53 protein-coding genes and 3 tRNA genes (1 of these 56 running past the window's edge) are annotated in these 57,671 nt (G+C 67.6%); 14 read left to right on the top strand and 42 right to left on the bottom strand.

Annotation, left to right across the window (positions count from 1 at the left end; genetic code table 11):
- Positions 1-433, bottom strand: partial view of a M28 family metallopeptidase gene (locus tag C5H89_RS01605; protein ID WP_104105363.1) — the 5' end (the start) only. Its footprint begins 1,139 nt before the window's first position; the window shows 433 of its 1,572 coding nt (coding positions 1-433); it begins with the start codon at positions 431-433; its stop codon lies off the left edge, out of view.
- Positions 434-644: 211 nt separating this feature from the next.
- On the opposite strand from C5H89_RS01605, the gene C5H89_RS01600 reads away from it, so the two are divergent.
- The gene (locus C5H89_RS01600) at positions 645-1,925 is read left to right on the top strand and encodes a solute carrier family 23 protein (RefSeq protein ID WP_104105362.1); all 1,281 of its coding nucleotides are present in this window, start codon (positions 645-647) and stop codon (positions 1,923-1,925) included.
- Here C5H89_RS01600 and C5H89_RS01595 read toward each other — a convergent pair.
- From C5H89_RS01595 to C5H89_RS01585, 3 genes are all read right to left on the bottom strand, one after another.
- Positions 1,901-2,851, bottom strand: a complete 951-nt coding sequence (locus C5H89_RS01595) for a hypothetical protein (RefSeq protein ID WP_104105361.1) — start codon at positions 2,849-2,851, stop codon at positions 1,901-1,903. The genes C5H89_RS01600 and C5H89_RS01595 overlap by 25 nt on opposite strands.
- Before the next feature lie 90 nt (positions 2,852-2,941).
- Positions 2,942-3,823, bottom strand: coding sequence for an NAD(P)H-hydrate dehydratase (locus C5H89_RS01590; protein WP_104105391.1), 882 nt, complete (start codon positions 3,821-3,823; stop codon positions 2,942-2,944).
- Positions 3,810-4,559 (bottom strand): histidine phosphatase family protein, encoded by a 750-nt coding sequence (locus C5H89_RS01585; RefSeq protein WP_205304808.1) that lies wholly within the window; start codon positions 4,557-4,559, stop codon positions 3,810-3,812. The genes C5H89_RS01590 and C5H89_RS01585 overlap by 14 nt, the downstream gene beginning before the upstream one ends.
- Before the next feature lie 223 nt (positions 4,560-4,782).
- On the opposite strand from C5H89_RS01585, the gene C5H89_RS01580 reads away from it, so the two are divergent.
- Entirely contained in the window at positions 4,783-6,171 is a 1,389-nt protein-coding gene (locus tag C5H89_RS01580) for a dicarboxylate/amino acid:cation symporter (RefSeq protein ID WP_104105360.1), read from the top strand.
- Here C5H89_RS01580 and C5H89_RS01575 read toward each other — a convergent pair.
- A complete protein-coding gene (locus C5H89_RS01575) occupies positions 6,168-7,403 on the bottom strand; it encodes an acyl-CoA desaturase (protein ID WP_104105359.1) in 1,236 nt (411 codons plus the stop codon). The genes C5H89_RS01580 and C5H89_RS01575 overlap by 4 nt on opposite strands.
- A gap of 35 nt (positions 7,404-7,438) precedes the next feature.
- Positions 7,439-7,957, bottom strand: a complete 519-nt coding sequence (locus tag C5H89_RS01570; RefSeq protein ID WP_104105358.1) for a hypothetical protein — start codon at positions 7,955-7,957, stop codon at positions 7,439-7,441.
- Between the two features lie 172 nt (positions 7,958-8,129).
- On the opposite strand from C5H89_RS01570, the gene C5H89_RS01565 reads away from it, so the two are divergent.
- Positions 8,130-9,020: an SDR family oxidoreductase gene (locus tag C5H89_RS01565; protein ID WP_104105357.1), complete on the top strand. Its 891-nt coding sequence runs from the start codon at positions 8,130-8,132 to the stop codon at positions 9,018-9,020.
- A gap of 3 nt (positions 9,021-9,023) precedes the next feature.
- Positions 9,024-9,584: a carboxymuconolactone decarboxylase family protein gene (locus C5H89_RS01560; RefSeq protein WP_104105356.1), complete on the top strand. Its 561-nt coding sequence runs from the start codon at positions 9,024-9,026 to the stop codon at positions 9,582-9,584.
- 37 nt (positions 9,585-9,621) lie between these two features.
- On the opposite strand, the gene C5H89_RS01555 is transcribed toward C5H89_RS01560, so the two are convergent.
- Together C5H89_RS01555 and C5H89_RS01550 are read right to left on the bottom strand one after the other, a co-directional pair.
- A complete protein-coding gene (locus C5H89_RS01555; RefSeq protein WP_104105355.1) occupies positions 9,622-11,883 on the bottom strand; it encodes a hypothetical protein in 2,262 nt (753 codons plus the stop codon).
- Positions 11,884-12,002: 119 nt separating this feature from the next.
- Entirely contained in the window at positions 12,003-13,013 is a 1,011-nt protein-coding gene (locus C5H89_RS01550; protein ID WP_162799162.1) for a hypothetical protein, read from the bottom strand.
- A 474-nt stretch (positions 13,014-13,487) separates the two neighbouring features.
- Between C5H89_RS01550 and C5H89_RS01545 the strand changes: the two genes are divergently transcribed.
- Positions 13,488-15,041, top strand: a complete 1,554-nt coding sequence (locus C5H89_RS01545; RefSeq protein WP_162799161.1) for an amidase family protein — start codon at positions 13,488-13,490, stop codon at positions 15,039-15,041.
- A gap of 32 nt (positions 15,042-15,073) precedes the next feature.
- Positions 15,074-15,865: a hypothetical protein gene (locus C5H89_RS01540; RefSeq protein WP_104105352.1), complete on the top strand. Its 792-nt coding sequence runs from the start codon at positions 15,074-15,076 to the stop codon at positions 15,863-15,865.
- Positions 15,866-15,937: 72 nt separating this feature from the next.
- Here C5H89_RS01540 and C5H89_RS01535 read toward each other — a convergent pair whose 3' ends face one another.
- The 15 genes from C5H89_RS01535 to C5H89_RS01455 all read right to left on the bottom strand — a co-directional run bounded on the left by C5H89_RS01535 (position 15,938) and on the right by C5H89_RS01455 (position 30,842).
- Positions 15,938-16,597, bottom strand: a complete 660-nt coding sequence (locus tag C5H89_RS01535; protein ID WP_104105351.1) for a maleylpyruvate isomerase family mycothiol-dependent enzyme — start codon at positions 16,595-16,597, stop codon at positions 15,938-15,940.
- A gap of 466 nt (positions 16,598-17,063) precedes the next feature.
- The gene (locus C5H89_RS01530) at positions 17,064-17,378 is read right to left on the bottom strand and encodes a hypothetical protein (RefSeq protein ID WP_104105350.1); all 315 of its coding nucleotides are present in this window, start codon (positions 17,376-17,378) and stop codon (positions 17,064-17,066) included.
- 1,206 nt (positions 17,379-18,584) lie between these two features.
- A complete protein-coding gene (locus tag C5H89_RS18660; RefSeq protein WP_162799159.1) occupies positions 18,585-19,220 on the bottom strand; it encodes a HEAT repeat domain-containing protein in 636 nt (211 codons plus the stop codon).
- Positions 19,221-19,246: 26 nt separating this feature from the next.
- Entirely contained in the window at positions 19,247-19,753 is a 507-nt protein-coding gene (locus tag C5H89_RS01505; protein ID WP_162799158.1) for a putative toxin, read from the bottom strand.
- A 51-nt stretch (positions 19,754-19,804) separates the two neighbouring features.
- Entirely contained in the window at positions 19,805-20,038 is a 234-nt protein-coding gene (locus tag C5H89_RS01500; protein ID WP_104105344.1) for a hypothetical protein, read from the bottom strand.
- A gap of 172 nt (positions 20,039-20,210) precedes the next feature.
- A complete protein-coding gene (locus C5H89_RS18775; RefSeq protein WP_162799157.1) occupies positions 20,211-20,732 on the bottom strand; it encodes a hypothetical protein in 522 nt (173 codons plus the stop codon).
- A gap of 4 nt (positions 20,733-20,736) precedes the next feature.
- Positions 20,737-21,084, bottom strand: coding sequence for a hypothetical protein (locus tag C5H89_RS01490; RefSeq protein ID WP_104105342.1), 348 nt, complete (start codon positions 21,082-21,084; stop codon positions 20,737-20,739).
- 117 nt (positions 21,085-21,201) lie between these two features.
- On the bottom strand, positions 21,202-21,681 hold the full coding sequence (locus C5H89_RS18770) for a hypothetical protein (protein ID WP_162799156.1): 480 nt from the start codon (positions 21,679-21,681) through the stop codon (positions 21,202-21,204).
- A complete protein-coding gene (locus C5H89_RS01485; RefSeq protein WP_162799155.1) occupies positions 21,678-22,211 on the bottom strand; it encodes a hypothetical protein in 534 nt (177 codons plus the stop codon). The genes C5H89_RS18770 and C5H89_RS01485 overlap by 4 nt, the downstream gene beginning before the upstream one ends.
- A 623-nt stretch (positions 22,212-22,834) precedes the next feature.
- On the bottom strand, positions 22,835-23,176 hold the full coding sequence (locus C5H89_RS01480; RefSeq protein ID WP_162799154.1) for a hypothetical protein: 342 nt from the start codon (positions 23,174-23,176) through the stop codon (positions 22,835-22,837).
- An 8-nt stretch (positions 23,177-23,184) separates the two neighbouring features.
- Positions 23,185-23,856, bottom strand: a complete 672-nt coding sequence (locus C5H89_RS18765) for a hypothetical protein (protein ID WP_162799153.1) — start codon at positions 23,854-23,856, stop codon at positions 23,185-23,187.
- 26 nt (positions 23,857-23,882) lie between these two features.
- A complete protein-coding gene (locus tag C5H89_RS01470) occupies positions 23,883-24,170 on the bottom strand; it encodes a hypothetical protein (RefSeq protein WP_104105338.1) in 288 nt (95 codons plus the stop codon).
- Positions 24,170-24,886 (bottom strand): hypothetical protein, encoded by a 717-nt coding sequence (locus tag C5H89_RS01465; RefSeq protein ID WP_104105337.1) that lies wholly within the window; start codon positions 24,884-24,886, stop codon positions 24,170-24,172. The genes C5H89_RS01470 and C5H89_RS01465 overlap by 1 nt, the downstream gene beginning before the upstream one ends.
- Positions 24,883-25,269 carry a hypothetical protein gene (locus C5H89_RS01460; protein ID WP_162799152.1) on the bottom strand — a complete coding sequence of 129 codons (387 nt, stop codon included), beginning with the start codon at positions 25,267-25,269 and terminating at the stop codon, positions 24,883-24,885. The genes C5H89_RS01465 and C5H89_RS01460 overlap by 4 nt, the downstream gene beginning before the upstream one ends.
- Positions 25,266-30,842, bottom strand: coding sequence for an RHS repeat protein (locus C5H89_RS01455; RefSeq protein ID WP_162799151.1), 5,577 nt, complete (start codon positions 30,840-30,842; stop codon positions 25,266-25,268). Before C5H89_RS01455 ends, C5H89_RS01460 begins: the two co-directional genes overlap by 4 nt.
- Positions 30,843-30,888: 46 nt before the next feature.
- Between C5H89_RS01455 and C5H89_RS19435 the strand changes: the two genes are divergently transcribed.
- On the top strand, positions 30,889-31,023 hold the full coding sequence (locus tag C5H89_RS19435; RefSeq protein WP_275887090.1) for a hypothetical protein: 135 nt from the start codon (positions 30,889-30,891) through the stop codon (positions 31,021-31,023).
- Between the two features lie 575 nt (positions 31,024-31,598).
- On the opposite strand, the gene C5H89_RS18755 is transcribed toward C5H89_RS19435, so the two are convergent.
- A complete protein-coding gene (locus C5H89_RS18755; RefSeq protein ID WP_162799150.1) occupies positions 31,599-31,757 on the bottom strand; it encodes a hypothetical protein in 159 nt (52 codons plus the stop codon).
- Between the two features lie 158 nt (positions 31,758-31,915).
- Between C5H89_RS18755 and C5H89_RS01450 the strand changes: the two genes are divergently transcribed.
- Positions 31,916-31,989, top strand: a tRNA-Arg gene (locus tag C5H89_RS01450).
- A 72-nt stretch (positions 31,990-32,061) separates the two neighbouring features.
- On the opposite strand, the gene C5H89_RS01445 is transcribed toward C5H89_RS01450, so the two are convergent.
- The 6 genes from C5H89_RS01445 to C5H89_RS01420 all read right to left on the bottom strand — a co-directional run bounded on the left by C5H89_RS01445 (position 32,062) and on the right by C5H89_RS01420 (position 36,075).
- Positions 32,062-32,709 (bottom strand): fasciclin domain-containing protein, encoded by a 648-nt coding sequence (locus C5H89_RS01445; protein WP_104105334.1) that lies wholly within the window; start codon positions 32,707-32,709, stop codon positions 32,062-32,064.
- Positions 32,710-32,818: 109 nt separating this feature from the next.
- Positions 32,819-33,391 (bottom strand): sugar O-acetyltransferase, encoded by a 573-nt coding sequence (locus tag C5H89_RS01440; protein ID WP_104105333.1) that lies wholly within the window; start codon positions 33,389-33,391, stop codon positions 32,819-32,821.
- A 47-nt stretch (positions 33,392-33,438) separates the two neighbouring features.
- Positions 33,439-34,479: an adenosine deaminase gene (locus tag C5H89_RS01435; RefSeq protein WP_205304807.1), complete on the bottom strand. Its 1,041-nt coding sequence runs from the start codon at positions 34,477-34,479 to the stop codon at positions 33,439-33,441.
- Positions 34,480-34,497: 18 nt separating this feature from the next.
- Positions 34,498-34,752, bottom strand: a complete 255-nt coding sequence (locus C5H89_RS01430) for a hypothetical protein (RefSeq protein WP_101523893.1) — start codon at positions 34,750-34,752, stop codon at positions 34,498-34,500.
- Positions 34,752-35,549, bottom strand: a complete 798-nt coding sequence (locus tag C5H89_RS01425; protein WP_104105332.1) for a thioredoxin domain-containing protein — start codon at positions 35,547-35,549, stop codon at positions 34,752-34,754. The genes C5H89_RS01430 and C5H89_RS01425 overlap by 1 nt, the downstream gene beginning before the upstream one ends.
- The gene (locus C5H89_RS01420) at positions 35,503-36,075 is read right to left on the bottom strand and encodes a MauE/DoxX family redox-associated membrane protein (protein ID WP_240181638.1); all 573 of its coding nucleotides are present in this window, start codon (positions 36,073-36,075) and stop codon (positions 35,503-35,505) included. The genes C5H89_RS01425 and C5H89_RS01420 overlap by 47 nt, the downstream gene beginning before the upstream one ends.
- A 103-nt stretch (positions 36,076-36,178) precedes the next feature.
- Here C5H89_RS01420 and orn point away from each other — a divergent pair, with 103 nt between their 5' ends.
- On the top strand, positions 36,179-36,832 hold the full coding sequence (orn, locus tag C5H89_RS01415; RefSeq protein WP_104105331.1) for an oligoribonuclease: 654 nt from the start codon (positions 36,179-36,181) through the stop codon (positions 36,830-36,832).
- A gap of 44 nt (positions 36,833-36,876) precedes the next feature.
- Positions 36,877-36,952: transfer RNA gene (locus C5H89_RS01410), tRNA-His, on the top strand.
- A 57-nt stretch (positions 36,953-37,009) separates the two neighbouring features.
- On the opposite strand, the gene C5H89_RS01405 is transcribed toward C5H89_RS01410, so the two are convergent.
- Complete coding sequence (locus C5H89_RS01405) at positions 37,010-39,118, bottom strand: ATP-binding protein (RefSeq protein WP_162799149.1); 2,109 nt, start codon at positions 39,116-39,118, stop codon at positions 37,010-37,012.
- Between the two features lie 131 nt (positions 39,119-39,249).
- On the opposite strand from C5H89_RS01405, the gene C5H89_RS01400 reads away from it, so the two are divergent.
- The 3 genes from C5H89_RS01400 (at position 39,250) to C5H89_RS01390 (ending at position 42,206) form a co-directional block, all read left to right on the top strand.
- Entirely contained in the window at positions 39,250-40,818 is a 1,569-nt protein-coding gene (locus tag C5H89_RS01400) for an NAD(P)/FAD-dependent oxidoreductase (RefSeq protein ID WP_104105329.1), read from the top strand.
- A 28-nt stretch (positions 40,819-40,846) separates the two neighbouring features.
- Complete coding sequence (locus tag C5H89_RS01395; RefSeq protein WP_104105328.1) at positions 40,847-42,073, top strand: sugar phosphate nucleotidyltransferase; 1,227 nt, start codon at positions 40,847-40,849, stop codon at positions 42,071-42,073.
- A gap of 60 nt (positions 42,074-42,133) precedes the next feature.
- Positions 42,134-42,206: transfer RNA gene (locus tag C5H89_RS01390), tRNA-Lys, on the top strand.
- Positions 42,207-42,341: 135 nt separating this feature from the next.
- On the opposite strand, the gene C5H89_RS01385 is transcribed toward C5H89_RS01390, so the two are convergent.
- From C5H89_RS01385 to C5H89_RS18745, 4 genes are all read right to left on the bottom strand, one after another.
- On the bottom strand, positions 42,342-42,497 hold the full coding sequence (locus C5H89_RS01385; protein ID WP_205304806.1) for a hypothetical protein: 156 nt from the start codon (positions 42,495-42,497) through the stop codon (positions 42,342-42,344).
- An 861-nt stretch (positions 42,498-43,358) separates the two neighbouring features.
- The gene (locus C5H89_RS01375) at positions 43,359-44,342 is read right to left on the bottom strand and encodes a DNA adenine methylase (RefSeq protein ID WP_240181637.1); all 984 of its coding nucleotides are present in this window, start codon (positions 44,340-44,342) and stop codon (positions 43,359-43,361) included.
- A gap of 245 nt (positions 44,343-44,587) precedes the next feature.
- Positions 44,588-45,550, bottom strand: a complete 963-nt coding sequence (locus C5H89_RS18750) for a hypothetical protein (RefSeq protein ID WP_162799148.1) — start codon at positions 45,548-45,550, stop codon at positions 44,588-44,590.
- Between the two features lie 68 nt (positions 45,551-45,618).
- Complete coding sequence (locus C5H89_RS18745) at positions 45,619-47,481, bottom strand: hypothetical protein (RefSeq protein WP_162799147.1); 1,863 nt, start codon at positions 47,479-47,481, stop codon at positions 45,619-45,621.
- 509 nt (positions 47,482-47,990) lie between these two features.
- On the opposite strand from C5H89_RS18745, the gene C5H89_RS19265 reads away from it, so the two are divergent.
- Positions 47,991-48,533 carry a hypothetical protein gene (locus tag C5H89_RS19265; protein WP_240181636.1) on the top strand — a complete coding sequence of 181 codons (543 nt, stop codon included), beginning with the start codon at positions 47,991-47,993 and terminating at the stop codon, positions 48,531-48,533.
- Positions 48,534-48,844: 311 nt separating this feature from the next.
- On the opposite strand, the gene C5H89_RS18740 is transcribed toward C5H89_RS19265, so the two are convergent.
- The 7 genes from C5H89_RS18740 to C5H89_RS01340 form a co-directional block, all read right to left on the bottom strand.
- On the bottom strand, positions 48,845-49,357 hold the full coding sequence (locus tag C5H89_RS18740) for a hypothetical protein (RefSeq protein WP_162799145.1): 513 nt from the start codon (positions 49,355-49,357) through the stop codon (positions 48,845-48,847).
- A gap of 581 nt (positions 49,358-49,938) precedes the next feature.
- Positions 49,939-50,241, bottom strand: coding sequence for a hypothetical protein (locus tag C5H89_RS01365; RefSeq protein ID WP_162799144.1), 303 nt, complete (start codon positions 50,239-50,241; stop codon positions 49,939-49,941).
- A gap of 151 nt (positions 50,242-50,392) precedes the next feature.
- On the bottom strand, positions 50,393-52,099 hold the full coding sequence (locus C5H89_RS01360) for a M23 family metallopeptidase (RefSeq protein WP_104105324.1): 1,707 nt from the start codon (positions 52,097-52,099) through the stop codon (positions 50,393-50,395).
- Positions 52,100-52,111: 12 nt separating this feature from the next.
- Positions 52,112-53,935, bottom strand: coding sequence for a hypothetical protein (locus tag C5H89_RS01355; protein WP_104105323.1), 1,824 nt, complete (start codon positions 53,933-53,935; stop codon positions 52,112-52,114).
- Between the two features lie 18 nt (positions 53,936-53,953).
- The gene (locus C5H89_RS01350; protein WP_104105322.1) at positions 53,954-56,479 is read right to left on the bottom strand and encodes an ATP-binding protein; all 2,526 of its coding nucleotides are present in this window, start codon (positions 56,477-56,479) and stop codon (positions 53,954-53,956) included.
- On the bottom strand, positions 56,460-56,834 hold the full coding sequence (locus C5H89_RS01345; RefSeq protein WP_104105321.1) for a hypothetical protein: 375 nt from the start codon (positions 56,832-56,834) through the stop codon (positions 56,460-56,462). The genes C5H89_RS01350 and C5H89_RS01345 overlap by 20 nt, the downstream gene beginning before the upstream one ends.
- A gap of 4 nt (positions 56,835-56,838) precedes the next feature.
- Positions 56,839-57,096: a hypothetical protein gene (locus C5H89_RS01340; protein WP_162799143.1), complete on the bottom strand. Its 258-nt coding sequence runs from the start codon at positions 57,094-57,096 to the stop codon at positions 56,839-56,841.
- Between the last annotated feature and the right edge of the window lie 575 nt (positions 57,097-57,671).

The following is a 57,671-nucleotide window of genomic DNA, read 5'->3' as shown; positions in this document are numbered from 1 at the left end:
CGGGGTCCACGACGAACAGCGTGCCCGTCGCCTCGCCCTCCGGGGTGCCGGTGTCGAACTGGTTGCGGATGAAGTCGCGCCCCTCGATCCAGGTGGTTGGTGAGGGCGAGGTCCGCTCCAGCTCGGAGAACTCCTCGGCGTACTGGAAGGGGAACGCCTGGACGCTCGGGTCGTAGCCGGCTCCTTCGAGCTGCTCCACGACGTAGTCCACGCTGGCCGCGTAGCCGGGACGTCCCGCGGCCCGGTCCCCGTACTGGTCGGCGATGCCTTGCAGGGCCCGCAGGTGCTCCAGCGCGCCCTCGGCGGTGACCGCCTTGGTCAGCTTGCGGACCGAGTTGTTGTTGGGATCGGCGTACGACGGGGTCCCTGCGGCGGTGCTCACGAGCGCCACCGCGAGGGTGGTGGCGGCGAGGGCCCGAGCTCTCCTGGACATGCGCTCTCCTTCGTGCAGCGGCGGCGAGGTGGCCGTCCGAGCACGCTAGATGTGAGGCGAAACAACTGACTAGCCCTGGCAATCCGGCGCGCGCCGAAAGATCATCGATTTTGGTGCGGGGGAGGCGACTGCCGCCCGAGCCCCAGGCCCGGTTAGCATCCCCCCGTCGCCCCGGCGAGGGCGGCCCCTATGCGAGCACTGAGGAGCACACGTGTCCTGGACCCTGCACGGCGACGGTCGCACTGCCTCCCCCGAGGCGATCGTCCGGCCCGAGGAACGCCTCTCCTGGCCCCGCACCATCGGATTCGGTGGCCAGCACGTGGTGGCGATGTTCGGCGCGACCTTCCTGGTGCCGCTCATCACCGGTTTCCCGCCCACCACCACCCTGTTCTTCTCCGGTGTCGGCACCATGCTCTTCCTGCTGCTCACCCGCAACCGGGTGCCCAGCTACCTCGGATCCTCCTTCGCCTTCATCGCCCCGATCCAGGCGTCGATGGGTGATCAGGGCATGGGGGCGGCACTGTTCGGCATCATGGTCACCGGCGCCCTGCTGGCTGCCGTGGGGTTGTTGGTCACCGTCGTCGGCAGCGCTTGGATCGACGCGTTGATGCCCCCGGTGGTGACGGGGGCGATCGTGGCCCTGATCGGGTTCAACCTCGGCGGTGCGGCCACCGCCAATTTCCAGGACGACCCCCTCCTGGCCGTCGTCACCCTGCTGACCATCGTGGTGGTCTCGGTGGCGTTCCGCGGACTTGCTGCGCGCCTGTCGATCCTGATCGGGGTCGCGGTGGGCTACGCCACGGCGCTGCTGACCGGAGAGCTGGACCTGGATCCGGTGCGCGAGGCCGCGTGGTTCGGGTGGCCGGACTTCGCCAGCCCGGACGTCACCTGGTCGGTGGTCCCGATGTTCCTGCCGGTGGTGCTCGTGCTGGTCGCCGAGAACGTCGGCCACGTGCGCAGCGTCGCCCACCTCGTCGGCGACGAGACCATCAACGACCGGACCGGCGCCGCCCTGTTGGCGGACGGGCTGGCGACCACGCTGGCCGGCGCCGGCGGCGGCTCGGCCACCACGACGTACGGCGAGAACATCGGGGTGATGACCGCGACCCGGGTCTTCTCCACCGCGGCCTACTGGGTGGCGGCTGTGTTCGCGGTGGCGCTCAGCCTCTCGCCCAAGTTCGGCGCCGTGCTCAACACCGTCCCCGCCGGCGTCCTCGGCGGTGTCACGGTCGCGCTCTACGGGCTCATCGGCCTGATCGGCGTGAAGATCTGGATCGACAACCAGGTCGACTTCTCCCTGCCCTCCAACCAGTACCCGGCAGCCGTGGCGCTCATCTTCGGCATCGGCGACCTCACCCTGAACGCCGGGGACATGACCTTCACCGGCATCGCGCTCGGCACCATCGCCGCAGTCGTGCTGCACCACGGCATGCGGGCGATCGAGCGGGCCCGCAAGACCGCGCCCGCTCAGCGCCCCGGGCGCAAGCGGTAGGTCCCGGGACCGACGCGCTGCACGTCGTCGAAGGCCGCGATGCCGCGCCCGCGCACGTCGGCGCACATGTGGCTGGTCAACATGGTGCGCACGGTCGCCGCGGCGAAGCGGCTCCCCCGGGCACTCATGTCCGCGACCACCTCATCGACGCCGAAGGTGTCCTGCTCGGAGGCGGCGAGGATGCGCCGTACCGCGTCCAGTATGTCGGCCCGCGCCGTGCCTCTGGGGGACTCGGACGGCTCGTCGGGTCGCCGTGGTCCGACCTCGCCCAGCTCGGGATCGCCGCCGGGCGGCGGAGCGCCGGGCGTCTCCACCTCGAGGGCGAACAGCGCCAGCTCTCCGTGCACGGCGAGCACGTCGGTGCAGGTGGCGACCACGGGCAGCTGCCACGGGGCGCGGCCGACAGCCCGCTGGGCGGCGGCCGGCAGCCACTCCAGCGCACCGCGCTCCACCACCAGTCGGCGGCCCACCTCGCTGGGCCAGACCAGGGAGTGCCGGTCGGCGGCGCTGGCCAGGTGGCTCATGGTGCGGGCACTGATCACCTGCACCACCCACCGGCGACGGGCCGGCACGCAGCCCAGCCGCATCACGTCGCCCAGCAGCTCTCCCATCGGCCCCGCGGCCGCCCGCGAGTCGGTGCGGGCAGCCGAGTGCCGCAGCTGCACGACGACTCCGGAGAGCCCGTCGACGACCAGGTCGGCCATCCCGTGGCGCAGGACGGGCTCGGGGACGCCCGCGGTGACCCGGGACGGGTCGACGCCTGCGTCCTCGAGCGCCACGACGGCGCTGAGCCGCATCGCGTCCTCGGTGAGCAGGTGACCTCGTCCGGCCCGCCAGTGCGCGGACAGGGCGGTGGCCACCTCGGCCCACACGGGTGACCAGAGCTCCGGGGTGTCCCTCGCGAGCTGGGTCGCGGTCCTCGCCACCGGGTCTCCTTCGCACTCGCCCTCGTGGACCCGTAACGATTCCACGGATGCGCCTCCGGCGCGGCCGGATCACCAAGGTCCGGCGGCGCCTCAGCCCAGCTCGGAGAGCACTCGGGGCACTTCGCCCAACAGCTCTCCCGCCAGGTAGCCCACCTGTCCCACCGTGGCAGCGAGCCGCTCGCCGGTGCGGGCGTGCAGGTAGGCGCCCCACACGGCGGCCTGCGCGGGGTCGGCCCCCCTGGCCAGCAGCCCGGTGACGATTCCGGCCTGCACGTCGCCGGAGCCGGAGACGCCCAGGCCCGGCCCGCCGCCCTCGATCAGCCAGGCCCGGCCGTCCGGGGCGACCACGTGCTTGCGCTCCCCGCCGAACAGCACCACGACCCGGGACCGGTGGGCCACCGCCGTCGCCGCGGCCCACGGGTCCTGTTCCACCTCGTCGACCTCGCAGCCGGCGACATGGGCCATCTCGGTCGGGTTGAGCGTGGCCACCACGCGGCCCTCGAGGCGGTGCAGCCCCTCGGGGTGGTGCGTCAGGTACGCCGACCCCAGGGCATCGATGGTGACCGGCAGGTCCAGGCCGGGCACGAGTGCCTCGATCAGCTCGGTGGCGAGGTCGGGATCGCCGCACCCGCTGCCCAGGAGCAGCGCGTCCGCGGCTTGGGCCCACTCCCCCAGGGACTCGGCTCCGGAGACCGCGATCTCCCCCGCCCCGGTCTGCGGCAGGGCCCGCACCGCGGCCTCGGGGACGGCGACGCCCAGGGCCGGGCAGGTCTCGGCGACAGTGGCCAGCACCAGCTTGCCCGCACCCGCCCGCAGCGCGGCGGTGCCGGCCAGCAGCACCGCCCCCGGAGTGGCCGCGCTGCCCCCGGCGACCAGGACCTGTCCGCGGGCCTGCTTGCTGTCCCCTGGCGCCGGCAGGGGCCAGTCCCGCAGCGCTGCCGGCGTGACGACGACCGGGTCAGGCCTGCTCATCGCCACGCCCTCCTTGGGAGGGTTCCCGGGTCACCGCGGCCTCGGCCTTGTCGACGGCCGCGGTGTCGGCGAAGTCGACGAGCTCGAGGTGGTCTCCGCTGCGCCGGTAGGTGGTCACCGAGGCGTTGGGGATCTGGATCTTCCGGTCGAGCTCGAGGAGGTCCTGCTCAGCAACCTCCTCCAGCACGTAGCGGAAGCTCATGATCACTGCCTGGTGGGAGAACAACCAGACCCGGGCGCCGTCGTACCCCTCGCGCAGGTCGGTGAGCAGGCTGCGGATGCGCAGCACCACGTCGGCCCAGCTCTCACCGCTGGGCGGCTGGTAGTAGAACTTCCCGAGCTTCTCGCGACGCTCGGCCTCCTCGGGATGACGGGCCCTGATACCCACCCCGGTCATCCCGTCGAAGATCCCCAGGTCCCGCTCGCGCAGCCGCTCGTCGAGGACCAGGTCCGGCCCGAGACCGTCCAGTGCCAGCCGTGCGGTCTCGGCAGCCCGGCGGTACGGCGAGGCGATCACCACGTCGGGCCGCTCGGCCCCGCCCTCGCGGAGCCACGCGTTGACGGCCCTGGCCTGGGCGTGGCCGGTGTCGGAGAGCTCGACGTCGGCGTCGCGGGCGTCCAGGTCGAGGTACTCCGCCCCGGACTCGCGAGCCTGGAGGTCTGCATGGTTGCCCACGCTCTCGCCGTGACGCACCAGCACCAGCTCGGAGGGTCCACTGCCCCAGCGCGGCCTCACAGCTCGTGCCTCGTCGTGACGTGCTGGTTCATCAGGTCCTCCTCGTCGTTGTCTGCCGGGTGTACCCCGCCGAGGCGCCCGCGATGCGCCCACGGACCGGGGCCAGATCGGGAATGAACCGGCACGTCGGTGAGGTTCTGACACTCCCCTCGTCCCCGACCCCGGAGCCGACGGTGTGGCCACCCGCCTGCCGCCCGGCCGCAGCGAAAGGCAGCACCTCCCCATGAGCTCCCCCACCGCCTCGACGCCCGCCCGGCGTCGCTGGCTCCCCTCGTTCGGCGTCCAGGTCCTGATCGGGCTGGTCCTCGGCGTCGTGCTCGGGCTGGTCGCCCGGTCCATGGGCGCGGACGGCGTCGACGCCGCCACCGGCGAGCCGGACCCCAACTGGCTGACCGAGACGCTCACCCAGATCGGCAGCATCTTCGTCACCTTGCTGCGCACCATCGTCCCGCCGCTGGTCTTCCTGGCCATCGTGGCCTCGATCGCCAACCTGCGCGACGTCACCGGAGCGGCTCGGCTGGCGTGGAAGACGCTGGCCTGGTTCGCGGCCACCGCGCTGATCGCGGTGGGCATCGGCATCGCCCTCGGGCTGATCATCCAGCCCGGGAACAACACCAGCGTCTCCGCCGAGGCCGCCGCCGCGCCGTCGAGCAGCGGGTCCTGGCTGGACTTCCTGACCGGCCTGGTGCCGGCCAACGCCCTCGGCCTGGAGGCCAGCGCGGGCTCCGACGGCTCCGTGGGGCTGTCGTTCAACGTGCTCCAGATCCTGGTGGTCGCCATCGCCGTCGGTGTCGCCACCCTCAAGGTGGGTGAGGCCGCCGAGCCGTTCCTGGCCATCGTCCGCTCCGCCCTGCTGGTGGTCCAGAAGGTGCTGTGGTGGGTGATCCTGCTGGCTCCGATCGCCACGGTCGGACTGCTGGGCAAGGCGGTGGCCACCTACGGCTGGGCCGCCCTGGGCTCCCTGGGCAGCTTCACCGTCGCCATCTACCTCGGCCTCGCCCTGGTCCTGTTCGTGGTCTACCCGGTGCTGCTGCGCACCAACGGCCTGTCGGTCAAGCAGTTCTTCTCCGGCGCCTGGCCCGCGATCTCGCTGGCCTTCGTCTCCCGTTCCTCCGTCGGCACCATGCCGGTGACCCAGCGAGTGACCGAGCGCAACCTCGGGGTGCCCAAGGCCTACGCGTCGTTCGCGGTGCCGCTGGGGGCGACCACCAAGATGGACGGCTGCGCCTCGATCTACCCCGCAGTCTCGGCGATCTTCGTGGCGCAGTTCTTCGGGCTGGACCTCGCCCTGACCGACTACGCGCTGATCGCGTTCGTGGCGGTCATCGGCTCCGCGGCCACCGCGGGCGTGACCGGCGCGACCGTGATGCTGACCCTGACCCTCTCCACCCTCGGTCTGCCCCTGGAGGGCGTCGGCCTGCTGCTGGCGATCGACCCGATCCTGGACATGGGCCGCACGGCCACCAACGTGGCCGGCCAGGCGCTGGTGCCGGCGCTGGTCGCCAAGCGCGAGGGGATCCTGGACCTGGCTGCCTACAACGCCCCGCGCGGCGCCAAGCCGTGGCAGGACGAGGACCCCGCCGAGGTGCTCGACGCCGGAGTTCGTGCCTAGGAGACGAGCGGCTCCGCGGTGGCGCCCAGCACCGGCCCGGAGTCCGTGCTCTCGTTCCTGCTGGCGGGCGTCTGAGCCCGGCGCCGACCGAACAGCTTGGCCACCTGTGAGGGGGCGTTGCGCACGGTCGTCTCCTCCAGCCATCCGTTGGGCAGCGAGAGGCGCAGCACCTTGTGCCAGGCGCTGCCGACCTGGCGCACCAGGGGACGGGAGTTGTAGGAGAGCCCGTAGCGCTGGAAGAGGTCGCGCACCTGCGGCGCGATCTCGGCGTAGCGGTTGCTGGGCAGGTCCGGGAACAGGTGGTGCTCGATCTGGTGAGACAGGTTGCCGCACATCACGTGGGTCAGCGGAGACCCCGAGATGTTGGCGGAACCCAGCATCTGCCGCAGGTACCACTCACCGCGAGTCTCGTCCTGGTCCAGCGCGGGCTGCTCGAAGGTCTCGACCCCCTCGGGGAAGTGGCCGCACATGATGACCGAGTGGCTCCACACGTTGCGGACCAACCCGGCGGTGGCGTTGGCCGTGAGGGTGGACCTCCAGGACGGCCCCGAGAGCGCAGGGAAGACCACGTAGTCCTTCGCCGCCTGCCGACCGATCTGCTTCAGCGTCTCCTGCACCCGGCCGCGCAGCTCGGGCGTGAAGCCCCGCTTCTGGCGGAGGTGCTCACCGAACTCCACGTCGTACATCGCGATGCCGTACTCGAAGATCAGGGCGTTGGCCAGGTTCCACAGCGGCTGGATCAGGAAGCGGGGCTGCCACTCCTGGTCCTCGTCGACACGCATGATGCCGTAGCCGAGGTCGTTGTCCTTGCCGACGATGTTGGTGAACCGGTGGTGCTGGACGTTGTGCGCCTCCTTCCACTGCGAGGGCGGGGACGCGTGGTCCCACTGCCAGGTGGAGGAGTGGATCTTGGGGTCCCGCATCCAGTCCCACTGACCGTGCAGGACGTTGTGGCCGATCTCCATGTTGTCCAGGATCTTGGACAAGGACAGACAGGCGGTGCCCAGCAGCCAGGCGGACCGGCGCTTGCTGCCCGCGAGCAGCACCAGGCGGCCGGCGAGCTCGAGCTTGCGGCGTACGTCGATCACGCGCCGGATGTAGGCCGCGTCGGACTCGCCCCGGCTCTCCAGCACCGACTCGCGGAGCTCGTCGAGCTCTCGGCCGATGGCCTCGATGTCGTCCGCGGTCAGATGTGCGATCTGGCTGGCGGGCTTCTTCTCGATGACGGTCACGGTATGGCTGTGCCCCCTTTCAGGCCACGGCAAGCCTACTGCGAACTACTAAACGGATTCGGCACCCAGGACCGGTCCTCCCGCGACTCGAGGCGGACGACCACCTCGACCAGTCCGCTGTCCGGCAGGACGTGCTGGGTGACCGTGACCCGGTAGCCGTCCGCCTGGCCGTGGGCGCCGCAGTTGCGCGGGTTCAGGCCTCCCACGAGCCTCACCGCACCACTGCCGGGACAGTTCTCGTCCAGGCTCATGTCCCATCCGGCCCTGTCCAGGAGCGCGTCCAGGTCCAGGGGCGCCACCGGCCCGGGCACCGTCCAGCGCGTCCAGGCACTGGGACAGCCGCCTTCGCTCAGGCACACCTTGCGGGCCGGCTGGCGGGACTGCGCGACCACGGTCCACTCGCGCGGCGCCTCGAACCGGTCCATGGCCTGGTCGAACCGGCTGGTCTCGCGATCGTTGGAGACCCACACCCACACGCAGGCAACCGCCACGGCGAGGAGCAGCCCGAGCATCAGCCGTCGCCCCCGCGGGGCGAACAGCGTCTCGTCCGTCATCAGCGCGTCCCTCCGAACACCCCCGTGCCGACCCGTCCTCCGACGCTAGTGGCCCCCGCTCGGTGTGAGAGAAAAGTTCACCAGTTGCGGGTACGCCGAGGACCAGACCAGCCACCCTGGACCCGTCCGCGCGCCGGGACCGCAGTGCTGTCGGCTCTGCCAGACTCCGACGATGGGACTCAGAACACGCCGCCTGCGTGACCTCGACAACCGCAAGGTGTTCATCACCGGCGCCGCCAGCGGCATCGGGCGGGCCACGGCCCAGGCTGCGGCCGCCCAGGGTGCGGTGCTCCACCTGACCGACGTGGATGCCGCTGGTCTGCACCGGACCGCCGAGGAGATCCGCGCCGCCGGCGGCACGGTCGCGTACGCCGCCCCCGCGGACATCGCCGACTATGACGCCGTGCGCGGACTGGCGGACGAGGTGACCGCGACCTGCGGCGCCATGGACGTGGTGATGAACATCGCCGGCATCTCGACCTGGGGCACCGTGCAGAGCCTGGAGCACCAGCACTGGCGGCGCCTGGTCGAGGTCAACCTGATGGGTCCGGTCCACGTCATCGAGACCCTGGTGCCGCCGATGATCGAGGCCGGTCGCGGCGGGCACCTGGTCAACGTGTCCTCGGCCGCGGGGATCATCGGGATGCCCTGGCACGCGGCGTACAGCGCGAGCAAGTTCGGGCTGCGGGGCGTCTCGGAGGTGCTGCGCTTCGACCTGGCCCGGCACGGCATCGGCGTCAGCCTGGTCTGCCCCGGCGGGGTGGCGACGCCGCTCACCGAGACCGTCACCATCGCCGGGGTGGACAAGGCGAGCGAGAGGTTCGAGCGGCTGCACCACAGGTTCCGGGCCCGGGCCGTCACCGCCGAGCAGGCCGCGGAGTCGATCCTGACCGGCGTACGTCGCAACCGCTACTGGGTCTACACCTCCCCCGACATCCGGCTCATCCACCTGCTGCAGCGCCTCTTCCCGCCCGGCTACCTGCTGGCGATGAAGGCGATGAACGCCGGGGCCAACCGGGCGCTGCCCGAGGTCGGCCGCGCCCGTCGTCCGCGGGAGGCGTGAGCGATGCCCCCGAGCAGCCCCAACGACCGTACGTCGCGCGTCGCCCCGGGCGGTTGGCGCGAGGTCGGACCGGTGGTCACCGGGTTCGCCCGGATAGCGGGCCGGGTCGCCGGCACCGAGCCGCCGGCACTCTTCCTCACCCTCGGTCGCAACCGACGGCTCTTCTGGGGATGGCTGCACTTCGCGGGTCGGCTGATGCCCGGCGGTCGTCTACCGCGCCGCGAGACCGAGCTGGTGATCCTCCGGGTGGCGACCCTGACCGGCTGCGACTACGAGTTCACCCACCACGCCCGGCTCGGCGCGCGTGCCGGGATCGGCCCCGTCGAGCTCGAGCGGGTCGTCGCCGGGCCGGAGGCCGAGGGCTGGACCGAGCGCGAGCGACTGCTGCTCACCGTCACCGACGAGCTGCACCACGACCGGGACCTGTGCGACGCCACGTGGGCCCGGCTGCGTGCCGAGCTCGACGAACGCACCTGCCTGGAGGTGCTGCTGCTGGTCGGGCACTACGAGATGTTGGCCACCACGCTGGCCGTCCTGCGGCTGCCGCCCGACCGGGAGCGCTGAGCCCGCCAGCCCTGGCCGGCCGGCCGAACGAGGCCCGTTACTGCAGCAGCTCCTCGACGTTCTCCAGGACCGCCACAGACGGACCGTTCTGGCTCGCGAGCCCCACGACGAGGCCGGACTCGTTGGCCAGGACCGAGGTGGCGGCCATGGGCCGACTGGCCGGCACGTCGACCGAGGTCCACGTCGCGCCGTCGGTCGAGAGCCACACCACGGCCCGCGCCTGCTGGCCGCCGTACACCCCGCCGGGGGCGGCGAAGCCCCGGTCCATCGCGACGATGGTGCCGACGCTGTCCTCGGTGCCGCCGATCTCGATGCTCGTGAACTCCTCGCCATCGGTCGTCGACCAGGTGGCGTCACGACCGGCTGCGATGCCCTGGAAGAGCACGACGTCGCCGGTGCCGGCGCACGAGCTGAGCGCGGTCGTTCCTGCCCCGAGGCCCTGGATGTCGAGCCGCTTCCAGCCGCCCTCCCCTCGGCGGAAGGCCACCGGCCGCGAGCCCTTGCTCGGGTCCTCGACCCCGCCGACGGCCACCAGGTCGCCGCCGGGCAGCACACAGGTTCCGCTCAGCCAGGAGTCGCTGGAGCGGTCCACGTCGAACGGGCCCTTGGCACGCTTCCACGACACCCCGTTCCGCGACGTCCACAGTGCGCCGTAGCTGTGGTCGCTGGCGACGAAGCTGGCCCGGTCGACGCCGATCACGACCCACTCGCCGTCCTGGATGCTCGCCTCGCTGAGGAACTCCGTGCGGGGACCGGAGAGCCCGCGCGCGGGCTTCCACTTCTTCGCCCCAACAGCGCGGAACCAGCCGGCGACGTCGGACTCGTCGACCGCCCCGGGGACGTCGGAGGGACTGATCTGCTCCGACGTGACGAACGCGTTGCCCTCCTCGTCGGTGACCGCCGCCATGCCCGAGGTGCCCTCGACCTGGGCCGGCTGCCACTCAGCGGACTCCAGGACGTCCTCGGCCAGCGAGAACGGGGTCAGCTTCGTGGTGCTCGTCCACCCGTCGCCCGAGGAGAGCTCGACCTCGGCGCGGGATCCGACCAGCGCCGTCTCCTCGCCCAGCTGGCCAATGGTCGCCCAGCCGTCCACCTTGGGCAGAGCGCCGGTCTCCCCCAGGGTGCTCCAGGCTCCCTTCGCGCTGAGCTTGCCGGTCTGCAGGAGCCCGTTCCACGAGCGCACGGCCACCACCTCGCGCCCGTCCGCCACCACGAGTGGCGAGCTCCCGGGGGTGCGCCAGGACGGCAGGTCGCCGAACCGCGACCACCGCCCGGCGGGCGAGCGCCGGAGCACGACCGAGAAGAGCTTCTCCGCGTCGCTCAGGGCGGCGAACACGGTGCCGCCGCCCGCACTCGGCGCGTTCACCCAGCCCGCCCAGCCCGCGCTGTGGCCGGGGAAGGCGGGCAGCGCCTCGGTCTTCCACCCGGTCCCGTCCTTGGAGAACCAGGCAGCGGGGGTGTAGTCGCCGCCGTTCAGGGCGTAGCCGGTGGCCACGAACCCGTTCTTCACCGCCACCATCCCGTTGAGGACGGCCTCGGTGCCGGGCAGCGCCTTCGACGTCGACCAGGTGGCTCCACCGTCGACGGAGACCAGCGCCTGGTTCTCCCTTCTCCCGTCCTCGCGCTCGACCGCGGTCAGCACGACGAGACCACGGTCGGAGGCCTCCGCCTCGATGATCCCGGCCAGCCTCCCCTCGGCGGGCGCCGGCAGGTCCACCACCTTGCCCGTCTCGACGAGGACCGCGATCGGCAACTCGTCCTCGTCCGTGCCGACCGCGACCACGCCGCCCTCGGGCTGCCCCGCGATGGCGCTCAGCACGATGCCACGCTCGTTCACCTCCGCGGGGAGCTCGACCGGCGACCAGGTCTCGCGGTCGGCGGAGGACTGCAGGAACGGCTCGGATCTCCCCTCGTGCCAACGGCCTCCGAGGGCGTACGTCGTCTCCCCGACCGCGGCGAGGTCGCCGACGGCCCCGTCACCCTCGCCGACCTCCAGGACCTGTCCGGTGCGAGGTCCGACCCCGTCGGCGGGCCACACGGTCGCTGCCGCCGGTGCATCCGGCGCGGCGACCTGCCCGGCGACCAGGGCGGGCAGACCGCCGGACCCGGCGAGCGAGGGTCCGACGGACACGCGCGGCTCCGCAGGCGCCGCTGCCGTGGTGTCGATCTCGCGCCATGCCGCCTTGACGTCCCCGACGCTGTCGTTCTTGGCCTCGGGCTCGTCCGAGGAACCTTGCGTGCAGGCGGAGAGGCTGAGGACGGTGGAGACGGCGATGGCCAGCCGGGTACGACGAGGCATGGACGGGTGCTCCGATCAGGCGGGGCTGGTGTCGGCCGAGTCCGACGCGGCGGAGGCATCCTGCCCCCACCCCCGGCGGGTAAACGTGGAGCCCAACAGACGAGAGCGCTGCCGCCCCGTCACCAAATCGGGTAGTTGACCAACCTGCTCGGGGGCTCTGCGGGTCGCTCGCACGCCCCTGTTGAGACCTCACAGCGCACCAGCGCCTGCGGCACCCGGCTGTCTCCAGCATCGGGGTCGTCGCCGGCCGACACCCAGACGAGCACCTCGGTCGGCGACTCCCAGCCGATGAGGTTCGGGGAGGAGTCCGTAGCGAGGCCGAGCCGGAGCAGCTGCCCGGTCGCGACGTTCTTCGCCCACAGCGCGTGCGCGGCCTCCTTGTGCCTGCTTCGGCCGTCCTCCTGGCCGACATAGACGAAGGTCCTGCCGTCCGGGGACCACCCGCCCCGCTGCTCGACGGGGACGCGCCCCTGGCGATGGGCCACACCGTCACGTCCGACGCTGGCGTAGACGCCGGGCGTGTAGAAGATGTCCCGGCCGCGTGCCTGCCACATCACCCCGCCCGGCCAGCCGCCCATGGTCAAGGCGCGAGAGCGGTGACCGCGCAGCCGCACCGTGCCCCGGTCACCGGGTCGCCAGACCACAGCGGGTCGGCGGTCAGCGGTGTGCCAGACGACGCGACCGTCCCTCAGGATGGACGTGACGTACACCTCACCGTTCCCGGTGCAGCAGAACGTATGGACCGGCACTCGGACCGAGCCGAGCCTGCGTCGGGAGCCCACGTCGTACGCAGTGACCCGGCGCAGGTCCTCGCCCAGCGTCTCGACCCAGACCACGGTCGCACCGTCGGCGGAGACGGTGACCGAGGTAGGGCCCTTCGACCGGACGAGCCGGTGCATCCGGGCTCCTTGGGCGGTCTGCAGCACCAGGAACCACTCCGAGCCGTCCATCCGGCTGCGGCCAGCCACGATGGTTCCGTTGGCGTACCTCAGCTCCAGGGGCCTGGTGCGGATCGCGGCCTCACCGACGTGCAACCGGCCCTTGTCGTACCAAGGCACATCGGAGGTCTCGCCCTCGGGGAGGTCCGCAACGATGCTCGGGGCGCTCGCCTCCACAACCTCTGCCCGCACGGTTGCGGCCGCCCCGTCACCCGGCGCGGCACCTTCGGTAGCGCCGGTGTCGCAACCGGTCAGAACCAACGCGACCGCGACCGCGAGCGCGAGCGCCCTGATCGGCGCGCACGGCGGCCGCGGCCGTGACTGCCCGTGCTCCCCAACCGCGTTGGGTGCCCTCGTGCCGCTCATCCCTGTCCCCCGGTTCTGGCTCGGCGCCCAGCGCCCTCACGAGTGTGACGCATCGGCACGCACGAAAGTCAGACGATCTGCAGACTGAGCTGTGCGGTCTGGGGACTTGCCCCCGGGCAACGTCACCGACCAGCAACCGACCGCGGGTCTCGAGGTGCATCGGTTACGGAGCCTCGCTGGGCAACACACCTGCAACACGAACGTCATGCGCACCTCACCAGCCAGGGGCCTCGCCGGGGCACAGTGAGCGGTTCCAGCTCTCGGCGGCGGCCGGGAGCGTGCCGCTCGAGGAGATTCCGCGTGCTGTCTCGGACACGACTGATCAATGCCGTGGTGGTCACGGCCACTGCCGCCCTCGTCGCAGCTCCGACCGTGGGCTCGGCCCACGGTCAGCGCGCCAAGCCGTTCGTCCTCGAGGAGGCGACCGTCGCCTCCATCCACCAGGCGTTCAGGTCGGGCACCCTGACGTGCTCCCAGCTCGTCGACGGCTACCTGACACGGATCCAGGCGTACGAGAACCAAGGGCCCGCAATCAACTCGCTCATCACGGTGGCGGTGGACGCCAAGGCGCAGGCACGGGCCCTCGACGCCACGTACCGCAAGTCCAGGGGCAGGGTGGGACCGCTGCACTGCATCCCGGTGATCCTCAAGGACAACATCGACACCAAGGACATGCCGACCACGGCGGGGTCCAAGACCCTCCTCTCCCCCTTACCAGCCCGGGACTCGACGATCGCGCGCAAGTTCCGCGAGGACGGTGCCCTCATCCTGGGCAAGGGCAACCTGGACGAGTGGGCGCACGGAGGGCGAGCCGGCTACAGCTCAGCCGGAGGACAGACGCTCAACCCGTACGACTTGTCCCGCTCCCCCTCCGGGTCATCCGGCGGGCCGGCGGCTGCGATCGCGGCCAACTTCGCCGTGCTCTCGATCGGCAGCGACACCTTGGGCTCGATCAGGGGACCGGTCAACGCCGAGTCGCTCGCGGGGGTGCGTCCCACGATGGGACTGGTCAGTCGCGCGGGCATCGTGCCGTTCTCCTCCACCTTCGACGCGGCAGGTCCGATGACCCGCACCGTCACCGACAGCGCGCTCGTGCTCAACACCCTGGCCGGCTACGACCCCGGTGACCCGGCCACCAGGGCGAGCCGCGGGAAGATTCCCCGTGACTACACCTCGTCACTGCGCAGGAACTCCTTCCGGGGCGCACGCATCGGCGTCCTCCGCAACTACGTCACTGAGGCCACCGATCCCATGATGGACGCGGCCGTACAGACCATGCGTCGCCTGGGCGCCACGGTGGTCGACGATCTCGAGGTGCCGACCGACGCCCTCGCGTTGCGTGCCAGTTCCTACGCGCTCATCTCCGAGACCGAGTTCAGGACCGAGTTGGGCGAGTATCTGACGGCGTTCCGACCCGGAGCCTCCGTCACCTCCCACCAGGAGGTCTACGAGGCCAGCGCCCAGCCGGGGTTCGGGATGGCTCCGGAGGTCCTCACCCGCCTCGCGAGCGAGACCCAGCGTGGCGGCAAGGACGACCCGGAGTACGTGAAGGCCGCCGCGGAGGCCCCGGCTCAGATGCGGGAGGCGCTCGACGAGCTCCTTCACGAGAACGACCTCGACGCGCTGGTCCGTCCGACCGCCGGGGGCAGCGACCTGTCCGCGTTCTCCGGCTACCCGGACGTGCTGGTCCAGGGGGGCATCGCGACCGACGGGACGTCAGCGGGCCTGGCGTTCCTCGCCGGAGCATTCACCGAGCCGCGGCTGCTGGGCTACGCCTACGCCTACGAGCAGGAGGTCGACGCCCGCCTGCTTCCCGCTCACACGCCGCCGATCCCCACCGACTGGTGGCGCTGAGTCCGTACCCCAGGTGCACCTGGGGTGCTCGCGTGACCTCGACCCACCCCCTTCCGCACGCGCAGTACCTCCAGCTGCTCGACCTCCACGAGCGCGCCGCACTGGACGCCCTGGGGGCGCTGGAGCCCAGGGCCTCCGTGCCGCCGCACGGTGCGGAGGCGCTCGGCTACGCCCTGGAGCACCTGGCGACGCTGCAGGTCTGGGCGTGGCTCCTCGCCCACCCCGAGACCGACTGGCGCGCCTACGAAGGGGGCCCGCCGCCGACGGCGTACGGCGACGTGCTGGCCTCGATCGAACGGCAGCGGGACCAGGTGCTGCGGCTGCTCGTGGACTCCGGGCCAGACTTGGAGCTCGACTACTTCGGCCGGCCGGGTACCTCCCACGACGTGGCGCGCCTGCTGGCCCACGAGGCGATCAGCGTGGCCTGCGCGACCAACGAAGCTCGCGGCACTGCCGCGCCGCCCCTGCAACCAGACGTAGCGTCGGACTGCGTCGACCGGGCCCTGGCGCACTGGAGCGAGCCCGGCGCCGACGTCGTCTGGCACCCCGCGCCCGCTCAGCTCGTGGCCGCAGACACCGGACGGTCGTGGTGGGTGCGGTTCAGCGAGGACCGCCAGGGGGGCGGCGGGGCCATCGCCCCCGGCTCGCCAGGACCCCCGGCGCTCACGCTGGCCGATGACTCCGGCCCGCTGCTGCGGTGGCTCGAGGGGTACCGCGGCACCAACCCCCAGATCAAGGGCGACGAGGCCACCCTCCGGGGCCTGCGAGTGGCCCTCGGGCATCGGGTCGAACCGGCACCCAGCCGTCCGTGGTGGCGACGCTAGGAGCAGCATCGCCGGCGTACGCCGTCACAGGTCGCGATCAGTGCCGGCGGTCCGAGGGCCGCAGCCTGGCGATCACCCTGAGATCCTGCCGGACAGGGTGGGCAGCCCTGCACCGGTCAGGTCGGCGAGCGCAGCGGAGCGCCCGGAGAGCGCCATCGCGATCGCCTCGCTGCTGCCGCGCACCTCTGCTCCCTGCCCGTGGGTCCACTCCTGGTCGGTGGTCAGGAAGCGGAGTCCGGCCAGCCGGTCGGGCGGCACCAGTCCTCGCCGGGCGGGCTTGGAGACCAGGAAGTCCAGCGCGAGTCGCCAGGACGCCGGCTCCGGGTTGACGTCGAGACCGAGGGGTCGGGCGGCGTCACGCATGTGGATGCAGGTGTCCGTCATCGGGCCGAGCGCGCCGACGACCGGCGGCTTGAGTCGGCTGCCCGCCCTGCTGCGCAGCTGCTCGACGAGCTCCTCGGTCGGACGCTGGGCCGCCTCGCGGGCCGTCTCGTCGACCATCCGGTCCAGGTCGAGCCGGTACTTCCACAGGGAGCGGAGCAGGAAGCCGACGGTGAACCCGCCCTCGGGAGGCACCAGGTGGGCGGCGACCTCCCGGACGGTCCACCCCGCGCACAGGCTCGGCGTACGCCACTGCTCGGCGTCCAGGCGGGCGAACATCTCGGCCGCAAGAAGTCGGTTGGCCGTGGCGAAGCGGCAGACCTGTTCGTCGTCGGGACCAGCCGCACTCATGGCTGTCAGCGTATCGAGCGACAGCGGAATGGGAAGCGGGCGGCACACGGCAACCCGGGCAGCTACGTCGACGCTGCCCTAGACTCCTCGCCAAGGCCGGAAGCTCATGGAACGACAGTCGGGTTATCCCGATGTTCACTCCGATGGGAATCCCGACCCCCCGCCTCCGTGAGGGGTCCGAAATCCAGTTTGACCAGCATGTTCTCGTGACTTCTGGGCCTACGGGTTCCCACCCGGGAACGCGTTCGAGGACCAGGCGGAACGCGACTGGCTACCGAGTGCCAAGGCAACGGGAGAGGGCCCGCTGTGTCCCCACCACTATCCCTCCCACTCGGAGCAGGCAGGTGCGCGGACGTTTCCCTTGGTGCGGAGCACCAGGAGGGGAACGGTCACATCGTCGCGATCGCTGGCGCCATCGCGCCGAGCCACGGCGCGAGGATGCCCACGACGAACACGAGCAGACGACTCATGACGAGTCTTCCTCGAGCCGGCGATAGACCCATTCCTCATCCGAGGCGAGCTCACGAGGGGAGCCGATTGGAACAGTAACTGCCTTGAATCGCACATCAACGGGAGGCAGGAAGTCGGCCACCACGTAAGCCTCAACCTCAGCCACGATCATCCGCTCTTCTTCGCTGACTGCCTCGTACATGAACCTGGCCTCAATAAGTGGAAACACGGGGCTTACGGCAACCGCCCGTAGTGAGGGCGTGACCATGTCCCAGAGAGCGCGCTGAAAGGACAGCAGCACCTCGGTGCGGAAGTTGTCGGGGTCAGTCATTACGGCCTCGGCCTCCCTGGGATAATGTGGACGCTTCCATTGGCGCGGTAATGAAGGATGCCAACTGACGTTGGGCTGCTGCTCGTGCCGTCTTTGGAGATCCAAGTGCCGATTCCGTCGCCGAAGTCGATGCGCTCCTTGAATCCGGCCTGTCCCCTGGGAATACTTCCGAGTGGCGTGCCGGTGCCGGCTCTCTGGATCAGAGATTCCGGGTTGGCTGTCAGTTTACTCCTTCCCGGGCTGTAGTTGGGATGTCCCGGGAAGTGCTTTGACTGCTGCCCCCTGTGCACCGTCGGGACACCATCACGCTAGGGCCTGCCGGTGCCCGGACACCCTGGTCTGCTCACCAGTCGGGCATGTGAGGCATCGCCGCCGACCCACAGCTCGTCCCGCCAAGTCCGTGCCTCCTCTAGACTGCTCGCCAAGGATCGGCAACACCGGAATTACAGTCGGGTTATCCCGATGTTTATCCCGATGTAACCCCCGACCCCCCGCCTCCGTGAGGGGTCCGAAATCCAGTTTGACCAGCATGTTCTCGTGACTTCTGGCCCTGCGGGTTGCCACGCGGGAACGCGTTCGAGCACAACCCGGAACGCGCCTGGCCACCGAGTTGCGTCAACACACTCAGCGACGGTGACGCCTCCGGCAGCAGCTCAACCGCGCCGGATGCTCACGCTCTGGCGGCCATCACCCAGTCGATCGGACCACCACCCCAGACGCACGCACGCACCCGGGCAGTGCCACAGGTTCTGCCCGGCGTCACCACCAGCGACGGCGCGTCGTCGTCGCGGAACGGGCACGCACCCAGGAAGTCCTGGCCCTGCCGCCGCAGTACGGCCCCGGCTCTTCGTGCCTTATTTGCAACTCTCGCGTGGGAGGGGGACGCGGTCGGCGTGGAGGTCCTCGCCTGCGGCCCTGAGTCGAGGAATCGGGCGTAGCGCCCCGATTTTGGCGAGACTTGCTCGCACGTCTAGGACAGCGGCCTCTCGGGCGCTGTTCACGTCCTGCCCGATCCTGATGACGGTACCGCTCCGCAGCGACCGTGACGGGACGCTTGGAAGATCCGTGCCCACTGGGGTCGTCAGGTAGGTCATCCATCCGACCACCGGCTCTCGGGGTGCGGCGCCCTGCGCGTTGCGCAAGGCATCGGACGTCCAAGTGGCCCAGTCGGGCTCCCATGCCTCGACGACAGCCTCGAAGATGGCCTCAGCGACCCCCGGCTCGTACAGCCGCAGCGCTTCGGACTCCGGCGGTGGGAAATCGAGGACCAGGCTGTTCAGAACCCCCTGGAACGAGGGATGCGCGCCCACGGTCCCACTCAGGCCGACAGAGCATCCGCTCCAAGCCAGCGCGCGCTGCTGGCACCTTGAGTTTTCGCAGCGCCTTCACCGCGTGACCGCTGACGACCGGATCCTCGAGGAGCTCGAGGAGTACCTCGCCGGCCTCGGGCTTCTTCGATCGACCGAGTCCCAAGACGACCATCTCGCGGGCCATGCCGAAGGACTCATCCCGAGCCAACGCCACCAAGTCGTCGAACCTCGCGTCGTCCCACAGAACCTCAAGAGCGTTTCCCACAGTCCAGCGCAGGCCCATGCCGGTCTCGTCCTCGACCTGCATGAACTCCTCGATGAGCGGACCGGTGGCAGCCGGCTTGGCCCACGGCACGCTCAAGGCTCTCACGATCTCGCCCTTGACCTTGTGATCGGTCGTCGCACGCCGAAGCCCTGAGAGGACCACCGAAATCGCTTCTCGATACCTCACTCCCGACGTCCGAAGATCCGCCAACGAGCCGACCGAGTACCCCACTTCCTCTAGCTCGCGCAGGAGATCGGACTCAGACAACCCGGTCTCAGCACCTGCCATCGCCGTCACAGCCCTGGCACGTTGACGCGAGTCAGGCCGCCATACTGCTCGAGCTGCGCCAACTGACCGCGGAAGACGGTGGACGACCGCACATACAGCACAAACTCCAGATCATTCGCGACCGCGTACGAATGGAAGTCTCGAATCTGGCTGGAATACCCCAGTGACCTGACGTTCTTCACCTCGCCCAGGACAGACGAGTTCAACTCATCAGGAATCCGATAGGCAGCCCTTCCACTGGCCGACGGGATACGGGACGTGTTCTTCACGATGCCCGCCAGCGGCTCGCCCGTCTGACCACTCACCCGAACACCGTTCACGCCGGTGTTTGTGGCAACACCGGTAGCCACCGTCATTTCGAGCCCCGCGACGTCGTTTCCTAGCCGCTGACCTGCAGTTTCTTGTTGCGGGGGCTCGACGAGAACCTCGACCGCCAGGTTGTGAGCCCCGACGGGAGTTTCAGCCTTAGGGGTGGAAGCAGCCAACGGGATGGCTCCGAGCAGGACTGCCACCAGAACTGCAGCAGGCTGATCAAGTGGAGCCCGACGCGCCGCAGCGTCAGGTCATTCATCGGGGTCTCTGATGCGGTCGCGAGCGGCCTTCAGCCGTTGGAGATAGTCGCCCGCGAAAAGCGTCGGGTTTGCCGACTCCAATGCGGCCTCGAGGTCCCAGGCCGCACGCTGCTCGGCCTGATCTACGAAGGTGACCTGCGAAGTCTCGCTGATGCGATGCAGCCATTCGAAGAGAACCAGCACCTCGTCGGCTGTCAGCTCGATCGAAATCTTGGGTTCGGTCACCAGATTCTCCCTGTCGTCAGGACGTCATTGAGTTGACCGGAGCCGAGCCGGAACGCGGTGACGAAGTTGCCATCCAGATCTGACACGACGTTGAGGCCTGATGCCGGATCCAAGTAGTGCGTCGCTGGCGCGTTTCGGTAGGTGCCCACGATGCTCTGCGTACCAGCGGCGTTCATGTGTTCGTGCATCGCGGAGCTGAACTTAGCGGCGTTGGCCTTGCTGTAGTTGCCGTTGACGCCGAAATCCCAGCGTGCTTGAACTTCTTCTGGAGTTGGGTCGGACTGCGGAGCAGGACCGTGCTGACATCACCTGCGCCGTTTGCGGCAACACGCAAGCGCTGACGCGACGAGAGAGCCACGTTGGCTCGCCGAACCTGCTCCCGGGTCGTAGCCCCAGGCAGTTCAGGCTGCACGAGCAGCGTGTGGATGGTGTAGCGCTTGCTCGCCGGGTCAACGGCCGATTCCTGGCCCGTCAACGCTCCTCGCGACCAGCGGTCGGCGGCGTAGGTGGTCGCCGGACCGCGCCTGTTGGTGTTGTACGTGATCAGTGCGGCGCCATGCGGAGCATCGTAGGCGAAGACCGAACCCTGCGAAGTCGGCGGAACGACGTCGGCGGATGCGGGCGACGTCAGTGCACCGAGCAGCACGAACCAGGCGAGGACCAGTTGCAGGACAGCGCCGCAGAGTCTGATCACGCCGTTACCCTCCAGCCCGTATCAGGGTGATGGCCACCAGATCGCCGTCAAGCGATAGCAGTCCAATCCCGACGGTCCTGCCCATAGCGACCGAGAACATCTCGACCGTGCGGTCCTCACGCAGTGCGGCTACGAACGGCGCGAGCCCCTCCGTTCGGGGCCCGAGCCCCGCCTCCGCGGCAGCCAGTCGCGTCTCGTACGTCGGAAGCAGCGTCGAGGCAGCAGCAGGCTCCACAGCGATCAGTTCGGCCGAGTCTGTGGCCTCCAGCAGGTCAGCGAGTTCTTGCGCGATGGTGTCGCTGCTCGACGCGAGGATCTGGCGGAGTTCGTCAGGTTCGAGGAATCTGGTCATGTCAGCAGATCAGAGCTCCGCACACCGGTCCTCGGATCAGGATTTCCTGCTCGTAGTAGACGTCTGGCGACCACTCAAACTTGTACGGGGAGCCACCACCTCGCGGTACGCGGAGGACTACGCCATCCTCGCCAGCGAACCGCCTCGCGATAGCCGGATCACGGGTCCAGGTGTGTAAGAGCTGTCGGTGGTGTTACCGAGGTTGTGCTGCTCGGGAGTGGCCGTGCCGTTCGGATTGCGCGGATTCACCCGGCCCTTCATTGCATCGTCGTAACCAGGGTGGTTGCGTCCTACACCGCGGTACGCCCACTTCTGACCCGTGTTTGCGGCAACACCGGTAGCCACCGTGGTTACGACCCGAACCGGCTCGTTTCCTAGCCGCTGACCTGCAGCGATGCGTTCCGGCGGCCCGACGGGAACGTCGACCACAACGCTGAAAGCCCCGACGCGAGTTTCAGCCCCGGCCGTGGTTTCGGCGGACGCCGATGCGCTGCTCAGGATCGTGGCCAGGACCGCGACAAAGGAGGCAAAGACAACAAGCACCCACCAGGACAAGCCGACCTGGCGGGCGCGGCCGCGGGCAATGGCGGCGATCATCGAATCTCTCGCAAGCGTCGAAGAGCCGTGTCGGGCCAGTTGCGACCGGGGAGCCTTGAAAGGAACTCGGTCTTGCTAGTCGTGTCCACGTCGAGTCGATCGACGAGGTCAAGCATCCCGAGAAGCGTCCGCTCGTCGTCGGACGATGCCAGCGCCTTGATGCAGTTGAGGCCGACGACGATCTGTTCCCGACACCGTTGACCCAAGTCATCGTTCCCGAGTTCGAGTTCGCTCTGATCGGGCTCGCCGTATGCCAGCTCAACGAGAAGGTCAACAGCTCGTGGAAGGCCAGCGTCGGTGTAGTCGCGACCGCAGATGCGCCCGACGATCTCCTGTGCTACCCGCTCCGCAGCGCTAAAGAGCTGGCCCTGCACCACCACACGGTTGTCGAGTTCCCAATATGCCGCAGTGGCATCGTCGGCTGTGAGAGCAGTAAGCATCCGGTCAAGTGCCTCCGGCACGTATTCCGCGGATCCGGTCAAGGTGCGTAGGTCACGCCAGTCCGGATGGGCGTGGCCCTGGCCGGTCATCGTCGCCCCCATGGGCCGTCGGGATCGAAGAGGGTGCTGGGCGGAAATTGGGACTGCCCGTAGGTGCCCTGGCAGCGCGCACAGATCGGGACTTGCTCACCGGTCCTCGGCCGTATTGCTTCTGTGAAGTTGATGTCGCTTGGGTCGCCGCCGATCTGTCGCGCCACATCGTCCTCGGCGCAGCCGTCGGGTTCTTGTTGCAGCCCGCAACGGGAACTCCGTCTCGTCCGTAGCCACCCGTGACCGTCGCCTTGCTCCGTCCCACCTCGGCTGCCTTAGCATCGCGCGCGGCCCGCGCTGCGCGAAGAGCATCGTCACCGCTGTTTGCGGCAACACCGGTAGCCACCACGATCTGACGGCTCGCGAGCCCTTCTCCAAGGTGCTGACCTGCAGGAATGCCTTCCGGCGGCTCGACGAACTTGTCGAGTACGCCGTTGTGAGCCCCGACGCGAGTTTCAGCCATGCCGGCCGTGGAGGCCGAAGCTGTGGTTGCGGTAAGTGCAGCGGCGGAGACCGCGAAGATGGCAGCCAGCAGGATCAGGAGCACCCGCGAGAATGGCCAATCGCTCCGCGAACGAGCGGTCGGAATCGTCGATTGTGCTGTCGCCGGACGGCGCACCCGCTCACTCATCGTTCGGCGCGAACACGTCGAAATCGTCAAGCGCGTCTTCGGCCCGACCAGCGAGGACGGGATCCTCCAGGAAGCTCCGCACAACAGGCTCCACTTTCGAACGGTCGATCTGGCCGTGGATCCTGGCCAGATGACCGAGAGAAGTTAGGGCAGCCCCCCGGACACGGTCGTCCTCATGGTGGAGCAGGTCCAAGCACTGACCTTGGAGCCAAAGCAGGTCCGGATCCGTCAACACCAACCCGATGAGCGCCTCAGAGATCCGATCAGTGCTTCCGGACGACAGCGCATCTCCGAGGGAGCGCCTGGTAGCCGGAACTGGCTCGCGGTAGTTCATCCCGCCCATTAGAGAATGTTCCCGCGACGATCGACCATGCCGGCCTTGCGGAGGACACTCTGCATCCCGCCGGTGAGCTCACTCCACGACCGCGCATGGCCGTGGAAGACACCTTCAACAGTCTGATCAAAGATGACGAACTCATTGGCGTCCGGATCGACGCCAATCCTCCTGGGCGAGGTCGCCTTCACCTGCGTAGAGAAGTTCAGCGCCGACTGTCCGTTCGTAGGAGCGGCGTTCTTCAGGCCACGGTTCGTCGCCCCGTGATACGGGGCCCCTTCGTACCGAAGTCGCTGCGCAGCCCCGAGACTCCTCGGTCCGAAGTTTGCGGCGTCTTGCGACCGCTGAAGCGACCAACGATCCCCTCGGATCGTCCTTGCAGGCTCGACGATCGCACCGGTGGTCTTGTCGACCTGCACGAACTGAACCGTGCCGTCGTAGTCATAGGCACCACCGGCGGTGGGTCCACCTGGACGTTCTGAAGCACCACTCGACTCGGGGTCCTCGGCACTGGTGACGTTCGGGTTGTGGGCCTCGACAGGCGGGCCACGCACGGCCCTACTTGCAGTCGTTGCAGCGGACGGGGCCACGGAGTCGTAGGTGAATGTGATGACCACCGATGTGTTCGGTAGAGCACATGCTGGTGGCATCGCGCCGAGGAGAGTCGCGAAGACCGTCACGACGAGCCGAGCTATCCACGTATGCATCAGTCGTCCTCGATGTCGTCGCGATCGGACTCGATCAGCGTCCAACCCGCGAACCTGAATGCGCGCTGGAGTCGGTCAATGAGCTCCGCGCGCGACCGTTCTGACATGTCGGGGATCGTGGAAGTGTCGACGACTATGTCCGTGTAGTTCGCAAGCGGCTCGACGAACAGGCCCAACCGTCGAGCCTCGTCAACGTATTGGAGGTCGTTCCGACCCACGATTCGCACTGAGTAGCCCTGCGAGGACCGGATCCACCCCGTCCACCGCTGCCTCTTGAACTCTTCCATCAGAACGCGTCCCCATAATGCTGCAAAATCGGATTGCCCTTGAAATTCAGAATTGGTCCTTCGATGCGACCGAATACCGAGGCGCCCCCTCGGAAACCTTCGCCGATGAAGACGTGAGCGTCACCGCGCGCAGTCCCAGCGAACACCGCAGAAGAGATGTCCCACAGAGGCTTCGTTATCCGGTCGTTGATGCTCCCGCGCGGTATCCGCTGCAAGAGTTGACCGGCTCTGGTCATCTCCAGCGTCTTCGACCCGTTAGCGAGCGCGTGGGTGGTTGCTGCCTCCTTGGCCGCTCCGCTCCCTGACCAGAAGACACGGTTTCCTGTCTTTGCGGCAACACGCCAACACTGAGTCGGGCACAGACCCCCGTCGACCCGCCGAGCGGGCTCGGTTGTCGTATCCGCAGCCCGCGCGACCCGCACGAACCCGGAGGGGTCGTCGTAGGTCGTCCGGGAGAGGGTTGTGGATCGGTCCGAGCACGCCGAAACGCCGCGCGACAGGAGGTCGACGGCGTCGAAGGTGGTAGTGGTTGTGTCGGCGTAGGTCGGTGGTCCGCGCTCGGTGGTGGTGTATCCAATCGCCGTAGCGTGGTGGTGGCCTTCATAGACGTAGACGGTTACCGAATCCGGAGCGGCGGCGAGCGCGGTCGAGGCTGAGAGTGCCTGACCGAACATGGCCGCGATCAGGGCCAACAAGGTTGCAGCGAAGCGGCTCATGGCGCCGGTCCTTCGTCGGCTTGCTGCATAGCCGCGAGCGCTGCTCCGGCCGCGTCCACAACGCTGGCCCAACGCGGATCACTCATGTAGGCGCCATCAGGTGCGTCCCCGAGGTCCTGGAGCATCGGGCCGAGGACGCTGCCCAACTCAAGGAAGACCGGGACCTCGGAGTCGTGGATGACGTCCGGCACGGCGGCCTGTGGCTCTGGCAGAACCATGCAGTCGTCGTACAGGGTGTGCACGTTCAGCGTCAGGTCGTCGTAGAAATTCACGCCTTCCTCAACCTTGCCCCATCGGGTCTGCTGATGGTGCCGGTCGCTGAGCGATCGCAAGGCTGATATCACCTCCAGCCGCATGTCCGGGAATGTGACCATGCCGCTCATGGCGTGCTCCAGGACGACCACGTGAGCCAATCGGACAAGGGGATGTGCGCCTGGGGGTTCTGGCTCAATGGGCCGACGATGGGCTTGCCGTCTGGCCCGAAGATTCGGCCGCCGTTGCGGACAACTACGTGGTCAACCTGCTGCGAGGCGTAGGACGAACCGGGAATGCCTTGGTCGATCCGTACGCCGTTTCCCTTGTTGGCGGGGTCGAACCAGCGCGTGCCGACCCCCTTCGCGTTCGGTGTGCCAGGGCCCCACGAACCGGGCAAGCGGGTGCGGGCATCCACGATCTTCTGGCCCCACGGTCCGACTGAGAGCGCTCTTGGACCCGTGTTTGCGGCGGTCCCGCGCCCGAACTTAGTCATCTGCCCCGCCTTCGCGAAGCCGGCGAAGGCGGTCGCCACGGTGAAGGTGGCGGCGCCGGAGCATTCCGCGCTCCCCATCGCCTTGCACGAGTCGACGACGGCGTTGATCGTCTCCTTGGGGTTCGTGACTGCGTACTGCAGTGCATCACCGCGTGCTTCGTTGCGAGCTGCGGCCTCCTCGTGCCACGGCCCGATCAGGCTGTCGCGGCCGAGCGCGAGGGTGTCAACGGCAGTCGCCTTCGCCGCTCCGCTGAAACCGGAGGCGAAACTCTTGAGGTTGCTGCCGAACGTCTCCAGTCTGGTTGGTTCTGGTTCCTCGTCCGGGTTGACGGCGCTCTTACTTCTGCTCACTCCGGCGTCGCCGATGGGGTCGACGTAGTGACCGTCGATCTCGACGCCTCCGATGGGGTTGCCGCCGGCGAAGGCATAGCGGTTGGCGTTCCAGGGGTCAAAGCCGAGTGCCATGTCGGACAGGGCACCGTTGTAGGAGTCTCGGCTGAGGAACCGGTTGAGTCCGGGGTCGAAGTCGCGGAACCCCATGTCGTACTTGCCGGTGCCGGCATGGAGTCGCTTGCTGTTGAACTGGTAGGGGTTGACGACCTCGGCGTCCGCGACGGGGTCGCCGGTCTTGGCGTCCAGGCCGGTGGTGCCAACCTCGTCGGGGGCGCCGTAGGCCTGGTAGCGGTAGGTCGCTTCGACCTTGCCGGCGCCGTTCGCGAGCGTCTCGACGTCCCCGTGGGGGCTGTTGCCGTAGTAGAACGACTTGCCCGCCCCGCCCTCGACGGGGGTCTGGACCATGCCGAGCTTCTGACCGTCTGGCCCGTAGACGTAGGAGCGGGTGATGGCCCAGGAGTCGTCGTCGTTGCGCCGCTCCTCGACTGCGACCTGGTCGGCGAGGCCTAGGTAGACGAACCGGGTGGTCCGCGCTGGCGCGGTGCGGACCTTGGTGGTCTCCGTAGTGGTGCGGTCGAACGCGTCGTAATTGCGTGTGGTGGTGACGTCGCTGGCGCCGTTGGTGAGGAACTGCTCCTCGTTGACGAGCCTGTCGAAGCCGTCGTACTCGTAGCGCTTGGCGACAGTGCCGTCCGCGGTCGTGGCGCGAGAGGAGCGGCCCCAGGAGTCGTACTGGTGGGTCAGGGTGACCCCGGCCGAGGTCGTCGAGGTAAGCCGGTTCCGCTGGTAGGTGAAGGTGGTGGCTTTGTCCCCGATGGTCTGCTTCTCCACGTTGCCCGCGGCGTCGTAGGCGTAGCTCTCATCGGGTCCAGCGTCGGGACGACCGTCGGCTGCGTCGTCGGTCTTCGTGACCAGCTTGAGCTGGCCTGCGGGGGTGTACTTGTAGGTTGCGGTCTGCTCCAAAGTCGACCCGGCTGGGGCACCGGAGGCGGCGTCGGGAAGGCGTGAGGCGTCTTCGGAGCGCTGCCCGTCGGCGTTGTAAGCCAGCAGGTGGCGCGAGACCATGTCGCCCTCGGGTGTCTTCTCCCGGATGGACGCGGCCTCCCCGCTCTCGTAGTAGGCGTATGTGGTGACGTTGCCGTTGGGCTTGACCAGCTTGAGCCGCATGCCGCGTGCGTCGTGTTCGTACCGGGTCGTCTTGAGCGTCTGGTCCGCCGGGGACGCGCCGCTACGGACTGTTTGGATGAGGTCTCGCGGGTCCCACGTGTACTCCGTGTAGCGGGCGGCGGCCTTGTTCGTCGTGGCGCTGTCGGGGCGCTGAGCGTAGGAGGTGAGCATGTTGCCGACCAGGTCGTAGGAGTAGGTAGTCCAGCGCCTTGGAGTGGTGGCGTCCTGCCCGGCGAACTCCTCAACTCGTTGGGTGCGGCCCAGGCCGTCGCGGGTGGTCTGCCAGCGGTGGGCCAGGGTGCCGTCGACGAGGCTGCGGACCGAGGTCTGCTGGCCGTTGGCGTCGTAGGCGTACTCCACCGACCGTCCGACCTGGGTCGCGGCCATGTGCAGCCTGACCTCCCCCGCTGCGGAGAGCGGGTACTCCACGCCGGCGTCGAGGCTGATCTCCCCGAGCGCGACGTAGCCCTTCGTGCAGCTATCGGAGGTCGCGCGCAGAGTCGTGGTGCCGTCCGCGCTGGCGACCCGGTAGCCCTCCTCGGGTGCCTCGGCAGACGCGGAGTCGCACACGGCGGAGACGTCGTAGTCCCCAGCAACAGGCACCTTCACCTTGGTGGCCGTCTTCGAGTTGCTGGTGGCAGCGGCGGCACCTGCGGTGACGGTGACGGGGTCCGTGGAGGCGGCGTCCGCACGAGACTTCAGGGAACCGTCCGGGTAGTAGGCCCAGGTCATCGTGCGGTCGGCCCGGTCGTCGGTGCTCCGCACGGTCCGGCTGGTCTGCTGACCGTTGAGGTCGTAGTCGTAGCTGGTGACCAGGTTCCACGGCTCGCGAGTGCGCTTGATGTCCCCGGAGGGGAAGTAGTCGAACGTCGTCCAGTCCTGACCCTGAGTCGTGTAGGTGGGTTCGGACTGGCGCACCAGCCGCCCCACAGCGTCGTACTCCAGGAACGTGCGGGCGGGTGTGCGGTACCTGACCTCCTTGTCCGGGTCGAAAGCGCCGTGCGTCTTCACCGGCCGGTTCAGGGCGTCGTAGAAGGTCTCGGTGAACAACCCAGAAGGCTTGGTGACCTTGCGCTTGTTGCCGGCCGCGTCGTAGGTGTAGCGCGTGATCCGCTGCACCGGGGCTGTGGCTCCCGAAGGGGTGTGCGGGACTGATTCGGACGTGACCCGCCCGGCCTGATCGTAGGTGTAGGTCTTCTTGTGGCCCTCCTGGTCGACTTCGGTGGTGACCAGACCGTCCCGGTCGTACTCGGTGCGGGAGGTGTGCCCGGCCGCATTGGTGGCCGCGATGCGGCGATGGTTGAGGTCGTACTCGAACAGGCTGGTGTGGTCCGTCGCCGCACTGGCGGTCTTGTTGGGATCCAGCACGGAACGGAGGTTGCCGACGTTGTCGTAGGAGTAGGTCGTCGTGGGGCGGACGTACCTGCCGTTGGTGAGGAAGGTGTCCTGAGCGGTCAACAATTGCCCGACCCGGTCGTAGGTGTAGCGGGTCGTGTAGTCGTCGCCCGACATCCCGACTCCGAGCGGGCTCACCTCGGTGACGAGCCGACCGAGCTCGTCGTATTCGTACTCGATGATGCGCCCGGAGACGTTGTTGTCGGGGAGGGCGGTTTCGAGGACTTCGTCCATCGGGCTGTAGGTGAAGGCGGTCCGAGCGCCCGTGGGTGCGGTCTCGGCGACGACGTTGTCGTTGAGGTCGTAGCCGGTGGCGACAGTGCGGACCCGCTGGCCATCGTGCGGCGCCGTGGTTGAGGTAGGCCGACCGAACACGTCATAGGCCGCGATGGTGTCCTGGCCCAGAGCGTCAGTCACCTGCAGCACGTTGCCGCGGGCGTCGTAGACGTACCGCGTCGCTTTCCCCGCGGCGTCGGTGATGGCCTGCGGGAAGCCGTTGGGGTCGTGCGCTGCGAACGTCGTGCGGTTCCCGTTGGCGTCCTGGGTGGAAGCGAGCGTGCCATCGGCGTTGTAGGTGTGCCGTGTCGTGCCCTGCTCACCGTCGGTCACCGACGTCAGATTGCCGCGGGTGTCGTAGGCGAATCGAGATGGCCGCCCCTGTGCAGTGGTGATCGAGGCGAGCACCGTCGGCTTGCCCGGCGCCGTCTCGAGCCGGGTGTAGGTCAAGACCGTGGCCGGGCCCTCGGTGCGCACCGCCTCGGCGTCGCGTACCTGGAGCGGGTACCCGGTGGCCGGGTCGAACTGCCACCGCGACACCGCGCCGTTCGGCTCGGTCAGCGCCACCACGTTGTGGTCGGCATCCCAACCGAGCAGGGTGAGGTCCTGGGCACCGGTGGAGTACGCATTCGCGTCCTTGACGCTGGTGGTGCGGCCGAACCCGTCCATCCGGTACGTGGTGACCACGTTCGTTCCGGACACGTGATCCTCCACCCGCGCGAGCTGCGCGGTCTGGCTGGCACTGACTTCATATTCGACGTAGGTGGCGCGCTCACCGCGGTCCCTGACGGCATGCACCCAACCTGGCTGGCCCTGGTCGCTGCTGCCGTAGTCGATGGTGCTGGTGCCGTCGCGGGGGTCGGTGACAGACTGCAACTGGCCAGCGCCAGGCGTATCGCTATCTGCGTAGGCGAACTGGAACCTCTTGATTGCGGCTTCGCCTGCGAAGGCACCAGTCGTCGGGTCGAACGGCCCGCCGTCCTGGAGCGTGGTCAGGCGGCCACCCGCGTCATACCCGAAGCGCAGGGCGCGCCCCGAAAGGTCCCGCAGCCACTGCAGGCGCCCGGCTGACCATCCCAGCGTCAGCGTGGTGCGCCCCTTGGTGTCCCGGACCGCTACGAGCTTCCCGGTCGCGTCATGGGTGAAGGTCAGCGTGTTGCCGTTGCGATCCTCCACCGCGGTCGGCAGGCCAGTGGTCTGGCTGTGAAAGAACCGGGTGCCGTCAGGTCGGGTGAAGATCCACTGGCTCTCCAGCGGCCGGGTCAGGTCCCGGGTCAGCGCGAGCGGCACACCGGCGGGGCGCCGGTAGACCCACAGCGACGCGGTCGATCCCTCGCCCAAGCGGTACTCATGGGACGTTCCGTCACCGTCGACGAACCGCATCGACTGTGGCGGGGCGGCCACTCCGCTGCCAGGGACCGATAGCGCGCTTCCGAGCCGGGTCAGCGTCGAGGTCTGCACCGACCAACCCTGCCCGGTCCCGGGATTGCTGCTGTCCAGGCTGTTGTAAGCCAGCCGCACGAACGTGGACACGCCGACCGACGGGTTCTGCCAGGCGTCGTAGGACCACACCAGGTTGCCGTTGTGCAGGTTGGTCAGCGCCGCTGTGCCCCCTCCGGTCGCCTCGCCGGCGAAAGTGAAGAACTTCTCCAGGCCCAGGCCATTCGACGTCGCGCTCTCAACCACGCGTTCGGGGCACAGCAACCCTAGGGCGACCATCCCACACGCGGCGCCGGGGCGCGTCGTGGTGGCGACCGGCGGGCTCGTCTGGGACCACCACCGCGTGCCGTCCCACAGGTCCAGAAACAGGTCGTAGGTCGAGCGGACGCCCGCGACACCCTGGGGTGCCTTCACGGGCAGGGCGAGGGTCACCGACTCCCCCGAGGCGAGACCCCGACCCAGCGGCACGTAGGCCCGGCCGCTGGGTGAGACGTCCGCGGTGCCACCGACGGCCGTCCAGCGGTACGACAACTGCAACTGCGCAGGCCACGCCTGCCCCGAGCTGTTCAGTACCGTGACCCGCGTGGTGACGGCCGAACCCGGTGTCCACGAGGACGGCAACCCCGGCGCCGACGCCTGCCACGCGCCCTGCTCGGCCGCCTGGGCAGCGGCCTCAGCCGCCTGCTCCGCTGTGCGAGCCGGCGCCACCCCCGCCTGAGCAGCCGTCAACCCCCGGGCCCCCTGCGCCGTCGACGCGGTGCCCCTCTTCGTCGCCGCGGGCGGTGTCAACTGGGGCGCGAGCTTCACCGCCGCCGCGGGCGGGCTGGCTGCCGAGGTCGCCGTCGGCACCGAGACCGAGGAAAAGACCAGGGCGATTGTCGAGACGACGACGGCTGCTGCGGGCGCGCGCCCAGAAACAACGGCCACAATGGCTCCCCCGAGAAGGCCGCCACGGTGGCGACAGGAAATGTGTGGGTCATAGTGCGCACACATGGAACGAGCGTGGCAAGGTCCAAGGCCAAAACCTTTGCTTGACCCAAACGAAGGGTGGGCCCGCCCCGGCTGGTTGGCGACGCCGTAGTCCTTGAACGAGGCGAGCATGGGGTCGCGAATGGTTTCGCGCATGTCGGTGTTGGTCAGGGTGAACGCCTGAGACTGGTCCTTGGCGAGGCGGAAGTCCGAGACTTTGACATGGACCTCGCCGTAGCCGTACACGCGGAGGAAGATGTTCTGCAGGCTGATGTCACGGTGGAGGATGCCCTGGCGGTGTAGGTAGCTGACGGCGCTGAAGAACTAGAGGGCGATCTTCTTACGGACGGCGGACTCGAGCGTGCTGTTGCGCTTGCGGATGTAGTCGCGCAGGGTCTCGTCGTAGTACTCCATGCGGTACTCGTTGCTGTCTTCGTCGTACTTGTAGACCTCGACCAGGTTCGGGTGGCTGAGCCGCTTCATGTAGCGGGCATGTGAGGCATCGCCCCCCGACACACAGCTCGCCCCGTCAAGTCCGTGCCTCCTCTAGACTGCTCGCCAAGGGTCGGCAACACCGGAATTACAGTCGGGTTATCCCGATGTTTATCCCGATGTTATCCCGATGTAACCCCCGACCCCCCGCCTCCGTAGCTCAGCTGGATAGAGCAGCGGCCTTCTAATCCGCCGGTCACAGGTTCGAATCCTGTCGGGGGCGCACCTGTCCCGCCCGGGACGTACGACGAGGCCGGACCCGTGAAGGGTCCGGCCTCGACGTCATGTCATCCGCTCAGAGGTCGAGCGGGCGCAGCACCAGGAAGATGCCGTGCGCGATCTGCTTGTTGCCCTTGTTGATGTCCAGCGCGGTCGGGTCGAGGAACGGGTCGATGTCGTTGCGGTCGTTGTCCTTGAGCCGGACGATCTTGAACCTGGGGAACACGACGTCGACCGTGACGGACGCACCCTGCGCCGTGGTGAGCGCGGCGTTGTCGGAGCGCAGCGCCGTTCCCGAGTCGATCGTGGCGCCGGGCACGACGTGGTAGAGCAGCACCTGCTCGATGGCGTCCACGCCGACGGCGTTCACGAGGGTGTTGAAGACGTCGCTCTCGGATCCGAACTGCCACTTGCGGGTCAGGTCCTTGGCGAGCAGCCGGAAGGACAGGTCGTTGGGCACGAACGCCGTCAGCGCGACGTCCCCGTCGGCCAGGACGCTGACCGGGCTGTTCGGCTTGGCGGCGAGGACCGCGAGCACGGCCTCGGTGAGGATGTCGTAGTCACCGGCGTTGCGGTCGAACTGGTTGCCGTCCGAGGTGAGCACCTCGGCCAGGCTGCGGTTGCCGAGCGGCTGGGCGCCCTCGGCGGCCTGGGCCGGCACCGCAGCGACGGTTCCGAGCAGTGCGGTGGTCAGCAGCGTTGCTGCGACGGTACGGATCTTCATGGAGTTCCTCCCTGTGCCGAGGGCCGCCCGATGCGCCCTCCTACGCATGTGGTTCGACGGCAGCGAGGAGTACGGATTGGGACCAAAATTGGGGAAGTCTCCGGGTCGATCAGAGGTGACGGATCACCTTGGCGGGCTGGCCCACCGCCAGGACCCCGGCCGGCAGGTCGCTGACCACCACGGCGCCGGCGCCGACCACCGTGTTGTCGCCGATGGTCACGCCGGGACAGACGATGACGCCCCCGCCCAGCCACACGTTGTCACCGATGGTGATCGGGGCCGCGCTCTCCCACTTGTCCTTGCGCTGCTGGGCGTCCAGCGGGTGCGTGGGGGTCAGCAGCTGCACGTGCGGACCGATCTGCACGTCGGCCCCGATGGTGATCGGGGCGACGTCCAGGGCGGTCAGGCCGAAGTTGACGAAGGTGCGGGGCCCGATGCTGATCCGGTCGCCGTGGTCGACGTACACCGGGGAGCGCACCTCCACCTCCTCCCCCACCTCGCCGAGCAGCTCCTCCAGCAGGCCTCGCCGGCCCACCGCGTCGGTCGGGTCGCAGGCGTTGTAGGCAGCCATCCGCTGCTGCGCCGCGGCGGTCATTGCGGCGATCTCGCTGTCGGTCACGTACGGCTGGCCGGCGAGCATCCGCTCACGCATGGTCCGCAGGTCGGGGAGGTCGTTGCTCATGGCGCTCACGGTACGGCGTACCGCGGGGGCTGCCGACCCGAGGACGCCTAGGCTCCGGCGGTCGCGCTGACCAGGTGGTCGTCGATCTCCGCGAGCACCCGGGCCCGGACGTCCTGGGGGGCGAAGGAGGCGAGTACCGCGGCACGCGCGAGCTCGGCCACCCCGGCCTCGTCCAGGTCCAGCAGGTCGGCGGCGATCTCGTACTCCCGGTTCAGCGTGGTGCCGAACATCGGCGGGTCGTCGGAGTTGATGCTGAACCGGACACCGGCGTCGCGGAAGGCGGTGATCGGGTGCTCGGCCAGCGAGGCCACCGCGCGGGTGGCGATGTTGGAGCTCGGGCAGACCTCCAGCGGGATCCCGGTCTCGGCCAGGAACGCCAGCAGCTCAGGGTCCTGGGCCGCGGTCGTGCCGTGCCCGATGCGGTCGGCACCGAGCAGCCGGATCGCGTCCCACACCGTCTCGGGACCGGTCGTCTCACCGGCGTGCGGGACCGACCTGAGACCGGCGGCCCGGGCGGCGTCGAAGTGCGGCCGGAACTGCGGCCGGGGTACGCCGATCTCGGGGCCGCCGAGCCCGAAGCCCACCAGTCCTGCAGGTGCGTGGTCCAGGGCGAAGCGCAGCGTCTCCTCCGCCGCGGGCAGTCCCGCCTCGCCGGGGATGTCGTAGATCCACCGCAGCACCAGACCGAAGTCGCGCTCGGCCGCCACCCGTGCGTCCTCGATGGCCTCGGTGTATGCCTCGATGGGCATCCCCCGGTCGGCCTCGTGCGGCCGCACCGAGGTGTACGGCGTGCACGTGAGCTCGGCGTACCGCACCTGCTGGCCCTGGGCCATCTCGCGCGCGACCTCGTAGGTGAGCAGGCGGACGTCCTCCGGGGTCCGGATCAGGTCGACCACGGCGAGGTAGACCTCGATGAAGTGGGCGAAGTCGCGGAACTCGTAGAACGCCCGGAGCCCGGAGGGGTCGCTGGGCACGGTGCCCGGGTGACGTGCCGCGAGCTCGCCCACGATGCGCTCCGAGGCGGAGCCGACGTGGTGGACGTGCAGCTCCGCCTTGGGCAGGCCTGCGATGAAGGAGGAGATGCTCACCCGGCGGAGTCTGGCACGTCAGTGGAAGTACAGCCCGACGGCCAGCGGCAGCAGGGCCGTCACCAGCCAGGGGGTGAGGATCGGCAGCTCGTTGAGCACCCGCGTCCCAGCGATCGCCAGGGCCGAGATGATCACCGCGATGGCCGTCAGGACCGGGAATGCCTCGGGGTTCTTCACGGTGAGCGCCAGGATCACCAGCCCCCCGGCGAAGTGGGCCGCGGTGGTCAGGATCAGCGCCGACATCACCCACTTCTGGACGCGTTCGACCTGCATCAGCCGATCGCCGACATGATGTTGGCCAGCACCTCGTTGTAGTCGGCGCCCGCCACGTCCTCGCCGTCGAGCCGGATCGTCGGCGTGCCCTGGACCTTGGCCTCTTCGGCGTTCTTGGTCGCGTTGTCGACCCAGTACTCGAACTTCATGTCCTCGATCCCGGGACGGACCTCCGACTCCTCCGCACCGGCCTCGACGGCCTTCTTCACCAGCCAGTCCGTGTCGGGCTGGCCCCCGCTCTCGGAGGGCTGGTCGGCGAAGAGCTCGTCGTGGAACTTCTTGGCGACCTCGGGGCCGGAGGTGTCCAGCACCACTGCGAAGGCGTTCGCCGCCTCCTTGGAGTAGTCGCCGTACTGGCTGAGGAGCTCGAAGGGCAGGTACTTCACGTAGACCTTGCCGTCCTCGGCGGCCTTGGCCAGGGTCTCGTTGGAGAGGCCCTCGAAGACACCGCAGGCGGGGCAGAGGAAGTCTTCGTAGATCTCCACGGTGTGCGGGGCCTCGGGGTCACCGACCGCCAGGGCGTAGTCGTCGACAGCGTTCGCCGGCGGCTCCGCGTCGGCGCGCTTGTCGCTCTCGTTCATCTGCCAGAGCGTGATCCCGCCGATGACCAGCAGCACCGCCACGACGACCGCGGCGATGCTGAGCCGCTCCTTGCGCTTGCGCGCCTTCTGTCGAGCGGCCAGCGCGGCGGCGGCACGCTCCTTGCGGTCCTGGCGGCCGGCGCGCTTGGCCGCCGCGGCTTCGCGCTCCTCAGCTCGAGCGCCCGGTGAGTTCTTCTTGGGGGTGTTCTTCGCCATCGTCGTTCCTTTCAGGATCTCGCTCAACCGGCGAGAAGATCAGGTTGTCCAGGGCCAGCCGGGTGCGCGGGCGCACCACCAGCCACAGGGAGGCCAGGAGCAGCGCGGCGTCGCGGGCCAGCTCCAGGGGGTACGCCGAGGAGGCACCCTCCTTGGCCCCTCCCCCGCCGAAGCAGCCGCAGTCGATCTCGATGCCGCGCACCCACACCGAGACGATGCCGATCACGAACGCCACGAACAGGCCTGCGGAGAGGGCCGCGCTCAGCCGGGTGAGCGCACCCAGCACCAGGCACGCACCGACGACGACCTCGAGGGTGGGCAGCAGGTGACCGACCGTCGGCACCACCGACTCGGGGAGGATCTCGTAGGCGCGCACCGCCCGGACGCTCTCCCAGGGCTCGGCGATCTTGAGCCCTCCGGCCACCAACCACACGCCGCCGGTGACCAGCCGCAGGAGGGTGCCGAACCACGGCCACCAACCGCTGGTCCTCCCACCGTTCCTCAGGGTCGTCCGCAGCCACTCCACACCCAGCACCCTAGGCCCGAAGCCTGAATCAGAACTGAATCCCCCACCTTTGGCGAGGTGAGCATGGCCACGCTCTCGGGACCGCGCAGTAGTGTGACCGTTCGTGAACGAGAGACTGGTGTGGATCGACTGCGAGATGACCGGGCTGGACCTGCGGGCCGACGCCCTGATCGAGGTGGCCGCCCTGGTGACCGACTTCGATCTCAACGTGCTCGGTGAGGGCGTCGACGTCGTCATCAAGCCCCCGCCGGAGGCGCTGGAGCAGATGATCGACTTCGTCCGCTCCATGCACGAGACCTCCGGGCTGCTCCTGGAGCTGGACGGCGGCATGGCGATGGCCGAGGCCGAGGAGCAGGTGCTGGCCTACATCCGCGAGCACTGCCCCGACGGCAGCCGTCCCCCGCTCGCCGGCAACACGGTGGCCACCGACCGTGCCTTCCTGGCCCGGGACATGCCGCTGCTCGAGGGCTTCCTGCACTACCGCAACGTGGATGTCTCCTCCATCAAGGAGCTGTCCCGGCGCTGGTACCCGCGCGCCTACTTCGCCTCCCCGGCCAAGCGCGGCAACCACCGCGCCCTGGCCGACATCCAGGAGAGCATCGAGGAGCTGCGCTACTACCGCGAGGCCGTGTTCGTGCCGGAGCCCGGTCCCGACACCGCCAAGGCGCGCGAGATCGCGGCCCGCTACGCGGGCACGTTGACGGGTCTGCACGCGGAGCAGGCCGAGACCGTCCCCGATTCCGACCAGCCGAGCTGATACCGCTACACTTTCCTCGGCCCCGGCAGTGTCGGGGCCTCATGGTGGGCGTAGCTCAGCTGGTAGAGCGCCGCGTTGTGGTCGCGGATGTCGCGGGTTCAAGTCCCGTCGTTCACCCCATGCGAAGAAGCCCCTGACCTGCACAGATGCGGGTCAGGGGCTTTCTCGTTCTCCAGCTCAGGAGGCGAGGACGTCGCCGGGCTCGTCGTCGTACGTCGGATCGCCCAGCTCGGCGAGCTGGTCCTGGACGCCCACCGGCTCCTGGCCCTCCAGAGGCAGTCGCACCCGGAAGGTGGAGCCGACCCCCTCGCCCGACTCCACGTCGATGCGCCCGCCGTGGGTCTCCACGATGGCCCGCGCGATGGAGAGCCCCAGACCGCTGCCCTGGATGGCCCGCTCGTGGGCCACGCTGGAGCGGAAGAACCGGTCGAAGAGCTTGGCCTGGTCCGACGACGGGATGCCGATGCCGGTGTCGCGCACGGCGACCACGGCGGTCCCGCCCTCGACCGAGAGGGTGAGGTCGACCTTGCCGAGCCGGTCGGTGAACTTGGCGGCGTTGCCCAGCAGGTTGACCAGCACCCGGCCCAGCCGCTCCTCGTCGCCCACCACGAAGACCTCCTCGTCGGGGACCGAGCAGGAGAACTCGATGCCGGCGGCCTGCAGGCCCGGTGTCATCTCCTCGTGCGCACCGGTGACCACGTCGCGCAGGTCCAGCTGGCAGGTGGCGACCGCGAGGCTGCCGTCCTGGATGCGGGACAGGGTCAGGAGGTCGTCGATCAGGGAGAGCAGCCGGCGGCTGTTGCCCTTGACCCGGCCCAGCGCCTGCACCTGACCCTGCTGCATCGGCCCGAAGCCGCCCTCCTCGAGCATCTCCAGATAGCCCAGGATGCTGGTGATCGGGGTGCGCAGCTCGTGGCTCACCCCGGAGACGAAGGCGTCCTTGACCTGGTCGATCTCGCGCAGGTTCTCCACCGCGAGCCGTTCCGCGGCCAGCGCGTCCTCCAGGGCCCGAGCCTGCTGCACGCGCCGGGTGACGTCCTCGCCGGTGCTGACGAAGCCGATGGTCCGCCCGGAGGCGTCCAGCATCCGGGAGATGCTGAGCTGGAGGGTCCGGACACTGCCGTCCTTGCGGATGAACTCCACGTCGAAACCGGCGTACTTGGGGTTCGCCAGCTCCAGGGCCACCAGGTCGAAGCGCGGCTGGATGCCCAGCTTGGCGGCCAGGCGCTCGATCTCGGCCTGGGAGTGGAACATCGAGGGCTGCCGGCCGATCGCCTCTTCGGCGGAGTAGCCCAGGACGGACTGGGCGCCGGGGTTGAACATGTCGATGTGTCCGGTGCGGTCGGTGCCGATGATCGCGATGCCGGAGGCGCTGTGCACCAGCTGCTGCACCTTTGCCTGCTCGCGCCGGGCCTGCCAGCTCTCCCGGCGCTGCACCCCGACGGCGAGGGCGAAGGGGATGGCGGTGAGGGCGCACGCGATGACGAAGAACCCGACGCCGGCGCCGAGCAGCTCCGAGCGCGTCGAGGTGGTGTCGTCGCCGGTGGCGAAGGGACCCAGGCCCTGGATGGTCATCGAGTGGGCGATGGTGCCCACCACCAGGAGCTGGACGATGGTCTCCCGCATCGGCGCCCGCAGCGCCGACCAGCCGAGGAACGGGATGATCGCGAACGCGATGCTGGGACCGAGGTTCAGCGGGGAGAACGCGACCAGGGTGTAGAGCACCGTCAGCACCCACTGCAGGATGCGCTCGCTCAGCGGCGCCACCCCGGGGAACCGGGGCCGCCCCATGAAGTGCGGCAGCAGCACCAGGTAGGAGGCGAAGTGCGGCAGGAACACCGCCGGGAAGACCACCTGGGGGGTGCTGACCTGCAGTGGTTCGTTGAAGGCGGTGATGAGCAGGGCGGAGAGCAGCGCGGCGAGGAAGCCTCCGGTGATGAAGTGCGTCAGGTCCCGCTCGGTCAACAGCGCCGGGCGGTGGGTCCCGCCGCGAGTCACCGCCGTGGCCGCGACCCACGCGCCGGCGCAGGCGCCCACGGACCAGGCCAGCGCCACCAGGAGCTCCCGGCCGTTGGCCATGTAGAGACCTGTGCTGAGCGCCAGGACGAGCACGGCCATGACCGGCCACGCCCGGCGACGGGTGCACACGAAGATCCCGGCGATCAGCCCGACCGGGAAGGCCTCGACGACGCGGGCCTGGTTGGGCTGCACCCACAGCACGTAGTAGCCGACGACGGCGAACAGCAGGAGCAGCAGGGCAAGGCCCATGGGCCTACGTCGGTTCACCCGCGCCTCCTCTGTCCTGTCTGGTCTCCCGGGCTTCTGTTCGGACCCTAAACTCGCCGGTGACGGTCGCGAATGGAATCACCCGTCTGGTCACCGATCGGGTGACATAGGTTGACCGAGTGACCAATTCGATGACTAGAAATGACTACGACGTCGTCGTGGTCGGCGGCGGTCACAACGGTCTGGTGGCGGCGGCGTACCTGGCCCGGGCCGGCCTCTCGGTGCTGGTGCTGGAGCGGCTGGCCCACACCGGCGGTGCCGCGATTTCCACCCAGACGTTCTCCGGCCAGCCCGCCCGGCTCTCCCGCTACTCCTACCTGGTCAGCCTGATGCCGGAGCAGCTGGTCGCCGACCTCGACCTCGACATCCGACTGGTCTCGCGCGAGACCGCCTCCTGGACGCCGTACCGCCGGGGCGGGCGCAGCTCGGGCCTGCTGGTGGAGCGTCCCGAGGGCGAGGCAACCCGAGTGTCGTTCCGCGAGCTGACCGGCGGCGACGACGAGTACGCCGCCTGGCAGCAGTTCTACGGCGAGGTCGGGGAGCTCACCCGGAGCCTGGCGCCGACCCTGCTCCAGCCGCTGCCCCTGGAGCGCGAGGTCGCCGCCGGCGTCGACCCGCAGCTGTGGCAGGACCTGGTCACCACTCCCCTGGGCGCCGCGATCGAACGACGGTTCTCCGACGACACGGTGCGCGGGGTCGTGGCCACCGACGCCCTGATCGGCACGTTCGCCTCGCTGCACGATGAGTCGCTGATCCAGAACCGCTGCTTCCTCTACCACCTGCTCGGCAACGGCACCGGCGAGTGGCGGGTGCCGGTGGGCGGCATGGGCGCGGTCACCGACGCGCTGGCCCGGGCGGCCTCCGAGGCCGGCGCGCAGATCCTCCGCGGCGCCGGGGTGAGCGGCATCGCCGCCGGCGCCGAGGGCGCCGAGGTCACCTGGCACGACGGGCAGCGCGAGCACACCGTCACCTGCCGCCGGGTGCTGTCGGGAGTCGCGCCCTGGGTGCTCAGCATCCTGCTCGGCGAGGACCACGACGAGGTGATGAAGCCGGTCGGCTCGCAGCTCAAGATCAACCTGCTGCTGAAACGCTTGCCGGCGTTGAGGTCCGGTGCCGACCCGGCACAGGCGTTCGCCGGGACCCTGCACCTGTCCGAGGACCTCAGCCAGCTCGAGACGGCGTACGCCGACGCGGCCGCGGGACGCCTGCCCTCGGTGCTGCCCGGCGAGGTCTACTGCCACTCCCTCACCGACCCCTCGGTCCTGGGCGAGCTGGCCGGGACCGGAGCGCACACCCTGACCTACTTCGGGCTGCACACCCCCGAGCCGCTGTTCGCCGACGACCCCGAGGCGACCCGCGCCCTGGCGGTGGAGCGCGCGCTGGCCTCGCTCAACGAGCACCTGATCGAGCCGATCGAGTCGTGCCTGCTCACCGACGCGGAGGGGCGGCCGTGCCTGGAGGCGAAGATCCCCCAGGACCTGGAGTCCGACCTGGCGATGCCCGGCGGGCACATCTTCCACGGGGACCTGGAGTGGCCCTGGGCCTCCAACCGCGCGCGGTTGGACGATCCGGGCCAGCGCTGGGGGGTGGCCACCGACGTGGAGTCGGTGCTGCTGTGCGGCTCCGGGGCGCGCCGCGGCGGCGCCGTCTCCGGTCTGGGCGGGCACAACGCGGCGCAGGCGGTGCTGGAGTCGCTGTGAGCCTTGCGGCGCCCCCTACGGTTGGTCCATGAGACAAGACGTGCTCGCAGTGGTGCAGGCAGGCGGCCAGGGGTCGCGGATGGACGTGCTGACCCGGGAGCGCGCCAAACCCGCGCTGCCGTACGCCGGCTCCCACCGGCTGATCGACTTCGCGCTGAGCAGCATGGTGCACTCGGGGCTGCGGGACGTCTGGGTGTCCCTGGAGTATCAGGTGGCCTCGATCGATGAGTACCTCTCCGGCGGGCGGCCCTGGGACCTGGACGCCGGCCGTCGCGGGTTCCGCCGGATCGTGCCGCAGACCGGCAGCGGGCCGGCCTCGGAGGACGGGTTCGCCTTCGGCAACGGGGACCTGCTGCTGCGGATGGCCCACGACCTGGAGGGCCGGGCCGCCCGGACGCTGGTGGTGACCAGCGCGGACCACATCTTCAACGCCGACCTGCGCGACGCGATCGCCGAGCATCAGTCCTCGGGGGCGGCGGTGACGGTGATGACCGCGGAGGTGACCAAGAAGGAGGCCTCCCACAACGTCGTCATCGAGGCCGGTTCGGACGGCCGGATCACGGGGGTCGCGGAGAAGCCGGCACGGCCGTCGACCGGCGTGGTGGCCACCGAGGTGATCCTCTACGAGACCGCACCGCTGCTGGAGCAGCTCTTCGCGCTCCGGGCGAAGCTGGCGGGCCGCAGCGACGACGCTGACAGCGGCATCGGCGACTTCGGCGAGCACCTGCTGCCGGCCCTGGTGGCGGCCGGCGCGGCGCGCGCCGCTCCCCTGCCCGGCTACTGGCGGGACCTGGGGCGACCGGATGCCTACCTGCAGGGGCACCGGGACCTGCTGGCCGGCGAGGTCGACGTGTTCGACCACCCGGACCGCCCGGTGCTGACCCACTGGCCCGACCGGTGGGCCTCCCGGGTCCGCCCGGGCGCCCGGGTCGAGGACAGCCTGCTGGCCCCCGGAGCCGACGTCGCCGGCACGGTACGCCGCAGCGTGCTCGGTCCCGGCGTGGTCGTGGAGGCCGGGGCGGTCGTCGAGGACTCCGTGCTGTTCGCCGACACCGTCGTACGCCGGGGGGCCACGGTCAGCACCTCGATCGTGGACGAACGGGCGGAGATCGAGTCCGACTCCCGCGTCGGCGAGCTGCCGTCCGCCCGCCTGGCGCGCGATGAGGACCTGGTCCTGCTCGGCATCGACACCCGGGTGGGGCAGGGCGTCCGCGTCGCCCCCGGGGCCCGGCTGGAGCCTGGCGGGACCGCCTGAGGGGGGCTGATTTGTCGCCCCTGAGGGCCGCTGGTAGTGTTGCTCTCGCTTCACCGGCATGCGCCATTAGCTCAATTGGCAGAGCAGCTGACTCTTAATCAGCGGGTTCGGGGTTCAAGTCCCTGATGGCGTACATCCAGCAAAACCGCAGGTCACACCACGTGACCTGCGGTTTTGTGTTTCTCCAGCAGGCCACGGTTTATTCGCGCTGTCGCGTCCGCGCCCGGTGACCACAACTTCTGACCACAACTGGACCCCGATCACCTGGTCACGCCCCCTCCTCGAAGAGCTTCCCGACCTGGTCCAGAGCCTCCCTCTTGGCGCTGAGGTTCACGTGCCCGTAGACGTTCATCGTCATCTCCAGCGCCGAATGCCCCACGATCTCCATCACGGTCCGCGGCGGGACGCCCAACTCGAGCAGCACCGACACACACCCGCCGCTGCGAGACGACGCTCCGTACAGTCGCGCGCTTGTTCGAACTCTGGAGTGCCGTACCTGATCGCCTGAGAGACAACGTGCTCAGGACCATAGCGCTCTTGGATCTCGGCGATACGGTCCTCAAGCCTTACTCGGCGGCCGTCGGGGCCGGTCGTCAAGTCGCAGTACGTTAACGCGCGGTCGAGATCGGTGTCGCCGAAGGGAAACTCATCGCAATAACCCGAGATGCCACGGAACCTCGCTTCGTTGCGTGCCCCCGAATGATGGGCGACCAGGCAGGCAAGATCCTCACAGCCCGCCTCACGGACGACTCGCGCGCCGTCAAGGGGATGAAATCCCGTGTTTGCGATGACCGGCGAATACCCGATGTCGTGCAAAGCCGCAGCCGCCACAAGCAGATCCCGTTCCGGACCGAAGGCGTGTCCCACGCTCGCGGCCAGCCTCGTCACCGCCTGGACATGGCGGGCTCGACGCCCGGTTGGGCGCATGAGGTGTTCGGACCGCTCCAATGACCAGCTCAACATGCTCTCCCCATCGCCTGGCATATAACGACGCCACTCAGGGGGCAAGAACCACCGGACCATCGCGACCAACGCAAAGCCTTGGGTCCCTCGCCCCGCTGGACAGGGCGACGGAGGCGCCCATAGAGGGTAGAGCTGCGCTTCCAGCCACCATTTGAGCCACCGCCGATAGCACATGCTCAACGGGGTCACGAGAAGGCAGGTCGCGAAGGGAGGGATGAGATCTGACGTACAGACTGCGTTTGCGACGCAACGGAGCAACCCACTCAAGCGCGGACGGGCCAAACCGCCCCCCACACCCTCACAGTCTTACTGTTTCGCCGCCCTACTGGGGCTGCAATAAGTACAGATTCTCGACCGTGGACTTTCGCTGGCTCCCTTTGGACCCACCCATCGTCGAATGCGAACGGTCGAGTCTTGCAAAACGCTTGAGACCACCATGAACACCAAGAGTCTCGTCCAATTCCGTCTCAGAGATGAGCCCATCACTGGGATAACTGACGAGAAGTTCAGATCCCGACGATGCCGCCAAGCGGCCAAGACTGGCGAACGCTTCAGATACCCTCGATCGATAACAAAAATCGCTCAGATGCCTATCAGACCGAACCCTTCCAACCCCGAAAGAATTCGGATAGTCATACGCTGTCATTGTCTCCAGTACATGGTAAAAGCGGCTGTAATGATCCTTGGTATAGGGCGGATCCGCATACAAGACCGTGTTCGCGTTCCATCCGAAATGAGCCGGATTTGGAATGCTCATTGCGTCGCTTTGCATGACGCGATTTCCGCGCCTCCATGCACTCCTGCCTAACGAAACGGTACTCAACAACACTTGCTCGTAGACATCAAAGACGTCCCGCATCCAATTCCTTCGGACTCGCACATAGCCTGTCTCAGTCCTGGCCGACAGGAACTGCGCCGTATGACCTGGACTATTGATGGTTATAGATGCGGTAGTCAACCAAGCAGCCAAGAACAGATCCCGGGGGGAACCCTGGCTCCAAGGACCTGAATCAGATGCAACAGAGGGATACCACTCGTCGAGGACGTCTCGGATGCAGTCCAGCGCCACCGACTGCCGAGTTGAGAAATAGCCACTCGAAAAGTAAATGGCGACCAACTGGTAATTTTCGGCAGCTGCCGCCCGCCTAGAACGCGCGACAGCATCCTCACTATTACCCGGATGCACTGCCTCGAGGATCAATTCGTGGGTACTCCGAGCACCCATTGCCAGGGCCGCGTCCTCTCGCACGATCTGATCAGCAAAATCGTGCGAAGCGGAGACATAACGGCTGCGGGCTTCGGCCACCAGCGCGAGTCGAGCGCGCGCGCTCGTGCACCCAGTCCCTTGGAGCAAGGTAGCCCGAGCAATAACGGATGGAAATGAGAGAGCGTCGTTGCATGTCACCTTAACGTCGTTAACAAGCGATGCAGCCACAGCCCCAGTGCCAGCGAATAGATCAACGAAACGACTTGCCGGAGATTCACGGGCTGCTAGGTAGCGATGCACCTCTGGGATGAGGAACTTCTTCGTTCCCATATACCGAATACTGCTCACAGTGGTGCGGGCTCCACAGAAACACAAAGCCCGACGATAGTTCCCGTTGCACGCCGCTCCTCCGCCGCGCGGCGATCGTCCGCAGACATTCTCCAGACCGTCACATTATGCTCATTGGCTACTGCCACAAGAATCGCCGCCAAAGCCAAAGGCTTCGGGCCTAATGGAACGACCACTACGCGATTGGCGCGGGACCAAGTACTTATGCTCGCGTTCAGATCCACCACGGTCTGTCGCATGTCGCCGACAGCATAATTGTGAACTGTATCGACGGCTCCCGAGCGCAACAGCGAAGCGTTTTTTTCGTGGACTACAGCGTCATAGCGAGCGTCCTCTCCCTGAGGGAGCAGGACAACGGTCTGCCTGGGTTCAATCGTCTCGATCGCGGCAGTCGCCAACGTCTGTTCGAACCCAAGACCCAGGACACAAACGACCGCGGAGTCAGGGTCCGAGGACCATCCCTCCATGCCTTCCATCGGCCGATTCACTAAGACGGGCCCTTCGCTGCCTCTTAAATCGTCAACAAACTCGCCGAACGCGTAGTAAAAATCGACTCGGATCGGCTCAGATTGATCCTCAGTACACGCCAATACTGTCCTCGCAAGCCGATCGCGATCCATGCTTGAGATATCAACCGCAATTCGAGGAGTCACACGTTCACCGGTAGATTCATCCCGAGCAAGGCTGTCACGAACCAAACGAATCAGTTCACCGAGGCTTTTTCGATATGCACTCGGCGATTCACGAATGATGTCGTACGGCGCGAAGAAAGCCGCATTCCGCTCGTAACTGTGCAGCGGCTCAGACTGATAATCGAAGGCCCAAATCCGGCTACATCGTGACGCCAACCTCGCCGCGACAGCGGTTGACCTCTCTTCATATCCTAACGTCGCTACCAAGGCGTCGTAGGTGCCAACTTCATCAGGTTGAAGGGAAGAGACACGCATCCTGACTGTCATGATCTCTGCACCTCACCGTGTTGGACCTGTCCTTGCACTTCGTCCTCCGCTTGACTCTGATCACCCAACTACCTATCGAAGAGCGTAGCCGCATGCTCTGCAGCCCTCCCCCGCCTAGCTCTGCCCGCGTCAGTGCGCCAGTCGATAGGAAGCAGTTCACTTAAGGCAGAAGGTGGAGTCAAATGAATGGGCAACCCATATTTTGTGGCTAGCAGGTGAGATAGCCTGAACTGCCGTCCCACAATGTCGCCTGCCAACGGATCACCGCCATGCCGAGGCGGTATATGAACAAACGCCCCAGCATTGATCCCTCGCACAAATAAGGCCCGAATCTCGGGCCTTACCACGTTATTCACCCGCAGTGTCAAAGCGACGTTGTCGCTAAAGGGTTCCTCGACAATCTTCGCTGCCAGGCCTGCACCGACTCTGTCAACGAGTTCCATAAGCGCCACAGACTTGCCGTCGACTTTAACTGCCTGCTGAGCATCTAACAAGGCAAGGAATCTAAACAACGTGGATTCGATCGCAGCACTTTGGCGGGCGGTCGGGACCCTGCCCAAGGTTGCTGGCGTATCGACTCTCGGAAACAACTGGCGAACTAAGGAAATAATCATTCGTGGATTTCCATCCGGCAAACTGAGGATACTGTCGGCGCCGGTATATAGGCCAAAACTCTTGCGCGACCGGCGCTTACCGTCGTCGGCGCGAAAGTACTCTCGAACCACGACGATGTTTCGAATCTTGCGCAGGCGCGCGGCGCGGCGTGCTGGATCGAGGACCTCAAGGTTTTCAAGATCGATTTCGTTTGCAGTCAGGTAGTCCGCAAACGATTCATCGCGAATGCGTAACGCCTCCATAGTGCGCCACAGCCTTGATCCGACGTCATACGCACGGGTGGGGGTGATTTCGTCTGCATCCACCTCTTCGCGTGAATCAAGATCGCCCGACCCTAGGAACCGTTCAATCGGAGGCACTGGAACCGAGGAATTCCTATCCAGCGTGGCTTCCACTAGAGCTTTCGCGAACTTTATAGCCGGTCGCTTGCGCGCATAAGTCAAGGGGACATGCTCGTAGTCTTGGCCAGGAACGGGCGCATGTTCGTGCTCTAGCACATCGAATTGATCATTAGCGGGGGCTAGCGAAAGCTTGAACAGGAGGCGAGGTTGAGAGCCTCTCAAGGCACCCAACAATTCTTCCACCAACTTGCGCGGGGCCAGTTCGAGTTCATCGAACAACAACGCCCATTTCTGGTCGGGCTCACCCGCCGACACATTGAAGGCTTCTACCGCCGCGTCAGCAACCACCAGAAAGTCTAAGTCGCACCACGAAGGCAACGTTGTCGAAGAATCTCTTCGCAAGCGATTTCGCAACGTACCGATTTCGACCAAACGGTCAGAGAGGAGTGATCTCAGAGTGGGAAATGACAGCGCAAACTGGGAGAGGTCCGCCAGTTCGGAGATGCGTCTGGCCAAAGCGGTTTCATCGATCCCCTCCTCCGCGACGCGTCGGTGTGCGGCAACGCCATGAGCAAGGTCTCCACGAAGTCTGTAATCCATGGATTCCACGATGGCTCGCAAACCATGCGTCGTGAAAGCCGACGCAGTCAGCGCATCTCTCACATCTCCAGAAAGATCAGTACCAGGCATGGCCAGTTGTTCATTCCAGGTGCGATCTGCTCCGATGAACACGCCTACCGATCGGACCGTTGCTCTGGCAGCGTCCGCTTCTGGCCCCGTCCAGTGTTCGAGCGCTTCTGAAGTCATCATCTTGAGCATTGTGGTTTTGCCGCTTCCCCGTGGTCCTGTAAGGATCGCATTGTCGGCGTGCAAAAGAGCGTCGAACGCGGGTGGAGCAACAAAAGTTGCCGCGACTTCCCGCGCACTCAACTTGATGGCATTGAGAGAAGTTAGAGGTACAGCTGGAATCGTCACTGTCGGGCCTCCACGAAGGCGATCCGCTCGATACAGCCATCCGTGTCCAATATTGCCTGAACCTCCGAATCGAGCCTCGCGAGGTGTTGGGCGAACCTGTACACGTCGTTAGGCGCAAGATACTCAAACCGTGGCTCGATCGCCAATAGGTCCGCGATTGGCATATCTGACGCTGCACTACGAACACGCGATACAACGTCCCCAGCGACTCGCCACGGGTCAGATCGCCATCCGAAACCGCCCTTTGCTGGGAGACCATCGGTTCTACCAGAAGGCACCCATGCTAGTGGTCCCATGGGCTGGTAACTCCACGCCCGGAACGTGCCCGCTACGCCGAGACTCAATGTAGTTGCTGCCGCATCAGAGAGCAAGTCGATCACGTAGAATTGATTCTTTGTGCTCTGTGCGAGAACGCCATCTAATGGCGCCGAAAAGCTACCGGCACTAAACAGTACAGCAGAGCCTCCCCCGCCAGGGGCGTACTGAACCCAAGGTCGGTGCTTATGGCCGTGGATAACAAGCCAAGGGCCGTCCTCGTCGATAGCATCGAACAGGTGCTCGACCCCTTTAATGAGACTCGCTTCATTCAGATCAATGAGCGGCAGTTGTACCGGATGGTGATGGGCAACGAGAACTCTGACGCTGTCTGGCGGGTCGTCTTGAAGACTCTTTCTAAGTCTTTTCATGTCGCTCGGCTGTACCCGACCGTGCTGGTACTCGTCCCCTTCGGGTCCTGCCATACCCCCGAGAGCCCCCGTATTCAAGGCAACTATCGTATTCCCGTTGATATTGACGCGTGTGAAATTGTCCGCAAAGTACTCCAGGCGCTGTTGCGAGCCCCTAGTTGGAAACGGCGGCTCCAGTTCTTTCAAATGGCGTTTGGGGTCGTGGCCGTCTTGCGCCCGGCTATCGTGGTCATGGTTGCCTGCTGTCGCGACCAACTCAGCGCCGAACGCATCAGCCAGGGCACTGAGGCGGCTCCATACCTGCGTAAGTGCGGTGGGATCAGCGCGATCGGTGAGGTCCCCTGGGCAGACAACGGCATCGACTGAGTCGATTCCAGCCTCGGCTAGAGCTCCCGCAATCCCGCCGAACATACGTTCGACCCCAGTTGCCGTCCCGTGGAAGCTCAAGCGTGTCGCACCGCCGGCGTCCGGCTCAGACGTTGTCGCGTGGAGGTCTGACAGCACCAGCAGACGTAGACGTGAGGGCTCATGCACCTGCCGATGGTAGGTGATGGAGTCGTCCGCGTGCCGGAATCTACCGGGGCGCGTTCCGGCAGACGATGTCTCTGGTCATCTGGGATCTAGAGTCTCGGCAGCACTGATCGATCTCGGTTGCTGCCGAATTGTGCTCTATTCCGTCAAGGCGCCGGCTCCGCCGGCGGACGCGCTTGCGGGCAGCGCTGGCGCGCCGTCCTCTGCGCGCCATTGGGTGCCCCACTGTGGACCAGAGGAGCCACACTGAAGTCGTTGGGTTGCTCGCTTTTGACCTCCGACACCGCGCCCGATATGCCCATCGTCGACATTTCGGCACTTTCGCGTGTCCGGATGCGAGCCCAGGCAGTCTTGGCGGCGTCGCGGACCCCCTGCGGGGTTTCCACCCAGGAGTCACCGAAGCTGGGAACGGCCAAGTAGAAGCCGATCACAGCCAGCAGGCTAACCGCGACTTGCGCTGGCGTTGACAACTCGGTCACCGGTTCTACGCCATAGACGATTGGATAGGACAGCAGGCCTTGCGCGACTGCGAGCAGCGACACACGACGTTCCACCTTTCGCCGACCAAACTGAGGTGCTGGGAACACGAGACGCGAGAAGAACCACGCAAAGAGCCCCACAACCAAGGTCCAGAACACAGCGTCAGCGAGGTCGCCCATGCCCGGCGTGCAAATAAGGGATGCTGCGATTCCGGCGGCCAGCGGAGTGAAGCGTGCGAGCTTTGCGCGGCGAGGCACTAGGCGCCATCCCGATGGGGGCGGAGTGGCCTCTGGCACGGGAACGATTTCCGAGCGTCGTCGCCGCATAGAGCCGGTAAGCACCCAGAGGGAGCACCACCCTCCACTCAGTACGGCCTTCCGCTCTTCCGGGAGATGATCCGCCCCCACAACCCAGCGCTTCGACTGCCCCGGTTCGACTCGCGTGGGCAACTCGAGGATTTCGGTCAAAGCCGTCCGCTTGGTGCCGCCTAGTTCCATTTGTTCAACGGTGTCGGCGACCCGACCCGCATTAAAGACCCTGATCACCAGGGCCTCTTGGTACCAGAGACAATGAAAGCGGAGCGCAGGCCCTGACATGCGCCACGAGACGATAGTCCAACACAAGGAAGATAGGGCGACCGCAGCGGATGCCCCGGCAATGAGTCGAGTGACGGTGTCAGGTGCCATACCCGAAGCATCGCCGACTCGCGTGGGTCTCACACGCCAATCCCCGCACTTGATCCGCCTATCGCGGGGCGAGGTCACCCATAGGTCGAGCCGCGGAAGTCGACCCATACGAGGTGGACCGGGTAGGGCTGAGACTCGGGCCGCACCCCCGTGAACATCCACCGGTAGTAGTCCTCCTCGGTCATCACGTCGATAACCGAGTGACCTTCGGCGTCCTCGTAGATCTGGCTGACCGCTCGCACGTCATAGATGAACCGGAAGGGACGCGACAGAATCACGCGCTTCCCACGCAGCGCTGGCACGTCCCAGGCACGCAGCGGCTCGCGCGCAGGCGGAGCTCCGAAGTACGGAAGCGGCTTCCCGGCTGCGTCCTTCACCTACATACCTCCCAATCAGCCCACTGGTGCGACCGCGACCCAGACGGGTCTTTGGTCGGAGTCGCCGTACGGGAGACAGCCCTGGTCGACGACCTGGAGGTAGCCCGGGTTGAAGGCGAAGCCGTCGATCCGGCCACCGGGGACGCTCTCCTCACATGGGGCACCACCGCGCCAGTTCGTCGTCATACCGACCTGCTCCAGCATCGGCACCGGGCTCCAGGTTTCGCGCGCTGCGTCGAGGGGATGGTTCCAGTCCCCCCCCCAGCACCGGTGGGTAGCCGGCGTCGTTCATCTCGCCGACGAGCTTGCGGTAGTTCGCGGTCATGGTCTGGAAGTACCCCCGCATGACCGGATCACTCGAAGCTCGCGTTGGCATATGCAAGGCCACCACCGGCAGCGTCCCGGAGTCAGACTCAAGCAGCACCCACGGCATCCACCGGTCGTACTCGGCACCATAGAAACCCAACTCGACGCCCCGATTGGCGGCGCTGAACTTGGAGCTGTCCCACACGATCACTGAGCCTCCCTTGCTCCCCGCGGGTTGCCAGACGGCCCACGAACCGGGCGTGCGTTCCACGATCGCGGTCACGTTCCGGTTCGTCACCTCTTGCAGCAGCAACACGTCCGGGCCCTCAGCCAGGAGGCCGCGTATGTGCTTCTCCGCTGACGCGTCGGTGACCCAGAAGGCCAGGTTCGACGTCAGCAGCACAGCGGTCTCTCCCAGGGCGCTGGTGTTCTGCCCAGCAGGGATGGTGGATGGGTCCTTCCCAACGTTCTCCGCGAGCCACTGTGTCGGGTCGACCGGAGGCCCACCCCCTGGATGCACTTCGAAGTGCAGGTGGCAGCCGGTCGCGTTTCCCAGGGCTCCGACCTGGCCGATGGGTTGACCGGCGGTCACCTGCTCTCCGCTTCGCACTCCGACCGCTTGCATGTGGGCGTACCACGTTTCAACGCCATCGGGCCCGGCGTCGACCTCGACCAGCCACTTTCCGGCCCAGGATTGATCCGTGCGCACCGTCACTACGCCATCGGTGGAGGCTAGAACGGGAACTCCACAGGGGACAGAGAAGTCCGTGCCTGTGTGGGTGGACTCCCAATGCGACCCAGAGGAACCGAAACTTGTTTGGTCGACGTACGCCGCGCCCACTGGCAAGGGCATCACTACGCTCCCGGTGAACGCTGCGGAGCCACAAAGGTTCTTGGCGCCGAAGTACGTCGTCTGCTCGATCTGTGACGACGCGGGAGCCGACGCGAGCAGGGCCTCGGCAATCTCGACGTCATCGGCGTAGGCCCTGGGGTAGGCGGATTTCTGGACCGACTGCGCGGCGTCGGTGACGCTCATCGACGCCCAGCCCGGGACAGCGTTGAGAGCGCCGTAGAACTTGCGCGCCGAGGTCGCCGGATCCATAAGCTCGACCATCGACCCCCACCACGGCCACTGCTGCTGAAACACACCCAGTGACCCGTGGTCGCTGCCCACTGCCTGATGCGGGAGCTCCAGGGACTTCTCGATGCCGGCCTGGTCTGGTTTGAGGTCGTTGCCTTGACCGTCGTTGGCGTAGTTGAGGAACCGGGATTCTTGGGAGGCGACGGCGAGCGCGATGACGATGCCCTGTGCGGGGACCGCCAACCGATAGCCCTCGGAGACGATGATCGAGGCGTTGGTCAGCTGCTCTTCGGTCAGCTGGGCCTCGGTGCCGTTGCTGACCAGGACGACGGAGTTCCGGCCGGGTTGGCAGTTGGCTTCCTGGTCGACGTTCCCGCCCATCAGCATCATGAGCATGAGCAGCGGCAAGCCGATGAGAACGAACCCGCCCACGACAGGGGCGACGACGACCAGGCTGCGGGTGCGACTCATGACGTGGCCGTCTCAGGCAGTCGCCTGCGTGGGCCCGTCGCCGGGCCGGTAGATGACGTAAACCTCGTCGCCGTCGTACTCGTGATGGTTCGCCGGTTGCAGGTTGTCACCGACGGGCGCTGGTGTGAATCCGGGCTCCTCGGCCGGGGACGAGCCACCTCCAGCGGGCGCCGGCCCTTGAGGTCGCGGGCCGGACGGGGCGCTGGGTCCGGGACCGGCACTCGCGTCGTCGGACGGACGAGCGGCTGCTCGCGGTGTCAGCGCCAGCGCCTCGGACCGAGGGCCCACAGCGGCCTCGACAGGCGGACGTGGGCGTTCCTGGGGGTACTGCGAGGGACGGGCTTCGGCACGTTCGGGCGGCGCTTCTGAGTCGTCATCCTTGGTGACCACCGCGGCCGCGACACCGGCGGCTGTTCCGGACGTGACCGCAGTGAGACCGGTCAGGGCGGCTCGTTTGAGCCAGCTGGGCCGGTCCACGCCACCGATGAACGAGTCGTTCGGACTGACCATCGACGTCAGGCGACGGAACGGCTTCAGCGCGACCCACATGATCACGCTGAACAGCGGCATCAAGACGATGCCGAGCCAGGTGGGTGCCTCTCCCCCGGGCTGCATCAGGATGCCGAGGACAGCGATGGTGACGCCGGCCCCGATTCCGAAGACGATCGAGTTGATCACGGCGGCGCCGACTGTGCGGCCCAACCCGGTGACCAGGCCCCGGGACGCGGGGAAGGCTCCGAGGGTGGCGAACGCGGGAAAGAGCATCACCGCGAGGCGGACGATGAGGAAGCACCCGATGAGCAGGAGGGAGGACATCAGCAGGAACGGCAGGGCCAGGAACACCCCTAGCGTGGAGAGGATGGCGTAGCCCACCCGAGTGTCGGAGCGTTCGCCGGTCAGGTACTCGTACGCCTCGGGGTCCTCGTTCTCGATCGTCTCGGCCGTGGTCTTCCACTGCTCCTTCTTGGCCTCGATGATCAGGTTGCCGCGCTCGGGGTCGTCTTCGAGGATCTGGGCTTCCCGCCAGGTCAGGGCGTGGGCCTGGAACAGGGCGGGGCCGTACTTCTCGGCTGTCTCGGTGTCCGCGCTGCCGAGGGTGCCGGCCAGCCAGGCTCGGTAGAGGATCGCCTCGTTGATCCCGGAGGCCAGCGCCGTACCGGGATCGATGTCGGCACCGCTGCCGTCGAGGTTGCTCACCGCTGCCCCAAGGGTGCCGGTGACCGTCCGGTCGGCTGCGCTTCCTGCTTCGACCGGCCACTTGAAGAGTGCCGAGGCGATGAGCACCACGATCAGGGCCCAGCCGACGGCTGCAGCCGAGGTGGCCATCGAGGCGCGCCGTGCCTTGAAGATGAGCAGGATGCCCAGGGCAGCGAAGACGAACGGGATCCAGGAGGCGAAGAGGTTCTCGTGCAGCGCGGTGGAGACGTCCTCGACGGAGCTGTCGAAGGCGCCCAGGAAGTTGGGTTCGAAGGCGGCCTGGGTGACCGATCCGGTCAGGGCGGTGAGGGCGATCGGCAGCTGGACCAGCCAGTTGCTGACCGCGGTGCCGATGACGGCGTCGGGCTGGCGCATCGCGTCGGGTCCGCACCCGAGGTCGTAGGTGTTCCACCGCAGCCCTGCGTAGCCGTACTGCTCGAAGATCGTCGTCTCCGCGTTCGGGGCGAAGGGATCGCCGGCCGGCGGCAGTACGTCGGGCTCTCCGGAGAAGAACCCGGCCATCCCCCGTCCCGGCAACTCCGGAGTCGGAGAGTCCTTGCAGTCGGAGAACCCCGGGATCGCGGTTGCCGTGGAGGGGATCGCCCAGCCGGCGAGCAGCACGATCAGGACGACTGCCACGATCCGGGGGAGGCGCTTTCATGCGACTTCCTCCGTGTCGCTGTCCACCTCGTCGCCGATGTCGCGTCCGGCGGTGGTGTTCAGCACCGCCAACAACTCCGGATTGGCCGTCAGATCGACGCGGACCTTGTCGACATGGCCGTCCACATCGCGCATCACGAACTCCCGAGCACCCTGCGCACCTCTGCCCGAGGACAACGTCCCGAGGGCACGTTCGTAGCCGACGCCCGTGGCCACGCGGAGCATCCGCAGCGCCTCTCGTGCGGCGTCCTCGTCCTCGATTCGTCCGACGAACGCGGCCGACATGAAGTTGGCGACGTCCATGCCGAGCACGTCGGCAGGGTTCTGCGAGGCCGCCAGCACGCAAGTGTTCCACTTGCGCGAGTCCCGACCCAGTCGGGTGAACAGCGCCCGACCGGCAGACCACTCCCCCAGGAAGTGGGTCTCGTCCAGGGCGACGAGCTTGCGGCTCTGCATCTCCCGGCCGTAGACCGCGCGGGTCGCGTACCAGGACGCCAGATGCAGCAGCGGCACCGCGAGCTGCTCCGAGGTCGACCAGTGCTCACGAGGCACCGACTTGGGTGGCAGCACGAGTCCGGGCATGGTCAGCACCGTGAGCCGGGCCCCCATCCGGTTGGCCGAGATCGATGAGCTCTTCGGGAAGAACAGCCGAGACAGCGGCAGTTCCGCCATGTCGCGCAAGTAGTTCGCCACCACCCGACCATGCGGATCGGAGTGCCGCTCCAGGTGCTCTACGACGTCCCACAACGAGGCCGTGGGTTCACCGCGAGTGGCACGGACAGCGTCCGAGACGACCAACGAGGTCTGCGCCATCGTGTCCACCGCCGCGGGGAGCAGCATCTTCACCACGTCCATCGCCAGGAGCTTCCGGTCCTGGGCCGCGAGCACCTGCGCTTCGTCGTACGCCTCGTCGCCGTCGTACGCCGAACGCAGCGGACTGGCGACTACCTCGAACGGGTTCAGCGTTCCGCTAGCCGCGGTCGTGAGATCGAGGTGTTCGCTGTGTTCCCGCAGCTCCGGGAGGTGGGTCAACCTGGCCAGCGGGCCTGAGGGGTCGAGGACGACCGCGGGGATTCCCCGGCGTACCGCCTCGTAGGTGATCTGGCCGATCAGGACGCTCTTCCCGGCGCCGAGACCGCCGACGACCGGGACCAGCCCCGAGGTCTCCTTCACCTCGGTGGCGTAGTGAGTGTCGAACATGACCGCCTGCCGCGATGATCCCGCGGTGTAGCCCAGGTAGGGACCGCGACGATCCCCTACCCGGGTGGACGCCTGTGGCACCCCGGCCGAGACGTACAAGGCCGGGAGCCGTCGGCGGTAGGCCGAGGTGGAAATGGGTTCGCCCGGGATGAACTCCCGCAGCAGACCGAACTGGCCACGTGGGTGCTCGATGGTCACCCGCCGGGAGCGGTACGACGTGGTCACCTTGCGGACCCGCTCGAAGCATTCCTCCTCGGTCCGGCCGGCCACCGCGAGGCGGAACCACCCGTGCACCCGGGCGGCAGTCACGTCGACCCCGCGGGTCATCTGGTCCTCCACCTCACGTGCCTGACGGGCCTGGCGGTCCAATGCCAACGGTTCGTCGAGGTCGTGCTCGCCGAAGTGGCGCTGCATGTCGCGCACCACCAGCAGCTTCTTCTGGATCGCCTTGCGTGCATCGGCACCGGACAGCACGTCGAGATAGCAGGACCACTCCACCGGGAACGGCAGGTGGTCGGTGTGCGAGAGCCACGGCTCGTGGCCGGGGTCCGGTGCCTCGATCTCCTCGAGTCGCCCGACCGACATCACCGCTACGTGTCGTTCGACCGGGTCACCGGTACCGCGACCAACGAGTCGGACAGTTCGGCCGAACCGCTCCGGGTAGTACTCCACGCGGTCGGTGAAGCTGTGCAGGTCATCAGGTGACCACCCACCGTCCGGAAGCGGAGCCAAGTCGACCGGGGCCGGGAGACCAAGGCCCACGGAGCGGCGCATCAACCACTCCATCTCCCGTGCCGAGGCCGGCCGCCCCTCCATCCCGGGCAACGCCATCGTCTCGGTCACCCGCTCGACGTGCGGCAGCAGGCGCGCGTGCTCGACGTTGCCCGGATGCCGCCACACCGCACCCGTCACACGATGACTCAACGGACGCGTGGAGAGTCGAACCCCGAGAAAGACCTGCTTCTCGGCCATCGTCTGGTGCCGCAGGTGCTGCTGCATCCGCACCAGGTGATCGGTCCACGGCTCGACCCCGGGCGTTTGCAGGGGCTGAGGTGTCAGCTGGTGCAGCCGGCGAGCCCACTCCGCGGTCGGGTACGGCCGCGCTGTGACCCGGAGATGCAGCCGATGGCCGGCGAGCCAGGCCAACGCGTCACCCGCACCGAACAAGAGCTGCTCCCGCTGCAGGTCCGAACGGAAGGCCCACGGCTGCGTCGGCACTCGGTACCAAGCCCACACGTCGTTGCTGGTGAAGCACAGGTTGTCGTCGATGTACCGCAGCGCGAGTGGAGCTGTCGCGACTCGGTCACGTGTCTTCTTGGACATGGGTCTCCCTCACCCTCACCCTCACACCCGAGGTAGTCAGGCCCGCCGGCTTCGGCACCCGAGCCTGCGGGGCGCCCAGTTCCGCGCGCATGAGCTCGAAGACGCTGACCAGGGGCCGCTCGTGGTCGATCACCCCGGTCAGGGCATAGGTCGCCAGGATGGTCAGAACCAGCTCCCACACGGGCGGCGCGTTCACCCGCATCGGCAGCACTGCCTCCACCAGCAGCACGGCGACGAACAGCATCAACCAGATGCCGTACGCCGAGTACCTGGCAGCCCAGGGCAGCGTGAACCCTTTCGGTCCCAGCCACACCGCGTCCACGCGGTAGACCTCGTCGTCAGGACGAATGCGCATGAGCTCAGGCGAAGACGAAGTCGGCGATGTTGTCGGCAAAGCCGTAGAAAAGCCCGGCACCGGCGATCACGACACAGCCCAGGATGACGTTGGAGACCGTCATCGCGTTCTGCGACATCTGACCCTTGCGGGCGCTGGCGATGATCCCGATCCCGATGAACAGCAAGACGATCGGAATGATGTTCTTGACGCCCCACTCCACGATGCCGTCGGAGTTGATCTCCGGCGCAGCAGTGACGAGACGTGACACAGATCCGTGCATTGGGACTACCTCCCTGGAAGACTCACCAGGGGTGGGCAGCTGAACGCCGCCTCCCCGAGCGAGAGCGGACAGTGCTGCGGTGTGCAGTTGTGGGCAAGACGCAACAGCCCAATCGGCCGGACCCGCCAGAGGCTGTCCGGGATGTGCGACGGTCGAGGGTCGGAGGTCGAGACAATCCGAAAGTCACTTGCGGGCAGGCTCAGCCAGTCGATAATCACGGCCGGTCGGCATTGGTCCTGGAACATGCCCTCAGTCAAGTCAGCCGGTCAGGACACCGGTACCACTCGCCGAGGACGTTTCGGGACGTCCTCCACGTCCTTCTTCACGCGAAGCTCGCGGGTGTCCCCGCACGAGGGCAGAGCATTCCCCTCACCGTCCACGTGGGAGCCCCTTTCGTCAAGCGGTGCTCACTGGAGCGTACGAGCTGGTGAACCAGTACGTCCCGGTCCCACCAGGCACCGACACCTCCACCCGGTACTCACCGGCCGGCAGGTCGTACTCCCGGTGCCCGTTGATCGAACCCCAGTTCTTCCCCGTGGCCACCTCGATCAAGCTCGAGTTCGACCCGTACAACA

Origin of the sequence: Nocardioides sp. 616 (assembly GCF_002930065.1) — a bacterium.
Classification (GTDB): Bacteria; Actinomycetota; Actinomycetes; order Propionibacteriales; family Nocardioidaceae; genus Nocardioides; species Nocardioides houyundeii.
The sequence above is the reverse complement of the archived record's forward strand: the minus strand, read 5'-3'. Positions and strand labels throughout refer to the sequence as shown.

Coding starts and splice junctions, on each gene's coding strand:
- C5H89_RS01590 (WP_104105391.1), bottom strand. CDS start 3,823: ATGAGCAGGCCTGACCCGGTCGTCGTCACGCCGGCAGCGCTGCGGGAC.
- C5H89_RS01580 (WP_104105360.1), top strand. CDS start 4,783: ATGAGCTCCCCCACCGCCTCGACGCCCGCCCGGCGTCGCTGGCTCCCC.
- C5H89_RS01570 (WP_104105358.1), bottom strand. CDS start 7,957: ATGACGGACGAGACGCTGTTCGCCCCGCGGGGGCGACGGCTGATGCTC.
- C5H89_RS01565 (WP_104105357.1), top strand. CDS start 8,130: ATGGGACTCAGAACACGCCGCCTGCGTGACCTCGACAACCGCAAGGTG.
- C5H89_RS01560 (WP_104105356.1), top strand. CDS start 9,024: ATGCCCCCGAGCAGCCCCAACGACCGTACGTCGCGCGTCGCCCCGGGC.
- C5H89_RS01555 (WP_104105355.1), bottom strand. CDS start 11,883: ATGCCTCGTCGTACCCGGCTGGCCATCGCCGTCTCCACCGTCCTCAGC.
- C5H89_RS01535 (WP_104105351.1), bottom strand. CDS start 16,597: ATGAGTGCGGCTGGTCCCGACGACGAACAGGTCTGCCGCTTCGCCACG.
- C5H89_RS01530 (WP_104105350.1), bottom strand. CDS start 17,378: ATGACTGACCCCGACAACTTCCGCACCGAGGTGCTGCTGTCCTTTCAG.
- C5H89_RS01490 (WP_104105342.1), bottom strand. CDS start 21,084: ATGACCAGATTCCTCGAACCTGACGAACTCCGCCAGATCCTCGCGTCG.
- C5H89_RS18770 (WP_162799156.1), bottom strand. CDS start 21,681: ATGATCGCCGCCATTGCCCGCGGCCGCGCCCGCCAGGTCGGCTTGTCC.
- C5H89_RS01485 (WP_162799155.1), bottom strand. CDS start 22,211: ATGACCGGCCAGGGCCACGCCCATCCGGACTGGCGTGACCTACGCACC.
- C5H89_RS01480 (WP_162799154.1), bottom strand. CDS start 23,176: ATGAACTACCGCGAGCCAGTTCCGGCTACCAGGCGCTCCCTCGGAGAT.
- C5H89_RS01470 (WP_104105338.1), bottom strand. CDS start 24,170: ATGGAAGAGTTCAAGAGGCAGCGGTGGACGGGGTGGATCCGGTCCTCG.
- C5H89_RS01465 (WP_104105337.1), bottom strand. CDS start 24,886: ATGAGCCGCTTCGCTGCAACCTTGTTGGCCCTGATCGCGGCCATGTTC.
- C5H89_RS01460 (WP_162799152.1), bottom strand. CDS start 25,269: ATGAGCGGCATGGTCACATTCCCGGACATGCGGCTGGAGGTGATATCA.
- C5H89_RS18755 (WP_162799150.1), bottom strand. CDS start 31,757: ATGAAGCGGCTCAGCCACCCGAACCTGGTCGAGGTCTACAAGTACGAC.
- C5H89_RS01445 (WP_104105334.1), bottom strand. CDS start 32,709: ATGAAGATCCGTACCGTCGCAGCAACGCTGCTGACCACCGCACTGCTC.
- C5H89_RS01440 (WP_104105333.1), bottom strand. CDS start 33,391: ATGAGCAACGACCTCCCCGACCTGCGGACCATGCGTGAGCGGATGCTC.
- C5H89_RS01430 (WP_101523893.1), bottom strand. CDS start 34,752: ATGCAGGTCGAACGCGTCCAGAAGTGGGTGATGTCGGCGCTGATCCTG.
- C5H89_RS01425 (WP_104105332.1), bottom strand. CDS start 35,549: ATGGCGAAGAACACCCCCAAGAAGAACTCACCGGGCGCTCGAGCTGAG.
- C5H89_RS01400 (WP_104105329.1), top strand. CDS start 39,250: ATGACTAGAAATGACTACGACGTCGTCGTGGTCGGCGGCGGTCACAAC.
- C5H89_RS01395 (WP_104105328.1), top strand. CDS start 40,847: ATGAGACAAGACGTGCTCGCAGTGGTGCAGGCAGGCGGCCAGGGGTCG.
- C5H89_RS18750 (WP_162799148.1), bottom strand. CDS start 45,550: ATGACAGTCAGGATGCGTGTCTCTTCCCTTCAACCTGATGAAGTTGGC.
- C5H89_RS18740 (WP_162799145.1), bottom strand. CDS start 49,357: ATGGGCGACCTCGCTGACGCTGTGTTCTGGACCTTGGTTGTGGGGCTC.
- C5H89_RS01360 (WP_104105324.1), bottom strand. CDS start 52,099: ATGAGTCGCACCCGCAGCCTGGTCGTCGTCGCCCCTGTCGTGGGCGGG.
- C5H89_RS01350 (WP_104105322.1), bottom strand. CDS start 56,479: ATGTCCAAGAAGACACGTGACCGAGTCGCGACAGCTCCACTCGCGCTG.
- C5H89_RS01345 (WP_104105321.1), bottom strand. CDS start 56,834: ATGCGCATTCGTCCTGACGACGAGGTCTACCGCGTGGACGCGGTGTGG.
- C5H89_RS01340 (WP_162799143.1), bottom strand. CDS start 57,096: ATGCACGGATCTGTGTCACGTCTCGTCACTGCTGCGCCGGAGATCAAC.